Genomic DNA, 56661 nt, shown 5'->3' on the forward strand with positions numbered 1-56661 from the left:
ACGCAGCCTATTTTCAGAGTATATAAGAATATGGAAGAACTGTGGGATGCGGTCTATGAGAGAGCAACGGCGTATTTTCTGGATTATTACAGCCTGTATCCCCGCACCGGGAAGACACCTTTTGCCAACTTAGGAATGGCATACATAGCTTTTGCACGGGAAGAAAGACACTTGTTTGAACTTCTGTTTGTATCCGGTGACCAGGGCAGCAAACATAAGACGAAAAGCATGTATGAGATTTTGAACGGCGATGCCGGAAATGTAGTCTATGAGATCAATCTGGCGAGAGTGGCAGGATGCCCGGATCCCGGAGATCTGTTTATGAAAATGTGGATTTTTATCCATGGAGCCGCCTGCATGTCTCTGACCGGAGATTATGATCTGACAGATCAGCAGACGATGCAGCTTTTGGAACATTCCTACTATGCTTTTTACAATGAGACAATGCGAGGTTAAGAACAGTGGCAGAATATGATGTTTTTACCCGGATAAATGAACACTATGCGAAGATGAGCAAGGGGCATAAAGCCATTGCGGACTATATATCGGAACATTTTGACCAGGCGGTATTCATGACGGCAGCTAAATTAGGAGAAACACTGGGAATCAGTGAATCTACCGTGGTTCGTTTTGCCGCAGGGATCGGTTATGATGGGTACCCGAAATTTCAGAAGGCATTGGAAAGCTGTGTACAGGGTAAACTAAATGGTATCCAGAAAATGGATGCAAAATATGGAAGAAGTTCCCAGTCGGAGATCCTGACCTCTGTTCTCACGGCAGATATCGAGAAGATTCAGGATACTATAGATAATCTGGATCCGGCGGCGTTTGAATCGGCAGTAGCTACGATCTTAGAAGCGGAGACCATCTATATCATGGGACTCCGCAGCAATGAGCCATTGGCGGCGTTTTTGCATTTTTACCTGAACATGATCCGCGGAAAGGTATTTTTGCTGAACACTACCAGTGTCAGCGAGACCTTTGAACAGATGATCCATATAGGACCGAAGGATTGCTTTATCGGCATCAGTTTTCCGAGATATTCTATGCGGACGTTAAAGGCAATGGAGTTCGCCAATGACCGGAATGCCAAAGTGATCGCCATTACCGACAGTATCCATTCCCCCATGAATCTGTATTCTTCCTGCAATCTGCTGGCGAGAAGTGACATGGTGTCGGTTGTGGATTCTCTGGTGGCACCTCTTAGTGTGATCAATGCCCTGGTGGTAGCACTTTGCCTGAAATGTCCGGAGCAGGTGCGTAAGAATCTGGAGACACTGGAAGAGACATGGAACAATTATCAGGTGTATCTGAATGACGAGATTGATTTTATAGATGATGAACCGATGTTGGATTATTCTCTGCGACGCAAGGAGCAGTGACGTCGATATGTCGGCAGAAAAGGATGAGAATGAGCAATGTGATAGTGGTCGGCGGCGGAGCTGCCGGCATGATGGCTGCCATAGCGGCAGCAAAATGCGGACATAACGTAACCCTTTTGGAAAAAAATGAAAAGCTTGGGAAAAAGCTGTTTATTACGGGAAAAGGCCGTTGTAATGTGACTAATGGAGCGGATATGGATGTGCTGTTCCAAAATGTCTGCACCAATGAAAAATTCCTGTACAGTGCTTTTTACAGCTTTGACAATACGCAGGTGTGTGATCTGATCGAACAGGCGGGATGTCCCCTGAAAACAGAGCGGGGCGACAGGGTATTTCCGGTATCCGATCATTCTTCGGATGTGATCGCCGCCCTGCAGAGAGAATTGCATAAATATCATGTGGATATTCATCTGCACACAGAAGTGAAAAAGATCCTGACGAAGGAAAGTGACGACAATATTTGCTTTTACGGAGTGGAATGTACGGATCATAAGAAGTTGACCGCCGATGCCTGCATTATCTGTACAGGTGGCTGCTCCTATGCCGCTACCGGATCCACCGGAGACGGTTACCGGTTCGCAGAAGAGACGGGTCATAAAGTAACGGAGCGAAGGCCCGCATTGGTACCGTTAGAGATCCGCGAGAGCTGGTGCAAAGCGCTGATGGGATTATCTCTTAAAAATGTGGAGATCCGGATGCAATGTGGGAAGAAGACCTGGTACGAAGGCTTCGGAGAGATGCTGTTTACCCATTTTGGCGTCAGCGGGCCGTTGATCTTGTCCGCCAGCAGCTTTTATTCCAAAAATATTTCCAGACAAAAAGGTGACGATGAAGTAAAGCTTTTCCTGGATCTGAAACCCGCACTGACACCGGAACAGTTGGATAAACGGCTGCTTCGGGATTTTGAGGAAGCGAAGAATAAACAGTTTAAAAATGCACTGGATCATCTGTTCCCTGCGAAGCTGATCCCTGTTATGATAGAGCTGTCAGGAATCTCTCCGGAGAAGAAGGTCAACGAGATCAGCAGAGAAGAGAGAAAAGCTTTCGGCATGCTGATCAAGGCACTGCCTATGACGGTAACGGGGACGAGATCTTTTGCGGAAGCAATCATTACCCAGGGCGGAATCTCTGTAAAAGACATCAATCCTTCCACCATGGAATCCAGGCTGGTAAAGCATCTGTATTTTGCGGGGGAAGTACTGGATCTGGATGCCATGACCGGTGGCTTTAACTTACAGATTGCCTGGTCTACGGGACATTTGGCGGGAGAAAGCATACAATAAATTTTTTGAAAAATAGAATCATAAAGAAAATACGAAGAAAAGAGGATATGAATATGAGCTTTAATGTAGCTATTGACGGACCGGCAGGTGCCGGTAAAAGCACGATTGCCAGAGCAGTGGCAAAAAAGAAGGGCTTTATCTATGTGGATACCGGAGCAATGTACCGCGCCATGGCACTGTTCATGTTAAGAGAGGGTGTGGATCCTGCGGATGCGGCAGCGATCGCCGATAAATGTAAGGAGGCAGATATCACCATTCAATATGTGGACGGAGAACAGGTCGTATTATTAAACGGTGAAAACGTCAATGCTTATCTGCGTACCGAGGAGGTTGGCAACATGGCTTCCACCACCAGTGCACAGCCGGCGGTACGTACCAAACTGGTAGAACTTCAGCAGGCACTGGCAGCGAAAAGCAATGTGATCATGGACGGCCGTGATATCGGTACCGTAGTATTACCACATGCACAGGTCAAAATCTATCTGACCGCCAGCAGTATGGTGAGAGCAAAAAGAAGATATGATGAGCTGACTGCCAAGGGTGAGTCCTGCAACTTAGAAAAGATCCGTCAGGATATCGAGGACAGAGATTACAGAGATATGCACAGAGAGACTTCTCCGTTAAAGCAGGCGGAGGATGCGGTACTTGTGGATACCTCCGATATGACCATTGAACAGGTCATTGACCGGATCGTGGCACTGATTGGCTAAATGGGAGACGATATATGGAAGTAAGACTGGCAGACTGTGCAGGCTTTTGCTTTGGTGTAAAGCGCGCCGTGGATACCGTGTATGAACAATTAAAAAACGGGAAGACTATATATACCTATGGTCCCATTGTACACAACGAGGAAGTGGTCAAAGAACTGTCGGAAAAGGGTGTACGGGTTCTGGAGAACAAAGAGGATCTGAAACAGCTGAAAGCCGGGGAGAACATTCCCACAGTGATCATCCGTGCTCACGGTGTGGCAAAAGAAATCTATGACATCATGGAGGCAAACGGTCTGGAATGCATTGATGCCACCTGTCCTTTTGTGAAAAAGATCCATCGTATTGTGGAACTAAAAAGTAACGAGGGGTATCATGTGATCGTTGTGGGAGATCCGAAGCACCCGGAAGTAGAGGGGATCGTCGGCTGGTGTCCGGGACCCGTTACTGTTCTGGAGACTCCGGAGCAGGCAGAAAATTTTGTAAAAACAGAAGGCGAAAAACTCTGCATTGTGTCTCAGACGACATATAACTACAATAAATTTCAATATATAGTTGAAATTTTTGAAAAAAAAGGTTACAATGATAGTGTTGTGAACACTATCTGTAATGCTACAGAAGAGCGACAGCGATCGGCAAAGACCATTGCAGCGGATGCTGACGTTATGATTGTAATAGGAGGGAAGCACAGTTCCAACAGCAGAAAGCTTTACGAAATCTGCCAAAGGGAATGTGAGCACACCTATTTTATACAGACACTGGATGACTTGCATTTAGATCTACCTAAAGCTGTTCGACTAGTGGGTATTACCGCGGGGGCTTCCACCCCAAATAAATTAATTGAGGAGGTTCAAAATTATGTCAGAATTAACTTTTGAACAAATGCTGGAAGAATCATTAAAGACAATACATGCAGGAGAGGTAGTCGAAGGTACAGTCATCGATGTGAAACCGGAAGAGATCATTCTGAACATCGGATATAAATCTGACGGTATTCTTACCAAGAACGAATATACCAACGACTCCAGCGTGGATCTTACCACAGTTGCCAAGGTTGGTGACACCATGGAAGTCAAGGTCCTGAAAGTAAATGACGGTGAGGGTCAGGTTCTCCTTACCTACAAGCGTCTTGCTGCAGACAGAGGCAACAAGAGAATCGAAGAAGCATTTAACAATCACGAAGTACTTAAGGCAACCGTATCTCAGGTACTGGACGGTGGTTTAAGTGTAATTGTGGACGAAGTAAGAATCTTCATCCCCGCAAGCCTGGTATCCGATACTTATGAGAAGGATCTGACCAAGTATGCAGGACAGGAGATTGAATTCGTGATCAGCGAGTACAATCCCAAGAGAAGAAGATATATCGGCGACCGTAAACAGCTGATCGTAGCCAAGAAGGCTGAGCTGCAGAAGGAACTCTTTGAGAAGATCAAAGAAGGCGATATCGTAGAAGGTGTTGTTAAGAACGTAACTGATTTCGGCGCATTTATTGATCTTGGCGGCGCAGACGGACTGCTTCACATCTCCGAGATGTCCTGGGGCAGAGTTGAACATCCCAAGAAGGTATTCAAGGTTGGCGATAAGCTGAAAGTCCTGATCAAAGAGATCAACGGCAATAAGATTGCACTGTCTCTGAAATTCGATGATGCTAACCCCTGGAAGGATGCTGCACAGAAGTATGCAGTCGGCAATGTAGTAACCGGTAAGGTTGCAAGAATGACCGACTTTGGTGCTTTCGTAGAATTAGAGCCCGGTGTAGATGCTCTGCTTCATGTATCCCAGATCGCAAAGGAGCACATTGAGAAACCTTCCGATGTACTGAGCGTTGGCGATGAAGTTACAGCTAAGGTTGTAGATTTCAATGAGGCTGATCACAAGATCTCCCTGAGCGTAAAGGCTCTGACAGCTCCCGAACCTGCAGAGGCAGAGGAAGAGTCTGATGCAGATGTTGTATCTGTAGATATCGATGCTGTGATCGCTGCAGAGGCTGAGAATACTGAGGAATAATTAACAGCTGGGTGGTTGATATTCATGATATATGATTATGAGTATTTTAAAAAGGAGATATATTCTCTGACTACGATCGATCTGAATGCTTATAAAGAGAAGCAGATGAAGCGGCGTATTGATACTCTGATCGCAAAACACAAGATTGTAGGATATGATAAGTATGTACAGGCACTGAAGACGGATAGAGAACTTTTCGAGGAGTTTGTAGGGTATATTACCATCAATGTATCGGAGTTCTATCGTAATCCCGAACAGTGGAAATATCTGGATGAGACAGTTATCCCAGAACTGATTCAGCGCTTTGGTAAGAATTTAAAAATCTGGAGCGCTGCCTGTTCTACGGGAGATGAGCCGTACTCACTGGTTATGGCTTTGTCACGGCATGTTCCGTTACAACAGATCCATATCTATGCTACTGATCTGGACAAGCAGGTGATTGCAAAGGCAAAGACCGGATTGTACAATGAGAAGAGCATAGAAGGTGTACCAGAAGATCTAAAGAAGAAATATTTCACGAAGATCGGTTCCTCTTATAAGATTGCGGATGAGATTAAGGCAAGAGTTGATTTTCATCAGCATAATCTGTTGAAGGATGCTTATCCGACAGAATATCATCTGATCGTGTGCAGAAATGTTCTGATCTATTTTACAGAGGAAGCAAAGGATGAAGTATTTCGAAAGTATTATCATTCCCTGGCAAAGGGTGGAATGCTTTTTATCGGAAGTACGGAACAGATCATGAATTATCGTGACATAGGATTTGAGAGAAAAAGTTCTTTTTATTATGTCAAACCCTTATAGGTTTATAGGAAGAAAAAAGGAAAGCGATCAGCTTTCCTTTTTTTAATATGTGGCGGCAATCATGGACAGGACGTGATTGGCGTAACGGGAAAAACCTTCACGGTTCTTCTTCATTTCATCTGTAAGTTCAAAAAATAATTCCTTGCTCTTATAATCTCTCTTGAAGAAAGGTGTAAATAAAATATCCCACTGGGGAAGATAACAGGAAAACTTCCTGGTATAGCAATTCGCTGCGGAAGCCTGGAGTCTGTGTTCCTTATCGACAAAACCAGCTACGGATTTATGAAGCGCCACATCTTCGGTAGGAAGATAATAATAATCCTTGTAGTTCGAATAGAAATATTTTAATTCTTCTTCATAGATCGGAACCTTAAGAGTAGCAGATTCTCCCTCGCCGCGGAAGTAACAATTACCGGCAGAGGCAGTAATAGGTTTGGGCAGCGGTGTAGGAATCTGCAGTGTGATCAGCAGCTCTTTTCGCTGTGCCCCATGCATATCTTTGTAATAGTTGGCCTGTACCTTTTTGGCTTTGACACAGTTCTCGTTAAATAGATCATAGTATGCGAGAATCGGAAGAACTTCCAACATCCCTTTTAAATCGTCCGCATTGTGAAGGAATAAAGCCTTTTCGGTGAATTCGGAAGGATTCTTGACATAGTCGTGATATAATCCAATCAATTCACCACCGGAAAAGACATCCGTACGGGCGATTCCAAGGTATTGCTCCAGAGTTTTCTGTTTGCAGTTGGGCAACTTTAAGAAAAACTTATAAGGAGAAATCCGACGATAAATATCGATTCCCTGAAAACCTTCGAAAGAAAATGGAAGCATTAACTGGGCACATTTCTGGCTGATAAAGGGAAGGTCGAAGTTATTGCCGTTGAAATGAACCAGATATTTATAGGATCTCGCAAAGTCAAAGAAGGCAGTGAGAATCGCTCCCTCCTGTGCGTAATCCTCTGCCATCCATTGTATGGTATGCCATTTACCGGCCCGGTTGTAAGCGCAGCCTATCATATATAAATAAGAAGTACGGGAAGTAAATCCCGTGGTCTCAATATCGAGAAACAGTACCTGTTCCAGAGGTGCCAGCTTATCCAAGGGATAGGAGATCGCAAAATCCTCCAGAGTCTCTTCTGATTTTTTCATGTATGACCTCTTTCTGCCGTGGGGCATGTTTGCTTATCTAATTTATTCTACCATAATTTTATAAAATGCAGTAGCATTTTGTTGATAAAAGTTGATAAAAATTGATAAAAATAGTACAATTATCGTAATGTGATCTGAAATACAAGAATGATTCAGAAAGGACGATAGAAAATGGCGAAGTTGACATTTGTAGGTGGAATCCATCCCTATGATGGCAAAGATCTGTCGAAAGACAAGCCGATCCAGGATGTTCTGCCTAAGGGAGAAATGGTCTATCCCATGTCTCAGCATATCGGAGCCCCGGCTAAGCCAATCGTGGCAAAAGGAGATCGTGTACTTGCAGGACAGAAGATAGCGGAGAGTGGTGGATTTGTGTCGGCGCCGATTTATGCATCCGTGTCCGGTACTGTAAAGTCTATCGAGACAAGGCGTGTAGTGACGGGAGATCTGATACAGAGCATTGTAATAGACAATGACGGTTTGTATGAAAGTATGGAATTTCATCCCTATGCACCGGTGGATAAATTACAAAAAGATGAGATCATCGATATTGTAAAAGAAGCCGGAGTTGTAGGTATGGGAGGAGCCGGCTTTCCTACCCATGTAAAATTATCTCCGAAGGATCCTGATAAAATTGACTATGTAATTGCAAACTGTGCGGAATGTGAGCCTTATCTGACTTCTGATTACCGCAGGATGATGGAGGAGCCGGACAAGTTGATCGGCGGTCTGAAGATCATATTGAAGCTGTTCGATAATGCTCATGGAATTCTGGCAGTGGAAGATAATAAACCGGATTGCATCTCTCTGTTAAAACAGATGACCAAAAATGATCCGCAGATCACGGTCAAGGCATTGAAGACCAAGTACCCGCAGGGTGCGGAACGTCAGCTGATCTATGCCACAACGGGTCGTAAGATCAATTCTTCCATGCTGCCCGCGGATGTGGGATGCATTGTAGACAATGTAGATACCATGGTTGCTATTTACAGAGCGGTTACAGAAGGACGCCCTCTGATGGAGCGCATTGTCACGGTAACCGGTGATGCTGTGGCGAATCCACGGAACTTCCGGGTACCCATCGGTATGAGTTATCAGGAACTGTTGGATGTGGCGGGAGGATTTAAACAGGATCCGGAGAAGATTATCTGCGGTGGTCCGATGATGGGATTCGGTATGTTTGATCTCAATGTTCCGACGACCAAGACTTCTACTGCTTTGCTGGCATTGACACAGGATGATGTCTCTGCGATGGAACCCAGCCCCTGTATTAACTGTGGACGATGTGTGGAAGCATGCCCGGGACGGATCGTTCCCAGTCTGCTGGCAACTTATGCGGAGCATTTTGACGAAGAGTCATTCGTAGAACATAACGGAATGGAATGCTGTGAGTGTGGCTGCTGCAGCTTTGTATGTCCTGCCAAGAGACCTCTGACACAGGAGATCAAGTCCATGCGTAAAATTCAACTGGCCAAAAAGAAAAAGAGGTAGGAGGGAAGAACAGTGAGTGAACTTTTAAAAGTATCTTCAAATCCTCATATAAGGTCGAAAGTAACGACCAGTAGTATTATGACAGCTGTGGTGATCGCACTGCTGCCTGCTGCCGGTTTCGGAATCTACAATTTCGGTCCCAGAGCACTGGCAGTGATGGCTGTTACCATTGCAAGCACAGTCCTGACAGAATTGTTATTCGGCTGGCTGTGGAAGAAGAAAATAACCATAACAGACATGTCGGCGGTGGTCACCGGACTGCTGCTGGCACTGAATCTGCCGGTAGGTATTCCTCTGTGGATAGCTGCCCTGGGCGGTGTGTTTGCAATTCTTGTAGTAAAAATGTTGTTTGGAGGCCTGGGACAAAATTTTATGAACCCGGCACTGGCAGCAAGATGTTTCTTATTGATCTCTTTCCCTTCGCAGATGACGAACTTCGTCTGTGATGCTTATACCGGAGCCACTCCGCTGGCGGCACTGAAGGCAGGAGAGAGTGTCAATGTCATGAATATGATCGTGGGTAAGACAGCCGGTACCATCGGCGAGACTTCCGTTATTGCGTTACTGATCGGGGCATGTTTTCTGATCCTGATCGGAGTGATCGATCTGCGCATTCCGGGAACCTATATTGTGACAGTGATCCTGTTTGCCGGATTTTTCGGCGGACATGGTTTTGATCCCGCATATCTGTCGGCACAGTTGGCCGGTGGCGGTCTGATCCTGGGTGCCTTTTTCATGGCTACGGATTATGTTACCCGCCCGATCACCATCAAAGGACAGTATGTATATGGTGTTGTACTGGGACTTCTTACCGGAATCTTCCGTATCTTCGGACCGGGAGCGGAAGGAGTATCTTATGCTATCATTTTAGGAAACCTTTTGGTACCTCTGATTGAAAAATTCACCATGCCGGTTGCTTTCGGAAGAAAGGCAGGTGCGAAACATGAAAAATAAAAATGATGTGCAGGCAATGTTAAAAGAAGCAGGCATTTTATTTGCCATCACCCTGATCGCCGGCCTGTTACTTGGATTTGTCTATGAACTTACCAAGGAACCCATCCGTCTGCAGGAAGAAAAAGCAGTGCAGGAAGCCTGCCAGGCAGTATTTGCGGATGCCGGACATTTTGAAGAATTGGATCCGTATATCCCTTCCGATGATACGGCGCAGAAGCTTTCCGATACCGGAATTACCATCGGTACGGTATATGAAGCTCAGGATGCCTCCGGAGAGAAACTGGGATATGTGATCCAGACCACATCCTCTGAGGGATACGGCGGAAATATCGTTTTGTATGTGGGAATCCGTCTGGACGGTACCGTAAATGATATTTCTATTTTGAGTATCTCCGAGACACCGGGACTGGGAATGAAAGCAGGCGATGTATTGGTACCGCAGTTCCATCAGAAAAATGTGAAGAGCTTTACGTATACCAAGACCGGTTCCACTTCTGACAGTGAGATTGATGCCATCAGCGGTGCAACGATCACCACCAAGGCCGTGACCAATGCCGTGAACGGAAGCCTTCTGGCATTTCATGATTATGTACAGGGAGGTGCAGGCAATGAATAAAGCAGGTGAAAGACTTTACAACGGCATTATCAAGGAGAATCCTACCTTTGTGCTGATGCTGGGAATGTGTCCTACACTGGCCGTAACCACTTCCGCAATGAACGGTCTGGGAATGGGACTGACGACAGCGGTGGTACTTACGATGAGCAATCTGATCATTTCCCTGTTGCGGAAAGTGATTCCCAACCGTGTGAGAATCCCCGCATTTATCGTAATTATAGCTTCATTTGTAACGGCGGTGCAGTTACTTTTACAGGCATATCTGCCGTCTCTGAATGATGCATTGGGTGTATACATTCCTTTGATCGTTGTGAACTGTATTATTTTGGGAAGAGCGGAGAGCTATGCATACTCCAATCCGCCGATTCCTTCTTTGTTTGACGGACTTGGCATGGGACTTGGTTTCTCCCTGGCATTGACCTGTATCGGTGCCGTGAGAGAGATTCTGGCGGCAGGATCTGTCTTCGGATTCCGGATCATGCCGGATTCCTATGTAACGATCAACATCTTCGGACTGGCTCCCGGTGCGTTCTTTGTGCTGGCTGCATTGACTGCTCTGCAGAATTATGTGAAGAACAAGAGAAAACTGGCAGGCAAGGATTATGAGAAAATCCAGTCCGGCTGCGGACATGATTGTCTGCACTGTGGCGAAAGCGGCTGCTCAGAGAGATTTTACGACAATACCGATACTTCGGAGGATGCCGTGATGGACGCGGCCAGAGCGGCAGCAAAGCCTAAGGCTGCAACGGATGACCTTGAGACAATAGACTTGGATAAGGAGGACAAATAAATGGATAGTGTGAAAGATATGCTTCTGTTACTGATCAGTTCCTCCATTGTCAGCAATATCGTCTTAAGCCAGTTCATGGGACTCTGCCCGTTTTTGGGAGTATCCCGTAAGATCAAGACTGCAGGCGGTATGGGAACCGCGGTTATTTTCGTCATAACGCTGGCAAGTGCGGTGGCGGGCGTGATTTATAAATTTATCTTACAGCCGCTGCACATTGAGTATCTGGAGACCATTGTATTTATCCTTGTGATCGCGGCGCTGGTACAGTTTGTGGAGATGTTCCTGAAAAAGGCTATGCCTTCTCTGTATCAGGCACTGGGTGTATATCTGCCCCTGATCACCACCAACTGTGCGGTTTTAGGTGTAGCAATTACCAATGTACAGAAGGAATACGGTATTCTGACCGGTATTGTAAACGGATTTGCCACAGCCCTTGGTTTTACCATTGCCATCGTGATCCTGGCTGGATTGCGTGAAAAAATGGAATACAATGAGGTGCCGGAATCTTTCAAGGGAATGCCCATGGTGCTGCTGACAGCGGGACTGATGGCAATTGCTTTCTGCGGATTCTCCGGTCTGATCTAGGAAGGAGTAACATAGATGAGTATAACAGGAATTCTGATTGCTGCGGCTTGTGTCGGAATCGTCGGCATCTTTGTGGGACTGTTTCTTGGCGTGGCCGGTATAAAATTCAAAGTAGAAGTAGATGAGAAGGAAGAAGCGGTACTTGCCGCCCTTCCCGGTAATAACTGCGGCGGCTGTGGGTTCGCCGGATGTTCCGGACTTGCCGCTGCGATTGCAAAAGGAGAGGCTGCCGTTAATACCTGTCCGGTAGGCGGAGAGGAAGTCGGCAAAAAAATCGCTGCGATCATGGGAGTAGAGGCAGAGGCTTCCGAGAGAAAAGTAGCGTATGTTCACTGCCAGGGTGACTGCGACCGGACGAAGACAGACTATGATTATTACGGAATCAAGGATTGCCGTATGATGAGCTTTGTCCCCGGAGGCGGACCGAAATCCTGTAACAGCGGCTGTCTTGGATATGGAACCTGCACACAGGTATGTCCTTTCGATGCCATTCACGTCAAAAACGGTGTAGCCGTAGTAGACAAAGAAAAGTGTAAGGCCTGCGGAAAATGTGTAGAGGTATGTCCGAAACACCTGATCAGTCTGATCCCATATTCCAATACGGTGCAGGTAGCCTGCAGTTCTACCGACAAGGGACCGGTCACTATGAAAGCCTGTACCACAGGATGCGTTGGCTGCGGAATTTGTGTGAAAAATTGTCAGCATGATGCTGTGAAAGTAGAGAATTTTCATGCGGTCATTGATCCCGAAAAGTGTGTCGGCTGTGGAGCCTGCATGGAAAAATGCCCTAAAAAGTGTATTGTAAAAGCATAAAAGAGGAGAAATAGTATGCGTCTTCCGGACGATTATGAAGATCATGGAAGCGGGTTGACTCCTACCGTGGTCAGTGCGATCGTTGCTGTCACTATTTTTGTGGTGGTGATACTTATGGTTGTGCTGATCATTAACAGGAAACCGGCGTCTCATCAACAGAATAATACAGCTGCACAGACGGAGAATGTACAACAGGCAGGAAATCAGCAGACAGCAAAGTATCCGGATACGCAGGATCTGATCACCGGAAGCACATTGACTCCTTCGGATCTGGATTTTTGGGATATGTATCCGGAGACAACGGCTACACCGATGCCTTCAGAGAATCCTTCCGGACAGGATGGGAAAAAAGATACGACGGATACAGATCCATCCACCGATGGAAAGCATACCCTGGTGACTGATCGGGATGGGAAAGAAGAATGGGTATTGATCAGCCCTTATCTGCCGAAACACGAATACGATTTTACAAAACTGGTGTGTCAGTCGGATTTTATGAAATATTATCAGGATGGAAAGCTTACTTCTTATGTTGGGGTGGATATCTCCAAATATCAGGATTATGTGGACTTCCTGAAATTAAAAAAAGCAGGTATTGATTTCGTGATGCTTCGGGTGGGAGCCAGAGGTTACGGCAGCGGTCAGATTGTTCTGGATGAGTATTTCGCAGATAATCTAAAGAGAGCGACAGATGCCGGACTGCAGATCGGAGTGTATTTTACTTCACAGGCGATCACCGAAGCAGAAGCGGTGGAAGAAGCGAACGTCGTACTGAACAATATTAAAGATTATAAGATTACTTATCCGGTGGCTTTTGATATGGGATTCGTGGATAACGATACGGCCCGCATAGAAGGGGTCAGCAGAGCGGATAAGACGAAGATCACGAAGGCTTTTCTGGATACGATAGCGGCGGCCGGATATAAAACATTATTATACGGCAACAAGGAATGGCTGATCAAGGAGGTGGATCTGTCAAAACTGTCTGCGTATGATGTATGGTTATCCCAGGTGGGGGATGTTCCGGATTATCCGTATCGTTTTACCATGTGGCAATACGCGGACGATATCTCGGTGGACGGGATTGCCGGTTATGCCAACATGAATATCAGCTTCATTGATTATTCGGAGAAATAGCCGGATAATTCAGAATGCCGGGGGCAATGGGCAGAGAAGAATAGATCTCTGCATAGCGGCTGGGAGCAATGCCTTCCACGTAGTTGGATAAAAAGTTATTGGTCACTCCTTTGTTTCGGAGAATGTCGATGGCTTTGTTGTAGGCAATGGCGGCTTCCACATCGGTAGCATAACGGCCCACCAGATAATTGCCATGAATATGAATGCGGACAGTATAGAGATGCTGTCCGTTTTTTGTTACTGTTTTGCGGACACCGTGATAAATGTTGTGAATCTGCAGATTTTCTCTGCGGAAATCCGTGGGATCACCATTGCGGAAACAATAGTCTCTACCGGGTACGGCATAGCTTTTGATGCCATAGCGGGATGTAAGAGTCAGCTGCATTCCATAATCGGACACAAAATAATGATTACCGCGCCGCATGATTTTGTGTGAAGAATAATAGAACAGATCTTCCAGATCAAATTTCAGTACATGGTGTGGCGTGAGATAATAGTAAAAAAGCTGCTGGCCCATATAGATGGGGCTCCCAAGGTAGATTCCGTTATCCCGGAAGTTGAGCAGACAGACCCACTTCTCAAAGGAAAGGGAAGAGGTCTCTCGGTAGGATTTCAGGGAGAGAGAGGAATCATTTAACAGACGAATCCCTTCTTCATAGGCCGAGTGTGCCTGTCCGGCATCCCGGTAGCTACCCAGACTGATGTGCTTCCCACGGTAGGTCAGAGAGGCACGGTAATACACGGTTCCATCTTTTTTTACGGCACGAAATATCCCTTTATCCAGTTTGCTTTTTCCTGTTTTCTGCTCATTCATAATTTCATAGTATCATTTTTTCCCGGAAAACAACAGATATATTTTTCGGACGAGCTGCATAGAATGAAGTTGGAGTCAAAATCATTTGTAGGTATGTGAGGATCGAAAATGTATAAACGGGCATTGACTGTTCTGTTAACAGCGCATTTGTTATTTCTGGCAGGATTTTTGTGTCTGGGACAAATGGAAGAAATACAGCGGAATCTGCAGATAAAAGTCCCGGTAGCGGCAGACAGTGAGAGCAGAATGATCGGAATTGCTTCCCGGACATCCTCGGGACAGCGGGTAGTCGACTGCAATGAATTGCAGAGGAACAGCAGGTATCATTTGGACATGGTGGAGCTGGAGGTTCTGTTGAAAATTGTGGAAGCGGAAGCAGGATGTGAGGATGAGGAGGGGAAACTTTTGGTGGCAAATGTCATATTGAACCGTCTGAATTCCGATAAATTTCCGGACAGTGTGTCGGAGATCGTGTTCCAGCAGGAGAATGGGATCACGCAGTTTTCCCCGGTGTCCGATGGGAGCTATGACAGAGTACAGATCAGTGAGGAGACCGTAAGGGCAGTGGGACGAGCACTGGATGGAGAGGATATCTCCGAAGGAGCACTTTATTTTGCCGCCAGAGATTATGCGGACAGTAAACGAATGCGTTGGTTTGATGAAAAGCTTACACTGTTATTCCGGCACGGCGGACATGAGTTTTTTAAGGAATAACAAGAATAAGAATGTAGCGTGGACTTTATCAATTCACCTTGCAACAGTGCTTAAAGTATGCTATACTTTTACGAAATTGAAGATGGATACAATAGATCCATACATATTGATACGGAGGAGAGGAAATGGAAGTAATATATCGTAGCACACGCAGCAACGGCGCACCGGTAACCGCATCACAGGCGATTCTGAAGGGATTATCCGATGACGGAGGATTGTTTGTACCGGATCATATTCCCACACTGGACAAGAGTCTTAAGGAGCTTGCGGGAATGACTTATCAGCAGGTTGCATATGAAGTCATGAAATTATTTCTGACGGATTTTACGGAAGAAGAACTGAAGAATTGTATTAACAGTGCTTACGATTCCAAGTTTGATACAGAAAAAATTGCTCCGCTTGTGAAGGCAGACAATGCGTATTATCTGGAATTGTTCCATGGATCCACCATTGCTTTTAAGGATATGGCACTTTCCATTTTACCTCATCTGATGATCACTTCTGCCCGCAAGAACAATATTAAGAACGAGATCGTGATCCTGACCGCTACCTCCGGCGATACCGGTAAGGCAGCCCTGGCAGGTTTTGCAGATGTAAAAGGTACTCGTATCATTGTATTTTACCCGAAGAACGGTGTCAGCCCGATCCAGGAGAAGCAGATGGTGACCCAGAAGGGTGCCAATACCTTCGTAGTAGGCATTCACGGCAACTTTGACGATGCCCAGACCGGCGTGAAGAAGATTTTCTCCGATAAGGAACTGGCAAAAGAGATGGACGATAAGGGCTTCCAGTTCTCCTCAGCAAACTCTATCAACATCGGACGTCTGGTACCGCAGATCTGCTACTATGTGTATGCTTATGCACAGTTATGTAAAGACGGTAAGATCGCAGAGGGTGAGAAGATCAATGTCGTAGTTCCCACCGGTAACTTCGGTAACATTCTGGCAGCATTTTATGCGAAGAATATGGGGCTTCCCATTGATAAGCTGATCTGTGCTTCCAATGACAATAAGGTACTGTATGATTTCTTCCGTACCGGAACCTATGACCGCAACAGAGAGTTCGTACTGACGACATCTCCTTCCATGGATATTCTGATCTCCAGCAACTTAGAGCGTCTGATCTACCGTATCGCAGGCAATGATGCAGATAAAAACCGTGAGCTGATGAGTGCGCTGACCGGCAATGGCAAATACGAGATCACCGAAGAAATGAAGGCGCAGCTGGCTGACTTCTATGGTAACTTTGCAAGTGAGGCAGAGACGGCAGCAGAAATTCGCCGTCTGTATGAGAAGTGCGGCTATGTGATCGATACCCATACCGCAGTAGCTTCTGCAGTATACGGAAAATATGTGGCAGAGACCGGGGATCATAAGACCACCGTCATTGCTTCTACCGCAAGCCCCTTCAAATTCACCAGAAGCGTAATGGATGCGATTGACACTAAATATGATGTGATGGGCGATTTTGAACTGGTGGATGAATTATCCAAAATTGCTAAGGTGAAGGTGCCCGGAGCGATCGAAGAGATCCGTACCGCACCCATACTTCATGATACGCAGTGTGATGTGGATAAAATGAAGGATACCGTAAAAAGTTTTCTTGGTATTTAATCTGGAATAAGATCATGATCAGAGAATCCCTCTTTGTGTGAGGGATTCTCTTTTTGTGGAAGGGTTAATTGTCACAGGATTCACAGTGGTCAAAACCAGGGTTAAAGGCATAGAAGTTCTTTGAATTCAGGTGGTCCTGGGTGATGCGGAGGGCTTCCCCGAAGCGCTGGTAATGGACGACTTCGCGGGCACGCAGGAATTTGATGGGTTCGCAGATATCCGGATCCTTGATCAGACGTAAGATGTTGTCATAGGTGGAGCGGGCTTTCTGTTCCGCAGCCATATCCTCGTGCAGATCGGTGATGATATCTCCCTTTACCTGGAACTCACAGGCATTAAAGGGAACACCGCCTGCTGCCTGGGGCCAGACACCGATGGTATGATCCACGTAATAGTTGGCGAATCCGCTTTTCTCAATCTCTTCCATGGAGAGGTTACGGGTCAGCTGATGGACGATGGTGGCTACCATTTCCAAATGCCCCAGTTCATCAGTCCCGTGATGCTGTATATGGAGTTAAACGTTGAATTCTATTGTAATCTGTGGATCAGCGCAGGTCCATCCTCCATGCACACCTTTAAGGTTTTTGCCTTTATTACGTACCGGTCGGGGACGGGAGTAGGTGATTTTCTTAATTGCAGCTTTCAGGAGCCGGTTCTTTTCTTCCGGTGATAGCGTATCATCATAGATGCAGGTAGCCGCCTGTTTGAAGGAAAATATAGTGGCATCTAAATTGACACGGATTGTATCGGTTCTGTAAGCCTCATCCAGCGCCTTTTTCGATTCAGCTATGTCTTTCTCACATTTATCCTTTAAAGTCTCAAATACGTCACGTGGCATGCTTTCATCGGTGTACTTATCCCATAAGGAGATTCTTTTCTTTTCAAGTGCTTCTAATTGCTTTGCCAGCAGTGAGATGGTATTTTCTTTTGATGACTCTTTTTGCGTCGTATTCTCATTTGCTTTGATTTCGTAGCGGTTCAATTCTTCACAGATAGCAGTATATATGATTCGCAGCAGATCATCAGCAAGGACGGATCCGTTATTGCAATATGCCTGATCCGGACACTGGAACCTTGCAGATGAATACTTGGAACCATCTGGTTGTAAAAAATTACGCATATTCATAGACCGCCCACATTCACAGTATAGGATACCGGATAGTATATTACGTAATCCTTTGTTGTGATTTTCTCTTGTAGCGTGTGCATTTAAGATTTCCTGAGCTTCTTGAAATACATCGTCCGGGATCAACTTAGGCTGTTTCCCATCGTAGCATAAGTAGTCATTGTTCCGGGGGCGTGATACATGGACTTCCATATCTTCCACGGTTTTAATAGTTTTTTTGCGATACCAGACAACTTTACCGTTATAGTGAGGATTCCGCAGGATGTCACGGACAGTCTGATGCGTCCAGTGAGATCCCCTTGGTGCTTTGATTCCCATCATATCAAGCCGGTGAGCAATATTGACAGGTCCTGTTTTTTTCTTGGTTAACAGATCGAAGATCATCACAACTACTTTTGAGTCATCGTTAAGGGTAAGAGTAGGGCACTTACGCTTGCCATCCATGACAAATGTCTTGTCAAAACCGTAGGGCGGTATGCTGCCGATGTAATTACCGGCGGCCACGGACTGAAGCCTGCCGCGGTTTTGGATCTTTTTAAAATATTCCAGGTATTCGTTGCCGCGTTTCAGCTCACGTTCAAAGGCGTCACGGTCGTATTCGTCCTCGATGTCATAGATTTTCTGCGGAGTGATCACCTTCGTATTGGTATACCGCAGGAGCTTGATCAGACGTCCACAGTCTTCCAGATCACCACGGGAGAGACGCTGAACCTCTACCACAAGGATAGCCTTGATGCGGGGATCCTCCACACGCTTAAGTAACTTAAGTACCTCCGGACGGCCATCCAGAGTTTCCCCGGATACAATCTCCCGGTAGATATTCTCGTCCGGAATAGAACCGTCTACATTTTGCGCGAGCCAGTCACTTAAGATGCTCCAGTGCTTGGCCAGTACATCCTCGACAGACATGGTGGGATCATCAGATCTGGACTTACGCATATATACAAGTATTTCTTCCGGCCGGAATTTTTCGTAGTAGTTGTACATATAGAACCCTCCATGATTAAACAAAATTGAAACTTAAAAGCCAAACCCAAAAACAAACTGAAATTGTCAATGTTAACCAAAAAAAATATTTTTTGCACTTCCAACGATAAGACGCAAAATATGCAATTACATTTGCAAAAAAAGTCATTAAAAAGAGCCATGCGGTAGGTGAAATTTTTTTAAGATAATCGTAAGTCCACATAATAATATTCTGAACAAATTCTGCATGTAAAATGATACTTACTATTGCAATAACACCCAATAATGGACACACCAAAAATATTACATCAAAACCTAAAGTGTAAATTTTCATGGCTATTTTTTTAAATGGTGGTATCAGTGCTATAAATGGCAAAAAAATGAAAATCATACCCAAAATTCCAAGAATACAGATAAACATTTTTCCCATGTAATTCCCCTCCATATATTACCAACACAATCATAAGTTTCTGTCTGCTAAAATAATACCGCACCCTCCCCCGGCAGGGAGCAGAGGGGGCGTCTATATGACAAAGATCTACATATCTATACCGGATTCGAATGTCTATGCCATATGCGATAAAGTAAGTTACACATTGTTCGTTATATATGCACATATAACAAATATAGCAATAGACGTCCAAAACTAAAATTTTGCTCGTAATTCTACAACTTTTCCTATAATACGTACCGGCTTATCCACGATTTCCTGATCAGTGAACATCATAGGATCATAATTAGGATTCAGTGAAATTAGTCCGATACCGCCAGCGTATTTTGTAAGGCGTTTGCATGTTGCATCACTTCCATTTACCATAGCAATAACGATATCACCGTTCTCGGCATCATCCTGCTGCCTGACTATAACTACGTCGCCCTCACGCATTCTGGGTTCCATACTATCACCATGAATCTGAAGCCCAAAGTAATCACCTGATTGTGCCATTTTAGCTGGAATTTCTTCTGTGTCTATGTATTCTGTGACTGCTTCAATAGGAATCCCGGCAGCAACACGACCAAGCACTTTGATCTGTACGGCACCATCACTGACAACCGGCTGTTCAGGAATCATATTTTTTTGTATACCCATAAGCCAAAGAGGGCTAACTTTTAATACTGCAGCCATTTTTTCAGCATTTTCCTGTGATGGAACGAGATCACCCTTTAAATAATGATTTAATGCAGATTTACTAACACCGGAATCTTTGGACAATTCCACCGGAGACATTCCGATAGCATTAAGTATTTTGTTAAGGTTTTTTGATGCACGCTTTTTTGTCTTTGGAGATTCCATAGAATCTTCTGGAGAAAGAGATGAATCTAGTGCAACATTACCATCTAACATATTAAAAAGTTCATTAAAATCTAAGTTCATACCCTGAGCAGCTTGTTTTATACATTGAATAGATGGTGTAATTTCTTTTCCTGTTTTAGGGTGTTTATTTTTTTCGAGTAATGATATGTAAGCTTTGCTGATGCCACTTCTATCAGAAAATAAATCCATACTCATTTCATGGGTTGTTCTATATTCTTTTATAATTTCACCGAGAGTCATATCTATTCCTCCTTTATCTTTGTTTACTATATTGTACAATTTATAACATTCAATGTCAAATATTTTGAACAAAATACTTGACATATAATGTTCACTATGTTAAACTGCAAAGTGTCTAATATGTTAGACAGAAAGGAGAGAAAGAAAATTTGCAATACAGAGTTAAAGAAATTAGAGAAGCAAAAGGATTGTCACAAGAAGAATTAGCAAAAAAATCCGGAGTTTGTCGAACTACAATATCTGGACTAGAATCAGGGTCTGTAAAGGTAACCTCTACAAAGACACTATCTAAGATTGCAGAAGCGTTAAACAAAAAAGTGAGCGATCTTTTTTTATGAGAACAGTGTCTAACATGTTAAACGAAATGCACTAGGTACATAGACAAACCAATACTTCATAGGATTAAACAAAACAGAAAGGAGAGATAAGTATGCCGGTAACCATCATCAGACCGAAACCGGAAGAACTGGATCCTGTAAAAGTAAGGATACTTGGTCAGGCAATTATTGATACCTGCATAGCTGCAGGAGTGAAGCCGGAGAGAGTGGTCCGTCCGGGGCACCCGGAAGATGAACCGAAGGATTTCTTCCAGCAGGTCTACGAGGACAATGTAGCCTGGCATGAGCGCCAGAAGAACAAGAGCAAAGATCCGGATAAGGACAAAAAGTAACTGAAGATATCCGTGCCCTGTACGTGGTGTTTCTGACAGCACCACCTACCTTCTTATTAGCCTTTTTAGTGTGGTGTCCAGTGTGGTAACTGGGCATCACGTAGAGGGTGCGGACAAGCATTTACTTCAGAAGGGGGTGAGAACTTGAAAAAGGTATTTAATCTGTCAAATCTGTACGGAGTCGCAGCATTATTATTGCTGTTTATCCTTCCGGCAGGATTTACAGAGGCAGGAATGTACATATCCGCCATTGTATGTGCGGTAATTGGCTTTATATGTGCACGTCAGTCCATGAAAGAAGATGGGCAAATAAAATAGGATCCCGCACCGACCAAAGCAAGGGATCCTACTAAACAACACGCAAATGCTATTTATGTGCCTATTATATGGCATGGAAAGGAAAATGTCAAATGAGCAATGATAAGGACCGGTTGGAAGAACTGGATAAGTTGGAATGCTGTGTGGCAAATGTAATACACCACATTATTCTCGGTGATTTTACCGAAGATGATATTTTGTCGGAACTGAGTACCAAGGAAACACTGCGGAGAGCCTATTGCTTGCTGCAGAATGACGATAAGGCGCGGAAGTTAAAGTATCAGGAGGCAGAAAATGTACCGGTATAGGTGTTATGCCTGTGGTGGCATGTGCGATGCCGGAGAACTCGAAAACGGTGTCTGTTATGACTGCCGCCAGGAGGATATCCGGAGGATGGAAGCACGGAGCTTGCAGAAGAGGAAGGAACTCAATCAGCTGCTCAAAGCAAAGTATGCGGAGCAGGCTGACGGGCAGATGGTGATGGTACATGGGTGATGTGATGGAACAGGAACTGGTGGAGCTTGGTCTCCACCGTGAGAACCTTTATAAGAGACAGCACGATGCGTATGAACAGGAGGAAAGAAATAATGGAGAATTACGAAGTACAGGTACAGCAGCAGACAGGAAAGATCACCTGTGATTTTGAGGGCGCCAAGGCTTACCTGAGTGCAAGACTGGATGAGTACCGTAATGTGGTATTTACCGAAGACAGCAAAAAGGATGCGAAAGCTACAGTGGCATCTCTCCGTAAGGAGAAGAAGGCGTTTGCGGATAAGGTAAAGGAAGTCCGTGACGAATATATGAAGCCTTTACAGGAGTTCGCAGATAAGGCAAAAGAGCTGGTGGATATGTATGATCAGCCTATCAATTTCATCAATGAGCAGGTCTCTGCTTTTGAGCAGCGCCGAATTGAGGAAAAGCGGTTGCAGATCAATGAACTGTATCAGGATTGTCTTGGAGATATGCAGAAAGAACTACCTTTGCAGAAAATCTATAACAGCAAGTGGGAGAATTCAACCGTGAATCCCACACAGATCCGCAGAGAAATGATGGAGCGCAAAGAAACTGTGAAGCAGGGCATGGAAGCTATTCGTCAGATGCATTCTGATGTCGAGGACAGGGCTATATCCATGTTTTTGGAATCTTATGATCTGACAAAGACGATTCTTTATATTAACCAGTATCAGCAGCAACAGAATGAAATCCGTGCAAGGGAGCAGGAGAGAATCCGCCGTGAAGAGGAAGAACGTATCCGCCGCGAGGAACGGATGAAGCTGGAAGCAGAGCAGAGAGAACGCGAAGCACTGGAAAAAGCAGAGAGAGAGAAACAGGAAGCCATTGCTGCTGCGGAAGCAGAAAAACAGGCAGCCGTCCAGCAGGCAATCGAAGAAACTGCACAGGAAGTCATTGACAGCATGATCCCGGCTGATTTGGAGGGAGAAAGTAATCTGTACGAGTACCGTCTGGCACTTACAGCAGACGCCAAGGAAAAACTGGAAACCTATTTAACCAGCGTCGGAATTGATTGGGAGTTGATCTGATGGATGAAAATTTGAAAATATACAATGAAGTGAGGACTGTTCCGACCGAAGCCAAGCGGTCAATCACTGGCGGCAGGCTGAAGGGTAAGACGGAAATCAATCCGATGTGGAGAATCAAGACTCTTACGGATCAGTTTGGTCCTTGCGGAATCGGATGGTACTACGAAGTTACAAAGCAGTGGTTAGAGCCTTCCGGGAATGAGGTCGCAGCCTTTGTAAATATCAACCTGTACATAAAAGTTGCTGGGGAGTGGTCAAAGCCTATTTCTGGGGTTGGTGGAGCCATGTTTGTCGAGAATCAGAAATCCGGTGCATATGTGTCGGATGAGTGTTACAAGATGGCTACCACGGATGCTATTTCAGTGGCTTGCAAGCAACTTGGTATCGGAGCGGATGTGTACTGGGATGCAGATAAGACCAAGTACACGGATCCTGCACAGCCTACTGAGAATGACAGAAAAAGACTGGAGCCGGTATTTTCAGAGTTGAAAAGGATAGGCTACAGTGCTAATTCGGTATGCAAGACTTATAAGATTGCCAGTGTGTATGACTTGTCAGATCTGCAGATCAAAGATTTCTTGCAAAAGACCAAGAATATGCCGGATAAGGAGGCAGGCTGATGGAATTTACCGGAAAAGTGTCCGGGATCACTATGGATTACGCAACAGGAAAATATAATATATCCTTCCAGGCGGAATCCGCGGATGCTGTGACCAGCCAGTATGACAGTATCAAAGATATTGACAGACTGGTGATCACAGCAAAAAAGTACCGTAAGAAGAGATCGCTGGATGCCAATGCATATGCATGGGTGCTGATGACCAAGATCGCAGATGCACAGGAATATCCCACCACGAAAGAAGAGATCTACGAGAAGATGCTGAAGGACTACGGTGTGTTGGAAGAAGTTGACGGCGCACCTATTACGGTAACGGTCAAGGCCTGCGTGGACATGAGCAGGATAAGCGGACACTGGTTGCTGATAAAGAACAACGGAACCTTTAAGGCATATGCGATGATCAAAGGATCCAGCGAGTATGACACGAAAGAGATGAGCCATTTTATTGATGGACTTGTCCGGGAGGCAAAAGATCTCGGAATCGAGACACTTCCGCCGGCAGAGCTAGAGCAGATGCTGAAAGTGTGGAAGCCATGAAACGATGTTGGAGTGTACTCACCAATGATATGCATTCCTGCTATATCACGCACCTGAATGTAGTCCATGTCCATCATGTGTTTAACGGCAGTCGAAAAGCTGCCAGTGAAGCCAGAGGCTTTCTGGTGCCGCTACATCCTACCTTACATACCAACGGTCCGGATAGTGTCCACCGAAAGCCGAATCAGGGACTTGACCTGATGCTGAAACAGAAATGCCAGCGGTATTATGAGGAGCATTACGGCACCCGTGATGAGTTTATAAAAGAATTTGGAAGATCTTACCTATAAGGTTGCAACACCTGCCCTGCGGGGCGAAAGAAACCGTTTGTGTTAGTAATGGTGTCTCACAAACAAGCCATTATGTTAGAGTCAGGGCGGACGGTGATCCGCCCGGGAGGTGGTCTATATACTGATTGAGAATTACATACCTTTTGGTTATGCCAACAGAATATCAAGACAAAAACTTGTATCAGATACAAACATGAGTGATCGGAAAATCCGTCAGGAATTGGAAGATGCACTACTGCTCAGAGGTACATTGGTTATCAATATTGACAATGGATATTTCCAACCTGATGGAAGTCTGGAAGACCGGCAGAGGGTAAAGGAATATCTATTCCGGGAGCAGGCAAGGACGAGCAGTTGCAATAAGCGTTGTAAGGCTATACGGAAGTGCCTGACACCAAAGGCAGAGGATACAGGGCAGATGTCGTTGAAAGATTTCGGAATAGGGTAGGTGGGATACGTGGAGTATATAAAACTAAACCGGAAAATCATGGAATGGGAATGGTACGGGAATATAAATACCTGCCGGTTATTTATCCATATGCTTCTCAGGGCAAACTGGAAAGACGGAAGATTTGAAGGCAAGGTGATTCCCCGTGGATCCTTCGTGTCATCACTTCCCAAGCTGGCGGAGGAGACAGCCCTGACAATCCGGGAGGTAAGGACCGCAATTTCGCATCTAAAATTGACAGGCGAAGTGACATGCAAAACATATCCCAAATATACCGTATTTACAGTAAAAAACTACTGTGAGTATCAGCAGAGTGACATGCAAAATGACAGTCAAACGACAGACAAGCGACATTCTAATGACATTCTAACGACAACAATAGAAGAAAAAAAAGAAGGAAAGAATAATAAAAAAGAAGATACTAACGTATCTAAGAAAAAATTTGTTCCACCCACTGTCGAAGAGGTGAGAGCTTACTGCCAGGAACGCGGGAACAGGGTGGATCCGCAAGCTTTTGTTGATTATTACACATCCAACGGATGGATGGTTGGGAAAAACCATATGAAGGACTGGAAAGCGGCAGTTCGTGGTACCTGGGAGAAAATCAGTAAGCGGGAAAAGGAATCTGAGCGAAAAAAGTTTGATGCTAACAAAGGGATAATGCAAAGAGATTACGATATGGCTGAGTATGAAAAATCCATACTGGCAAACTGAGAGGAGGCTGAGGATGTCAACATACGATGATGTGAATGCAATATGCCCTTTCTTCCTCTCAGGTGATAAGCAGAGGATCACCTGCGAAGGACTGATTGACAAAACCAAGTGCATCAACCGTTTTGATTTTGGCAAAGACCGGGAGCAGTACCGGAGCAGGTACTGTGACAGTAATTATGAGCAGTGCCGGATATACCGGATGCTGATGGACAAATACAGGGAGCAGGAATGAATCAGAACTTTAGGAGAGCAAAGGCAATCGAAGCCAAGAATAAAAAGAGGATCCTAGAAGTCAATCCACATGTGGATGAGGGCAGCGGAATCTATTTTTTAACCCGGACAGAGGACGGAATCCGGTATGCATACATCGGACAGGCAAAGCAACTGCTGACAAGACTAGCACAGCACTTATCCGGATACCAGCACATAGATCTGTCAATCAAAAATCATGGACTGTATGCCGCGGATAATATCACAGGCTGGAAAATCGGCTTTCTTCACTACCCGGAGGACAAGCTGGATGAGATGGAGCAGAAATACATCCGGCAATATGCCCAGTCCGGCTACCAACTCAGAAACAAAACAGCCGGCGGTCAGGGCGATGGCAAGAAGCAGATTGACGAATACCGGCCGGTGAAAGGATACCATGACGGATTAAAGCAGGGTTACATCAACGCCAGCCGGGAGATAGCACATCTCTTTGATCTGCATCTTACGGTGATCACCAAGAAGGATCCACCGACGACGCACCAGAAGAACGCCCTTGAAAAGTTTAAAGCATTTTTGCAGGCATACAAGCAACAGGAGGATGAGGATGACTAGAGATACTTATAAAGCACTCATGGTGGCAGTAACGATGTGCGAGATACCAATCGGAACCAAGGTGCGGCTGAAGGATGATTACCCTGGCATCACACACATAATCGACGGATACCAATTGACTGCGCAGGGATCATACATGGAGTTTCGGGATGGATCCAGTCTTAACATCGAAAATTTGGAACAGATAGAGAAGGTGATCTGATGGAAATGTCAAATGAAGAAATCATACGGAGATATAAGCAGGCAAAGCATAAGCCTTCGCAGATCCAAATCCTTGCAGATCTCAATGCCTGCCCTAAATCCAAGATTTTGGAGATAATCAGCGGAGAGATATTTGATAATCATGCCGCTGCACGCACCACAGTGCCGCAGGAACCGCATAAAAAGGTTGAGGTGGTAAATTCTCCCTACGGAGAAATAGACGCCCTGGAATCGTTTGTTACGGACCGCATGGATGAACTGGAAAATCAGATCAAGGCAATGGAGAACGAGTATAAAAATCTCTCTGCAGCGCTACTGGTAATCGGACAGTATAAGGAGATGGCGACATGAGCAGAGGATTTCACAGCGAGGATGAATTGCGGGAGATGGAAGAACATCCAGGAGAGATGTCAATGCATATCGGGCGGGCAAAACCGTATGACTGCAGTTATCCGGCAATGGCGGAGAGACCAAAGATACATGCAGAAAGAAGTGAGAACCATGAAGATATATGCCGTGAAGAATGACAAGGACAGCTACCCAAATATAGGGAATGGGCTGTTGGAAGTCTCAGAAAGCCGACCGACATTCTTCCGGCTGACGGGGAGCAACCGGCATTACCCATACAGAGATTTTACTTTTTATGACCGTAACGGAGTGCCGATACCAAAGCAATTTTTAAGAGTGTGAGAAAGGAGCAAGAATGGAGAGATTAACAGAAAGAATTTATGATGTTCCAGATGGAGAATCTGGTGTATGGGTAAAGCAACATGACTATATATCAGCCGCAGAAAAATTAGCTGATTATGAGGATGCCGAGGAACAGGGACAATATGGCAAGTGGATTCCAGTAAGTGAGAGACTGCCGGAAGAATCTCTTAATAGCGTAATTGGATGGGATACATATCGAAACCGCTGTTGCTTTGTACAATATTTGGGAGGACGGTTTGTTCTCGGTGATGATATTTATAGTGTAAATGTCACAGCCTGGATGCCACTGCCGGAACCATACCGGGAAAGTGAGGTAGAAGATGGCGAAGTGTAAGAATTGTAAACATCTGTGTACCATGCAGAATTACAAAAAAGAATATTATAAGTGGTGCTCATTGATAGATGACTGTCCGCAGGAAGATATAGAAAGATGCTGTGAGAATTACGCACCCATGACCAATGCAGACCGGATCAGAAATATGAATGACGAGGAACTGGCAATGGCTATTATGTGTCCTGCGGAATTTACTGGAAGTGACAAGGTATGCGATTTTAGCCATGATTGTAAAGATTGTACGCTGGCATGGTTACAGAAAGAAAGAGAGGGATGAGGATGCAGAATAGATATTTATTCAAGGCAAAACGCAAAGATGATGGCGAATGGGTATTTGGTGGATTGTCTTACTGTGAAAAAACTAATGCTTATTTTATTACAAACATGGGGAAAGACCATATATCATATATCTGTTTTCACAAAGAAGTAGATTCTAATACCATCTGCCAGTGTACCGGATTGAAAGACAAGAACGGAAAGTTGATTTGGGAGAATGATATTGTAAAAGGTAAATACTATGATAATGGTAAATCACATAGGCATATAGGTCAAGTTAAATATATATATGAAGCATATAAAGTTGTTGGCGTAAAACAATATACAGGTTATCATGCTCACTTAGATGGTTCTTATGAAGTTATCGGAAACATATTTGACAATCCGGAACTGTTGGAGGAGTAGCCATGACGGAGAATGAAGCGATAGCAAGAATCATAGACCATTTCGATGTACACCACCATGACAATCGACCACATCCACTATTGGATGAAGCGGTGGGAATGGCAATCAAAGCACTGGAAGAGGTGCAACAGTACCGCCAGATAGGTACGGTAGAGGAATGCCGTGAAGCTGTGGATAAGCAGACAGCGATTTCAATAGAACTCATTGAAGGAAAATACTTCTGCCCAAAGTGTCATAACCTAATGCCTTATCCGGGATATTGTGGGTGCTGGCAGAAAGTGTATTGAGAGGAGGGCGAACGATGGGAAGACTGATTGATGCGGATGAATTTATGAAAACTGTATTGCGGATGAAAAGGTTAAATGAAGTATGTCCGTTGTCGGATATTTATCTTGAGAATGAAAAAATTAATAATTACGAAACTGGACAGCGAGAAACTTTTGATTTAATAACTGAACATTTAGATGCACAGCCGACTGCATACGACCCAGACAAGGTTTTAGAGCAGCTATGGGATGCATCTTTTGAGAGATTCGGATGTGACACCGGAATGGGCGGTGAGCTGGTAGTCAATATGGACGATGTAATAGAGATCGTAAAGGCAGGCGGCAATGCGGATTTTATTATTGACAGGGCAAAATCCAAAAGTGGAGAACGCATACCGTATGACGGGAAATGGAAATAAAGTAAGGTGGAGCAGATGCAGAACATTAATTACACTTCCCTATATGCCGATAATGCGGACTTTAAACGGTATGTTGACCGATACTGCGTAAAGCACCGTATCAGCGTTTCAGAAGCCTTACAGCATTATCTGGTGCAGATGGCGGGCAGGATGTACAAGGAGCAGGCAGATGGCAGAAAAGGTTAAATGGCTTGATAAGTATTGCAATGTCTGCGGAGAACAGCTGAATAGCTGGGATGCCAGGTTATCCAAAACACTGGCATATAAGATTCCGGTTTGCGAGAAATGTATCGCAAAGGAATATGACATGGACGTAAATGCCTTACGCGACAGGATGGAGGATTTCTTTGGGATGAGACCTTGCCAGGGGATATGAGGTGATCGTTTGAGTAAATATAACTTACTGACGCAAAGGCTGCTGGCAGAGGGATATACCGCGGATAATTATCCAAAGGACAAGGTGCATATAGCAGGCGGATACCATACGGCAAGCACCGGTCCTCTGGACAATGTATATGGTGGCTTTGAGTATAATCGGGTCTATAGTGACAATTTCCTGTACAAAACAGGTTGCGGGATGTATGTAAAAGGCTCCAATGTATTGACTCATATGGGTTATATGGGAGAGGAGTGGTGTCACGAAAACGATAATCCGGTTGTCAGATGCCCTTACGATAAGGCAGAGTGTCCACTTAATGACAATAGACTGCACGGGATTTTTGGCGGTGGAAATTGTATCCAATGCTGGTGTGCCTGCCATAAAACGGATGAACCATACGATTATGATCACAGCTTTGAAAAGGCAGAAAAAGACAGACAAGACGAAAAGAGAAGAAAATATCAGGAGTATGCAGATGCTCATAACGGCAGGATATGTCAGAATCATATGTACTACAATGAGAGTACGCGAGAATGGAATATGTATTATGAGCCGGCTATATGTGCAAGAATGTGTTCTGCACAGAACGGTTACTGCCCTGTCTTAGGTCGGGAACTGAATGAGAAGCGTGGAAATGTATATTATGATCTGAAGACCAGCGGAATAAAAAAACATACAGAAGCGCAATACTCATTGTTTGACGGTGAAAGATGGACACATATTGAAAAAGGAATGAGAGTTTTTAAAAATCCGTGCAGTATGGATATCTGCAAAGCATTTATAAAAGTACAGAGTGATAAGATACTCAGCGATTATAAAATGAATCATTCAACGGAATACCTGTTTGACAAGAGTTTCAAGGCAGAGATTTTGAACATACGGGCAGAATCCAAGCCGAGTCGTGATCTGATGCAGGATTTGCAGGACATAAGAGATGGGATAGAGATATCACATGCTTCCGACAATGAGAAGCAGAAGAAAGAAGCAAAAAAGGAGAAAAGAAATCTTGCAAAGCAGAAGAATATCGAACGACTGGAGAAGAAAATCATTGAAGTAGGATACGAGAACCTTGTGGAATATAGTGTGGATCGTGTCCATGCAGATAAGTGGCTGACACAGGAGCGCTTGGAAGAACTAGAGCAGATCCGGCAGCAGAAAATAAAAGAAGAACAGGAGAAGCCTGTACAACTTAGCCTGTTTGATATGTAGAAAGGAGACGAACCAGCGCGCATAAAGGGTACCCGGTTCCTGAGAAAAATGACAAACAAAGAATTAAAAGAATATCTGAATACATTCCCGGATGATGCACCGGTAAGTTTTATTCTTGCAAATCCGAGAAAAAGAAAATTATATGAGAATACCAACACATTCGGAATAACAGATCAGGGACAACCAGTGTTCTGCATTGAAGTCGGGGAAGAAAAAGACATGGATGCAGAAATGGTGGCAGCCTGCGAAGCGGATGAAAAAGCTGCGGATGATCTGGAAGGGCAGATGGACATATCAGACTTCCCGGAGGTGATGCCATGAAAAATAACATTATCATTGACTGTTTTGCCGGTGGCGGCGGAGCAAGCGTAGGAATAGAAATGGCACTTGGAAGATCTGTTGACATTGCCGTAAACCATGATCCGCAGGCTATACGGATGCACATGGTAAACCACCCTGACACATTGCACCTGACAGAGGATATTTTTAAGGTAGATCTGCAAAAGTATGTTGGAGATCGCCATGTGGCTCTCATGTGGGCATCGCCTGACTGCACAAGTCATAGCAAAGCAAAGGGCGGGCAACCACGCAAAAAAGGATTGCGGATACTTCCCTGGGCGGTGTACAAGCACGCAAAAGTGCTACTGCCAGATGTAATCATCATGGAGAATGTTGAAGAGATACAACAGTGGGGTCCGCTGGATGCAGACGGTCACCCGATACCGGAACGCAGGGGAGAGGACTACCGTAAGTTTATTACAGCAATGACATCTCTTGGATATGATTTCGATAGTCGGGAACTTATAGCTGCGGATTATGGGGCACCTACGACACGGAAAAGATGGTATGCAATCTTCCGGCGGGATGGAAAGAAAATAGTCTGGCCAGTACCTACCCACATCAAGGATGGGATACTACTACCGAAATGGAAAGAATGCGGTGACTATATTGACTGGTCTGATCTTGGAACATCCATATTTGAGCGTAAGAAGCCACTGGCGGCGGCTACAATGGACAGAATCGGTAATGGTGTGAGGAAGTATATTATTGATAATCCACATCCGTATATCGTCAAAAGTAAGGATGCACTGGCATTTATCATCCAGTATCACGGTGAAACCAGGCAGGGGGATTCCCGGGGAAAATTCCTTACGGATCCTATCAAGACTATTGATACCAGCAACCGGTACGGATTGGTAACCGCATTTGTCACAAAGTTTTATAAGACCGGGATCGGGCAGGGGTGTGACGAGCCACTGCATACGATCACCACTTCCCCTGGACATTTCGGACTTGTATCTGCGTTTATGGTCAAATATTACGGAACCGGTTGTGGTCAGACATTGGACAAGCCGCTGGGGACCATTACCACAAAGGATCGGTTCGGACTGGTGAATGTTCTGATTGAGATCGACGGAGAGCAATATGTTATAAAAGACATTTTTCTGCGGATGCTGAAGCCGGAAGAATTGAAGCTGATGCAGGGATTTCCCGAGGATTATATCATTGACAGAGATATTGTAGGAAAAACATATCCTATTGTGGAGCGAGTGGCAAGGATAGGTAACAGCGTAGTGCCGGTTATGGCAGAAGCACTGGTATGTGCAAACTGCAGTGATCTCCGAATAGGAGAGCGTACACCGAACATGAGAATAGAAGCAGAGCAGACAGGGCAACTTCGGTTTGCGTAGGAGGATATATGGGAAAGAGACATTTAACACCGGCAGAGATTAAGGAGCAGTGCAAGCGGATCGCCCGGGAAAGCCGTATGGCTGACCGGACACCCTGGACAGCAATGGGAATCATCTGCAGCTATGTGATTATGCGCCGGGAGGGATTCAAGGGGCAGCGGATTTCCCGACTGGCGAATAAAGTAAATGAGATGGAAGCTGACTGGTCCGCGGGCAAGATTGATATGAAAGAGATTAGCAAGCGGCTGATGGATAAGGCTGGATGGTCCATTGAGTATAAAGCCTATACCGAGGATGACATCACCGCCCGCAAGGGATCCTATCAGTACTGGCTGGATAGGCAACAGATCGGACCACAGAACATCATCAATGAGCAGGCTACAAGGTATATGCTGTTTTTCTTTACCTCTTTGATGGACGAGTATGGATTCGGCAAAGACCGGCTGACCAGGGTCGAAGAATACATGAATGAGCTGTTGCTGTCATACCAGCAGGACAAAACTACCGTCCGGGAATGGTACCATGCGTTGCTCACAGAAGCAGGAGTAGTTATGGAGCCTCCGGTGGATCCGCTGACGCAGACCGCAGGCAGCATAATGACTGGCTGATTTGAAATCCTTGGAAGAAAGTAAAATCAGGAATTAAAAAGTGAAATTGATATTTGAGTTGTTGCTTGGGAACTCAAAAGCAAGTTACCAGTTTGGAAAATTGAACTACCGAATTTTCCCCGGTAGTTCGGATTAAAGAAAGTGAGGATATTATCTATGATTAAACAGGAAATCAGTGAGATTAAGAAATTATTTACAGAAAGGAATTGTTCTATCACCCGGATCTGCGGATGTTACGTGGATGGGGAGAAGAATAAGAAAACCGAATTGAAGCAGGCATTTCTGGCACTGCCGGAGGAAGAGATGTTTAAGTACTTCGAGATCCTGCGCAAGAGTCTGTCCGGTACCATCGGCAAGAATCTTCTGAATTTGGAATTTCCGCTGGAGAGTGAGAGCGAGGGCGGAACACAGGAGTTCCTGCTGCGCCTGAGGGACAGCAAATTAAGAGACGATGCACTTCTGGAGCAGTTCTACGACCGCATCATTGAATCTTATGAATATGTGGGCAATTATCTGATCCTACTGATCCACGATGCCTACGATGTGCCTGGACGCACTAAGGATGGTGCAGAGATGGAGGATGCTTCCGATGAGGTGTACGAGTACATACTGGCATGCATCTGCCCGGTAGATCTGTCCAAGACCGGTCTGAGTTATAACGCAGAAGAGAATACCTTTCAGAACCGTCTCCGTGACTGGGTGGTAGGGATGCCGGATACTGCTTTTCTGTTCCCCGCGTTTAATGACCGCAGCGCAGATATTCACAGCACACTGTATTACTCCAAGAATGCTGCTGATCTGAAAGATGATTTTATTGATAAGGTGTTGGGATGTTCGATACCACTGCCTGCGGACTGCCAGAAAGAAGCATTCCAGGAGTTGGTAGAAGAGGTACTGTGTGATAACTGCTCCGTGGAAGCGATTAAGAACATCCACGAAGAACTGACTGAGATTGTGCAGGAGCATAAGGAGGATCCTGATCCTGTGGTATTAGATAAAAACAAAGTTGAGACCATCTTTGCCAAAAGCGGTTTGGACGATGACAGCATGAAGGCGTTTGACCAGTGTTACGACGATACCGTAGGACGGAACACGGAGTTGATGCTGGACAATATTTACAGCAGCCGTAGTTTTGAGGTAAAGACGCCGGATGTGACGGTAAAGGTAAATCCCAATCGTACAGATCTTGTAGAAACGAAGCTGATTGACGGAAGGCGGTGTTTGGTCATTGATCTGCAGGGATCCGCAGAGGTGAACGGTGTAACTGTGAAACCTATGTAACTTAGAATTTAGTGGAGGTAGGAAATGTTAAAACCAAATTGTGAAGCAAAAGAATTTGAAAAGTACGGATTTAAGCGTTGTAAAGGTACAGCAAAAGAAAGCGAATGTTATTATTTGTGCGTTGCCAGAGGGTGCAAAATGCTTTTCGTAAGTAATTGTTGTTTTTGTGTTAATGATTGGAAAGACGATGATCCACGAATACATAAAAATCCAAATTGCAAATACAGAGATCATAGAGATTCACTAGATATTATATATGATTTGATTAAGGCTGATATGCTTGTTAAGGTAAACTGAAATTTAACATAAAAAATATATATGTAAGAAAAATACGAAAAAGTTCAAAAAATAAAAATATTTTTCAAAAAAATGCTTTTCTTTACGGTTTTTTTTGACATATCCATATGTAAGACAAATCTGCTTACAAAAAAATATGCAAAGGAGAGCAAAATTATGAAAGAGTGGAGTGTAGTATTATTTGGACATGAGTATTTAATGGCAGCAAGATCTTACGCGGAAGCTGTGAGACAGGTGTGGGAGCTTTTTGACGAGTGTGGAATTGATCCGGAGAAAGATTGCCTGGCAGGAGCAGATGCTGGACCGATTTACGACGCACCTGATCCGGACGATGATGATTGCTTGCCGCCATTCGATACCAGTAATCCGGATTTCCACTGGTTTTAGTAGTACTCTATATACTACGGTATTTCTGGGAGTGTCGTACATATCTGTGCGGTATTCCCGGAATCCATCAGGATAACGAAAGGAGTGATAGAAAAAGGAAAAATGTTAAAAGTGTAATAAGTATCATAATACACAATTTGAAATTCCAGCTGCAGAGGGGCCTGCAATCGATGCCAATAAAACAGCGGTAGATCCATCCGACCAAAGATATCATCTACCGCTCAACTGCTTACCAGTATCATACCACATGATTTCTCGGTAGGCAATGAGAAAATGAGGTACATCCTATGACAAAGACAGACCTGATTAATGACATTGCATTTGAGATGAGTAACATTCTGACACCGGAACAGATTGACAAGGTAAAGATAGTGTTTTTGGTAAAGATGCAGGACTACGAGATCTCGGAAATTAAACAATTACCGATGGTAGAGGAGCACGATAACGAATGGTTGATGCAGAGATATTGTGTTGACGGTGTGGCAGCTGGAAGACATAAGAGCACACTTCGAAGCTACATAGGGATCATCCGTAAGTTTTTTGATCATGTCGGAAAAAATTATAAATATGTGACAGCACAGGATATTACAGATTACCTTGCTATAAGGTCCTATCGTGATCACATCAGCCACAATTATAAATCCACAATATACAGGTACTTATGCACATTCTTTTCCTGGGCATTCCGCAAACAGCACATTGCCAACAATATCATTGACGGCGTGGATCGAGTGAAGCAGGTCAAAAAGAAGAAAGTGCGCCTGACGGATGAAGAGGTTGAAACTATCCGTTATGCATTACAGACACCCAAGGAAAAAGCACTTTTTGAGCTGATGATCTGTACTGGTATGCGTGTGGGTGAGATCTCTTACCTCAACGTGTCAGATATTGATCTGACAAATAAGCAGGTATCAATTTACGCGGAAAAAACAGATACTTACCGCACCGGAATGCTTACGCCGGTAGCGGTCATGGCACTACGAAATTACATCGGGGACAGACCTGGAACAGATCCGCTGTTTTTGGCAGATAGAGCCCCTCACAACCGAATGCGTGAATATGGCATCGAAAAGCTGGCTAAGGAGATGGCTGTCCGTGGCGGAGTATCCAGGATAACAGCAACCGTGCATGTGTACCGCAAGACATTTGCATCCGTCCTTTATCGTAAGACAGGGGATGTATTGCTGGTAAGTAAATTACTGGGACATGCAAAGCCGGATATGACAGTGCAGTATTATCTGATTGACGACATCGAAGAGATGCAGCACAAATACAATAGAGTAGCATAAGCACACTATATAATATAGATGACCAGTATGGGAGAAATTCTCATACTGGTTATTTTTTGCATTCGTAGGTTAGAAATGCAACGTTGCATTTTGCTACGATAGATGTGCAGAAAGGATGGTGAAGGCCTTGGCAAAGCAGAATGAAGAACTAATCAGACAGGCATATACGCTGTATAAGCAAGGCCTGATGCTTAAGGATATTGCTGCAAAGCTGAAAGTAAAGGAAAGCACTGTAAGGAGTTGGAAGAGAAGATATAACTGGGATGATGACGATGCAATGTTGCAGCGCAACGCAACGAAAAAAACAGTTCCTGTTGCAACGGTAGTGAAAGAGACATCAGCAAATACAGAGCTTACAGAGAAGGAAAAATTGTTCTGTCTGTATTTCGTTAAATGCTTCAATGCATCAAAGGCATATTACAAAGCATATGAGGGATGTGAGTATTCATCTGCTCAGGTGGGCGGATGCAGATTGCTAAAGAAGGATAAAATCAAGGCAGAAATCGACAGACTGAAGCAGGACAAGCTAAATAGAGCATTCTTGTCACAGGATGATATCTTTCAGAAGTATATAGACATCGCCTTCGCAGACATCACGGATTACGTGTCATTTGGTCGTGAGACTGTTCCTGTTATGGGACCGTTCGGTCCTGTGACAGTGAAAGGTGATGATGGTAACAAGGTGCAACTAGAAAAGGAAATAAACTCCGTGAAGTTCAAGGATAGTGCCAAAGTAGATGGGACATTGATAACAGAGGTGAAGCAGGGGAGAGATGGAGTCAGCATCAAACTTGCAGATAAGATGAAAGCCCTAGAATGGTTGGCAGAACACTCTGGACTCCTCACAGAGGAACAGCGAGCAAAAATCGATAAGCTCCGAAAAGATGCGCAGGATGATAACCGAGATAGAAATGTCACTATCAGATTTGCAGACGATGATTTGTCTGATTATGCGGATTAAGGGGTGATCTAATGGAAATAGTACTTGATCGCCCAAACAAAAAGCAGGAGATGTTCCTGAAAGATAGACATAAGCATGTTGCTTTTGGTGGTGCCAGGGGTGGCGGAAAGAGTTGGGGCATAAGAACAAAGGCAATTCTACTGTGTGAGAAACATGCAGGTATTACAGCGATGATAGTACGAAAGACATATCCCGAACTGATTGCAAACCATGTAAAACCACTTAAAGGTATTCTGATGGTTGGTACACCGAAAGCAGCTGCATATTATAACGAGTCGCAGAAAGAAATGCGTTTTCCAAACGGAAGCCAGATATTATTTCGGTATTGTGATACGGATAAAGATTTGGATAGGTACCAAGGAACAGAGGTAGATGTATTGTTCATAGATGAAGCAACACAATTCTCCGAATATCAGCTCAAGGTGTTGGTTGCGTGTGTGCGTGGTGTAAACAGTTTTCCGAAGAGGATATATTACACCTGCAACCCTTCTGGGCAAGGAATGGGATACATAAAACGTTTGTTTATTGACAGAAAGTTTAAGGCAGGAGAGGATCCGGAAGATTACTCCTTTATACAATCACTTGTGACAGATAATAAAGCACTGCTTAAGGCACAGCCGGATTATTTGAAACAGCTGGAAGCATTACCACCAAAGTTGAAAGAAGCATGGCTTAACGGCAGATGGGATGTATTTGAGGGAATGTATTTTGAGGAATTCCGTGATACTCCTGATCCGCAGGCCTGCTACGATGCAGGTATAAGCATTGAAGATGCGCAGTTGGAGCACCGCTGGACCCACGTAATAGAGCCGTTTGAGATTCCGGCCGGTTGGAAAATCTACAGGAGTTATGACTGGGGATATGGAAAACCGTTTTCTGTTGGATGGTGGGCGGTAGATTACGACGGATGCGCATATAGAATATTGGAATTATACGGATGCACTCAGACACCGAATGAAGGTGTCCACTGGTCGAATAAGCAGCAGATGGACAAGATACAGGAGATAGAGAGGGAGCATAGATGGTTAAAAGGCAAGACTATACAGGGGGTGGCTGATCCGTCTATATGGGATGGATCACACGGAATCAGCTGCGCAGAAGAAGCAGACAAGCATGGGATATGGTTTGAAAAAGGAATTAATGACAGAATAGCTGGTTGGATGCAGGTACATGAGAGACTTAAGTTTGACGAAGACGGAAAGGCAATGATGTATTTTTTTTCAAACTGTAAGGCTATTATCCGCTGCATGCCACTTATGATGTATGACAAATATAAGGTAGAAGATCTGGATACAACCTTGGAAGACCATTGCCTTGACGAATGCAGATACTTCTGCATGATGCGTCCAATCGCACCTCGGATGATAAAAGAAAACACAATTCCGGAATATGATCCGCTTAACCAGTACAAAAAGAATGAGAGATATGACAGGGCAATTTATAGGAGGACATAATGGCAAGAAAACGTAGAGATAATAGGCAGTTATTTATACCGAATCAGCCGGTAGAAACTCAGCAGGTACCGGAGACTGGGAAAATTGGTGCACAACAGGTAATTGGAGCAACGGAGATCCTTCGTAAGTACAAAAGTGGGAAAGACAATTTGGAAAAGAAGATTATTGCCAATGAGCAGTTCTGGAAACTTCGGCAGTGGAATTATATGAATGATGGCAAAGAAAAGGACTTTCACCCTGCTACGGCGTGGCTATGGTCATGCATTCAGGCAAGGTATTCCGATGCTATGGATTCTTATCCCACCTGTAACTTTCAGCCAAGGCAGAAGGATGATGTTGCAGAAGCAAAGCGTTTATCCAGTATTGTGCCAATCATCATGGAACAGAATCGCTATGAAGAGGTGTATTCAGACGTAGTATGGTACACGCTAAAAAATGGAGGAAGCGTACAAGGTGTGTTCTGGGATGGTACAAAACACAACGGCCTTGGAGATATCAGTATTAAAAAAATTGATTTTATCAATCTATTCTGGGAGCCTGGTATCACAAATATTCAGGAATCCCAAAATCTGTTTAATACAGAATTGGTAGACAACCGCATATTGGAGCAGAGATATCCTCAGTGCCGTGGTAAACTCGGTGGCCAGGGCATCACAATTGCAAAATATATCTACGATGACAACGTGAGCACGGAAAATAAATCAGTTGTTGTTGACTGGTATTACCATACTGAGGTCAATGGAAAAAAGGTATTGCAGTACTGCAAATATGTGAATGACATTGTCCTGTATGCTACAGAGAATGAAACGGAAGTACCGACTACTGTTGATCCGCTTACTGGGGAAGTGGTTCCCACTGGTAAATCAATGGCAGAGACAGGACTGTACAATCATGGTCTTTATCCGTTTGTACCGATGGCTTTATATCCTGTTGAGGGCAGCATTTGTGGATATGGACTTACAGATATCGGTAGAGACACACAGCTGCAGATTGATAAGTTGAATAAGGCAATTCTTGATAATGCTATTGCAGGCAGCACACCGCGTTATTTTATCAAAAATAATGGCGCTGTTAATGAGCAGGAATTCAGTGATCAGAGTAAAGACTTCATACATGTGGAGGGATCACTGGATGATGACAACATAAAGCCTGTTCAGTATGTAGCGTTGGATGACCTGTATGTTACATATCTGAATAACAAGATTGAAGAACTGAAATATGTGACATCGAATCAGGATAGCAATAATGGCGTAGCACCATCTGGTGTAACTGCCGCGTCAGCGATTGCGGCGTTGCAGGAAACAGCAGGTAAGAATGCCAGAAGTGCAAATAAGACATTTCACAGGGCATATCGTGAGGTATGTTACCAGGTAGTGGAACTCATAAGGCAGTTTTACAACGTACCTAGAACATTCCGCATCGCACCGGATGTTATGTCCGGAGAACAGTTTGTAGAATATTCTAATGCCGGACTGGTTGCACAGAAACAGCAGACTATGGGATATGACACTGGTTTGCGTTTACCGGAATTTGATATTTATGTCACCAGTGAAAAAGCAAATCCGTATAAGAAGATGGAAATGAATGAACTGGCACTGTCATTATATAATAGGGGATTTTTCAATCCGCAGATGACAGATCAGGCTATCAGCTGTCTCAATATGATGGATTTTACCAAGAAAGAAGCTGTTATTGAAACCATTAAGCAGAATGGCACAATGTATGAATTATTGTTGAGATTCCAACAGATTGCGCTTACTCTGGCACAGAAATATGATCCGGCGATTGCAGAACAAATAGGTGCACTGATATTGCAGCATGGTGGACAGCCTGTTCCTGCGCAGGAAGGTGAATTAAATGCAAATGTAGTAACTGGAAATGAAGAACATCCATACGTTGAGAACGCCAGAGAAAATGCAAGATCATCCACGCAGGCGGATTAAGGAGATATTATGATTAAGATTAAATTTGATCCTGAAAAAATGGAATTACAGATTGAGGGACACGCAAATGCAAACAGGAAGGGAAAGGATATCGTCTGTGCAGCGGTGTCCTGCCTGTTCTATACCTTAGGGGAATCGTTGTTCCAGTCGGAAAAAATGTTAAAGGAACCTCCAGTGTTTCGTGATGACGAGGATGAAGAGGTAAAAATATGTTCCTGCATTCCTAAAGAGGAATATGCCGGTAATATACAGATGATCTTCTGGACGATACTCATCGGACTGGAAGGTGTCGCAAAATCTTATCCAAAATTTATTGTAATGAAAGGTTAGAAATCATAATAGTGACCTTGATATTATGAGATTATAAAGGCTCGCATCCTACTGCAGAAAGAAAAAAGGAGCATGAGATATGCTTAGAAAATTATTATTCAACCTTCAACTATTCGCTGAAGGCGGAGATGGTGGGGACGGCGGTTCCTCAGCACCTGCTGGAGATGGTCAGACGGTTGAAGCAACAGGAGAAGAAGTACCTGCCTTTATCCCTGAAAAGGCAAAAAACGTGTACAAGAAGGCTCTTGCGAAGAGCAAGAAGTCAGAAAGTAGCGTTGTACCGGTTCAACAGCCCGCAGTTGAATCAAAAGCAGAAGATAGTAAGCAGGAGCATATTCCGTATTCCGACCTGATCAAATCGGATGAGTACAAGGAAGAACATAAGGCTTACATGGACAAGACAATTTCCGACCGCTTGAAAAAGTACAAGGGTATGGAAGAATCCTATGGAAAACTTCAGGACACCCTTGGAATCATGGCGAGCAAGTATGGACTGGATCCGGAAGCAGACAATTTCATTGATGCGTTGCGTGGAAAGATAGAAGAGGATGATTCTTTCTATGAAAAGTACGCAATGGACAATGATATGTCTGTAGAGGAAGCAAAGCACATTACAAAGATGGAGCGTAAGGTCCATCAGATGGAACAGCGTGAGCAGGAATTACAGAGGCAGGAAGCACAGAGAGCACAGATCCAGCTACTTGTAACGAATGCTGAAAAGACAAAGGCTCGTTTTCCGGAGTTTGATCTGGAAACGGAAATGCAGGATGAAAGATTCCGCAACCTTTGTGCTGTAAACCACGGCGATACCACGGCGGCCTATATGGCGTGCCATTGGGAGCAGGTGATGAATGCACAAATCAATGCACAGGTGCAGAAAGCATCACATCAGATCCAGCAGCAGACTGCGAATGCGGTAGCTGCAAACATGGCTAGGCCGGTTGAAAACGGAATGTCTTCCAATACTCCTTCTGTGACAAATGTTGACTTTAAAAATATGTCTCTGCAGCAAATCAGACAGTATGCTGCGGAACAACGCAGATTGCAAAATGGGAGATAAAAGTTCTCCCATTTAGGGAGGAAGAAAATGAAAGCAAACGAATTAAGATTAAAATTCATGCTGCAGCTGTTTGCACAGCCCCAGCCTATTGATACTCTGAATAAGACCACAAATGTGTCTAGCGGCGCAGATATGTCTCCTACCATGAAAACCTTCTATGACACTTCTCTTTTGGAGAATGCCAGAGAGAACATGGTGTACGACCAGTTCGCAGATAAGCAGCACATGAAGGGGAATAAGGTTGAATGGAGAAAGTTCAATACCTTTGAGAAGGCACTTACTCCTTTGCAGGAAGGTGTTATTCCCTCTGGTAAGACTTTCGGTATGACCAAGATCGAAGCAAGCACCACTCAGCATGGTGACTATGTTGCTGTTACTGATCGTTTGGAGCTGGAATCCTATGATGATGTGATCTATGGAGCATCTGAGGAAATGGGTGCAGCAGAGGGTGAGACTTATGATACCCTTACCCGTAACGTAATTATCGCAGGAAACTCTGTGGCATATGCAGGCGGTAAGACTTCAAGAAGCACTCTTACCAATACGGATGTGCTCACTCCGAAGCTTGTTAACCAGGCGGCTACCTGGCTGAAGAAGAACAAAGCTCCGAAGTTCGAAGGCAACAGCTATGTTGCGCTGATTCATCCTTCCGTATCTTACGATCTTCGGGAAACAGATGAATGGAAAGATTTCCATAAGAACAATGATTCTTATGAAGCTATTTTCAAGGGTGAAATCGGTATGCTGCATGGTGTCCGTTTTGTAGAGACGAATACTGCGAAGATCTGGGCAAAGGCAGGTGCTAAGGCTACTGCAAGTGAAGGCAGCGAGGTGGCTGTATATGCAACCTTGTTCCTGGGCAAGAAAGCATACGGAATTCTGGATCCTGAAGGTGAAGGCATGGAAATGATTATCAAGACAAAAGATCAGATCGGTGGTCCCTTAAATCAGTTCAGCACCATTGGCTATAAGTTCTGCCACGGTGCAAAGATTCTGTACCAGGAGAGAATTCTCCGTGTGGAAAGCGGTTCCAGCTTTGGTTCCATTGATGAAGAGAATTAGAAACAATGATGAGCCGGGAGAGTCGCCTTCTCCCGGCTGAAAGAGAGGTAAATATGGCAGATACAACTAAAGACTTGCAGGAAGAAAACCTGCAGATCCCTATCGATGCTGAAAATGAAGATGGCAAGAAAGAAGGTCCTAAGAAAACTGCTAAGTGTAAAAAGGATGAACAGAAGACGGTTCGTGTTACACTTCCCAGAATTGAAGGGCAGAAGAATCAGGACGAATTCTTTTCTGTAAACTTCAAGAATTACATCATCCAGCGTGGCAAGCCTGTGGATATCCCTATTGAATTGGCAGAGGTGATCAGAAACGGAGATAAGGCAAAGGATGCTGCATATGAATATGCTGAGGAACACGGATTGAACGAGCCGCCTACAAGCGGTGTGTAAACGGTGATAGGGGAGCTTAAGCTTCCCTATTTTCTTTTAAGGAGGTTGATTATGAATATAAAAGAGTGCATTGACAGAGTAGATTCTGTAAAACCCAATTCTTATTCAGAGGAAGATAAGGTAAGATGGCTGTCCTATCTGGATGCAACTATATTTAATGACATTGTTAAAACACATGAACCTGAGTGTAAAGATACACCGACAGAGTTTACCGGATATGATGCAGATCATATGAATGTCAAACTCCTTGCAGCACCACCGTATGACGAACTGTATGTGGCGTATCTGAAGATGCGCATTGATGAGGAGAATGGGGAAACTGCTAGATATAACAATTCTGCAATGGCATATAACGCTTATTATGCAGATTTTGCAAAGTGGTACAATCGCACACATATGCCTTTGGGCGTTAGGTATGTGGATTACTTCGGAGGAGGGAACGACTATGCAATATCCGTACTTAAATGACATCGAACGGTATCGTGAAATGACAACAGCATTTAATGGGTATTGTCATAAGCTTACCTGTGAGGACGGCCAGTTCTATGATCAGAAGAACATGACAAGCGTATATTATCCAGTACTGTCTCCCAGGGACCGTCGGGGGATTGTACGCAAAATGATTGCTCCGGCCGGAATACTGGATAAGGAATCTCTTGTATGGATAGATGATGGCATATTGTATCTGGACGGAGAAGAGTGCGTTCTTGCAGATGGAATTACCATATCCAAAGATGCTGATAAGTGTCCCAAACAGATGGAGAAGATGGGGGCGTTTATCATTATCATGCCGGATAAAATATGGTACAACGCTGAGACAAAAGAGAGTGGTTACATGGAAGCAACGTTTGATGTTACGGATAAAGTTACCGTAACATTGGCGGATGGAAAAGGAAATGCCATTACATGGCATGATACAGCGTACTATGACAGTAATGAGCCGGCGGACGGTGACTATATGATGTCCACGCAGAATGGTAGCACGACATTGAAGCAGTATTCAAAATCTACTGCAATATGGGCAATCGTTTCAACCACTTATATACAGATTGGAGCCACCGGAATCGGTAAGAATTTTGCCAAGGATGATGGCGTGAAGATTTCTGTAGACACAACCGGAATTACATGGGATGACATTGAAAATATATTTGTAAATGATGATGGGGATAACATCCGTTCTAACAACATGATTATTTATGACATTAAGGATGACTGCATTACAGTTCCGGCTATTCTGAAAGAGAATAAGACATTTGATAGTTTGCATATCAAAGTGGAACGTAAGACACCTGATATGTCTTTCATCACTGAGTGTAATAATCGAATCTGGGGATGTTCCAAGGATGGACATGAAATCTATTGCTGCAAGCTGGGGGATGTGAAGAACTGGAACTGTTTCCAGGGAATATCTACGGATTCATATGCGGCAACTGTCGGATCTGACGGTAAGTTCACCGGAGCAGTTACATATCAGACTTATCCTATTTTCTTCAAAGAGGATTCCCTGATTAAGGTATATGTGTCTGCTTCAGGGGCACATCAGATTAAAGAAACGAAGTGCCGCGGTGTTCAGAGAGGATCTGAGAGATCACTTTGTATCATGAATGAGGTTCTATATTATAAGTCCACTACAGATGTGTGCAGTTATGCCGGGAGTATTCCGGTAAGTATATCAGAATCTTTGGGGCAGGTTAGATATCATGATGCTGTTGGCGGTACAATTAACAGTAGATACTTCCTATCCATGAAAGATAAGGATAATATGAGTCATCTATTTGTGTTCGATGCAAAGCGGAATCTGTGGTCGAAAGAAGATAATACGACTGTTCTATATTTTTGTGCGCACGATGATGATCTGTATTTTGTTGATGCTTCTGACAGCATAATGAAATCTGTCTATGGAACATTGCCGTATGATGTACCGGAGAAGGATATTGAAAAACGTTTTAAGTGGATGGCTGAGAGTGGTAATATAGGCTACTCAATGCCGGACAATAAGTATATTTCCAGAGTTAACGTAAGGATCGGAATGGAAGTAGGAACGAATGTAGATTTCTACATTCAGTATGATTCATCGGATGTATGGGAGCACAAATTCAACATGAGTGGTAAGGGGACAAGGACATATACGGTGCCTGTGATTCCAAGAAGATGCGATCATTTCAAGTACAAAATAGTCGGTGAAGGCACGGCAAAAATATATTCTGTGACCAAGACCATTGAACAAGGGAGTGATATCTGATGTTTGACATTCTACCATATCCGCAGATAACAGGAGAGACGCCGGAAGAACAGGTAAAGGAACTGTATGACTATCTGCTCAGATTGAAGGAAGAGCTGGAATTTATCCTGCAGAATATCGGATCTGATAATCTGTCGGAAGAGTTTCAGAAGAAATTGTCTGTTATGGGGATAGAAGTACGGACAGCATCTTTAGATGCGCAGGATGCGCAGACCATTGCAAAAAAGAGCGGAATCACTGTTGATGATGTGATTGGTTCTGAAAAATTCAAAGCGAGTGTAAAGGCAACGGCAGATGAGTCTGCGAAACTAGTAGCAGATACTATTCCGAATGTTGCAGATGACCAAATAGGTCAATGGGAAAAGGAGAATAAGGGCATCGCCGGTGGTGTGGCTAGTCTCGGAGAAGATGGAAAAGTACCGAGTGATCAATTACCAGAGCAGGAAGAAATGACTATAAAAGTCAATTACGACAATGGGCGGTTGGAATATGGAAAAGGAGGAACAAACTAATGGCAGAAGTGATGCATGGTGGAGGTGGAAGACGAAGGACAACCTCTGTACCGTATAAAGGACCTACAAATATTCCTTCGAATTCATCAAAGAAAACGGAATCAGTACCATATAAGGGACCTACAAATATTCCACCTAATGGTGGCGGGACATCCACAAAAACGGCTTCATCATCTGGTACCGGAAGTAAATTATCAAATGTCCCTCAGAAAACTGGTGCTTCTAGTCCTCAGAGTGCGGGAACATCCAGTGGGCTCATTTCAAATGATTTATGGGATAAAATCAATACACCATTTACAATATCTGCTACTACATCTGCTGCGCAGAATGTCCTAAACGAGCAACTGCAGAAAGTCCTTTCAGGGAAGACCAGTTATTCTGACAAGGTAGCTGCCATGATGGATCAGATAGCAAACCGCGAGAAATTCAGTTATGATCCGAACTCTGATACTCTGTTTCAGAATGCTCTTGCATCTGCGATGGCAAGCGGAAGAACTGCCATGCAGGATACAATTGGTCAGGCGTCTGCTTTAACCGGAGGATACGGAAGCTCTTATGCCACTTCTGCCGGTAATCAGGCATACAACGATTACATTGAGGGCGCTTATGATAATCTTCCGGCTTATTATCAGATGGCACTGGATGCATATCAGATGGAAGGCAATGATCTGTACAATAAGCTGGGGATGTATACAGATGCTGATAATACGGAATATAGTCGGAACCTTGATGCTTATGGAGCTGCCGCACAGGATTACAGTATGAAGTATGGACAGGACTTTGATCTGTGGAATGCAAATGTAGGAAATGCAATGTCTGCGGCTAACCTACAGATGAGCGAGAAGAACAGCCTGTTCGACCAGGCAGCACAGTTAAGGCAGGAAGCAAGTGATAATTACTGGAAGATGATGAATTACAATCTGAGTGCTGCTAAGTCTGCGGCAAGCGGATCTACGAAATCTTCCAAAACGTCTGATACGGATGAGGATGGATACGACAAGCTTACGAATTCAGAAATAGCTGCTGCGCTTAATGTCTATTCAAGTGGCGGTGATGTGGATGCTTATATTTCCAATCTTGGAAAGAATGTGAACATGGACAGTCTTGCGGCCTATATAGACAGTATGGGAGCTGCGCCGACCACGTCTGTTGCAAAGAAGAATTGGAAAAAGAAAAAATCAGGTTTGTTCGGTACTTCATACGTAGATGAATATGGTAATTCCTTGTCACTGAAAGATCTTAAAGATACATATAAGCAGGAACTGACAATAAGCGGTAAATATACAACTGCCCAGATCGAAGCAATGGTATCTCAGTTTGAATCTCAGCTTAAGAACCAGTAGGAGGATATATGAGTAGAACATTTGCAGAAGCAATGGAGAATAGAAGAAAACAGAGAGGAGAAGTATCGGATACATCTTCTGCTCAGGGAACAGGAAGCAGTGTGACGGCAGTAAGCCGTCCTGCTTCCACCAGTTTTGCACAGGCTATGGCTCGTAGACAGCTTAATCTTGATACATTCAGTTCGGACTATGAATCTACGTCCAATATGTTGAATAATACTTTGAGTAACTGGCAGGATGCTTCCACTCTGTCACAGAACCGTGTACAGGTGGAGAACATGGCAAGTCGACTGAAACAGTACCGGGATTATGTGAAAGCATATGAGGATCCTTCTGAACTTTCTTCCATCGATTCCAGTATCTCATCTTATGATAAGGCACTGGCTGGATGGGATGATATGGCGCAGATCTATGGCCATTATCAGAACGCTGATGCTTACAGCGCCGCCAGAAAGAAGAGTGAGCTTTCCCAACGTTACGGAGATATGACCTACGAGGAAGTGAAAAAGGAACTGTCATCAACAAAATTCGGCAGTGATGAAAATAATTATCTCAGTGAATATGGCGTAAATCATGGTTTTTCCAGTCTTGCCGATTATGATGCGGCGCTGGCGGATGCGCGAAGTGGGAAGTATAAGGATGATCTGCAGGCAGCAAGGAATCAGTATGCACTGGATCATGCATCTGAGAAGTATGCCGGTTTAAAGGAAAACGCGGATTATAAGGAACTGTCAGCATATTCTCCTAATGTGAATGCAAATAAAAAATATACGGTAAATGATCCTACGTATGAAGCGGTGAACGCGAGACAATATGGGCATGTTGCTGCCAGTCTGTTGTCTGAAAGCAGGGGAACCGGTATATTCGGCAATGGTGCACACGAAAACCTTGACCGCATGACAGATGATGAAGTAGGCTATTACAATTACATCTATGCAACACAGGGCAAAAAGGCGGCGGAAGATTATCTGGATGACATTCAGGTAATGTTGGATAAGAGAAATTATGATGAGGACTCTGCCATGTTGGAAGATACTATTGACAATAGTGTTTTGGCTTCTGCCGGTTTCTCTGCCCTCAGCGTGCCTGCCAATATTGTCGGTGCCGTGGCAAGTGCCAACCGTAGTATTTCCGATGCTATCACTGGGAAGGAATATAATCCCTATTCCAAGGATCAGATGCTCAGCAACTTTGCATCAGATACCAGGCAGGATGTGAGTGATAATATTGCCGAAGCAACGCCAAATATGAATTTATTGGGAACCAATGTACCGGCGTACCTCTATCAGATAGGACTGGATATGGCAGATTCTGCTGTCGGTGCGGCTACTATGGGATCAAATTATTCTATAGTTGCTGGTTTGAGCGCATTCCAGCAGGAGGCAAAAGACCTGAAAGAAGCAGGAGCTACTGAACAACAAATATGGATGGGAGCCGGTCTTGCCGGTATCTTTGAAAAGATTTTTGAAGATATATCATTAGATAAACTGATTCATATTGATAATGTAGCCGATGCTCCGAAGCTAATTAAGGCTGCTCTGAAGCAGGCAGGCATCGAAGGGTCCGAAGAAATATCTACTGAAATTGCAAATATTATTTCTAATGATTTGGTCATGGGAAACCGGTCCGATATTATGCAGAAATATTATGCTTATCGTGAACAGGGATACTCTGAAGATGAAATTCATAAACTTATAGGCCGTGATCTGTCCTTACAGATTGCACAGGCCGGCATTGGCGGAGCGTTATCCGGTGGTTTGATGGGCGGCGGGAAGGCCGCAATGGATTTACATACCAATAACAGCCTGGGCAATACGATTCGGCAGAATGAGACAGTAGGAGATCTTACCGGGCTTGCAGAATCTATGGGAGTAGATACTGATGCATACAGTGAGACTCTGGATGCTTACAACAGATACTTCGCAGGGAAAGATACTTCAAAGGTTAAGCCGGGGGAACTGGGGGATCTCTATCGGACAGCAGAAATGGAATCATACAATGATTATGTGGCAGGAGAACAGTCTGGGGACACAGACCGGATAGAACGTGCATCAAGAAATCTAAATACCCTAGCAACAGTAAGGCAGGGACTGGGTGCAGAAGAGAAGGCTGCCCGGGCACGTGCCAAAGCCATGACACAGGAAGGCATGGAGAATGTGCAGATAGATTCCGTGACTACGGATGATACCGGTAAGAGAATCCTGCATACAGATCAGGGAGATGTGGTTCTGAACAAGGCATCGCTGAATGAAAATCAGGCTTATGTTGTATCACAGGCAGAGGATATGGACGATGCGAAAGCCAGCGTTATGATCCGGACGTATGATGGCAACAGTAATCCGCAGAGCTATGTAGAATCTTTCAAATTGGCTTATGCATACGGAGAAAGCGGATATGGGGCAGACTATGCCCTGAGCCATAAAGGTACGCTTACCGCGGCACAGGCGCGTGATGCTTATGTTGCAGGAGTAAAGAATCGAGCAACGGATCCTCAACGTCGAATTTCAGAAATTGTTTCCCAGTACCAGGGGGAGAACGGCACCGGAATGGCAGACTATTCCGAAGTAGAGCTAAAGAAGCTTACCATGTCACAGAAAGATGATGTGGCGGCCATTTCTGCATTTGCTGTAAAAGAAGGCATCAATGTAAAGTTCTATGCAGATGCGTCTGCGTCTGCGGCCAATGGTCATTATGATGCGAACGAGAATATGATCTATATCAATGTTCATGCCGGAACTGTCAGCAACGGACAGGTAGATCAGTTCAATGGTGCAATCAACACGACCTTCTCACACGAGCTGACACACTGGATGAAGGACAAGTCCCCGGCACTGTATGATCAGATGCGTGAAATCGTTATGAACAGTCTGGAGAGCAGCGGTGATTATCTGGGAGAGAAGGGCGTACGCAATGTCAGAGAAGCGGTAGCAGTGGAAGAAAACCGCATGGAGAATGCACATAAGGATGCTGCGGTTACAGAAGAAAGTGCCATTGATGAGATGGTAGCGCGTGCCTGCGAGGATATGTTCAGCAATTCGGAATATGCAGAGAAGGTTCTGCGGTCACTGGATGCACCAAGTCAGAAGACACTTGTGGGTAAAATCAAGGAGATGATTGACAGCTTCCGCGAAGTGGTTAAGCGTATCATGGGAAAATTTAGTGCAAAATCTGCCGAAGCTAAAGCTCTCCGGGAGATGGACGGCAGACTTACTGAGCTGCGTAAGGCGTGGGATGCGGCGCTGGCGGATGCGGTGAAGGCAAATGCCGCCGTACGTAACCATTCTGAAACAAAGCAAGAACAATTTTCTGATAGGGATAATGAAGGAAATTCGTTATCAGAGGATCAGAAGTCATTTTTCCGAGAGTCCAAAATCAGGGATGAAAATGGTAATTTAAAAGTGATGTATCATGGTACTGCAAGGATGGATAGGGTAGGTACAATATTTCGGCCTGATAGAGCAACGTCTGGACCAATGGCATATTTTACGGATAATAATGAGATTGCAAATAGTTATGCAAATAATAAGAAAGATACAAGCATGTCTTATGACGATATGTATGATTCTTATTATACGCAATTTAGAGTTGAAAGAAATGGAGAAAGTATAGCTATTGGAGATTATTGGGGAAAATTATCTGTATCTCAACGTAACGAAATAGCAAAAAAAGCTCCACATATTACGATGGATGATGACTATGAAAATATTATCTATGATCCTAATGCTAAAAATGGATTGGGTGGATATGATTCGTATTTGTTGAGAGAACATAAGGGCAATGTGTTGGAAGCACTCGTAGATGCATGGCTTGAGAGTGGTGATATATATGGTGATGAAGAGAAATTTATAGATGTACTTAAGCTTGTCGGAATTAACAACGCTGTATATATGAATCCGGATTATACGGATCGAGGTGTATATAGTGTTTACCTTAATGTAACATCACCGTTTGATACATCTAATATATCTGATGGTATGTTAGATAAACTTAAGAATGCAGCGGAAATTGCGGAGAAATCTTTTCAAACTACGGACACAAAAAATGCAGATATGTGGGACAAAAATAATATAAATCCTATGAAGTGGGTAGAACGCTTGCAAACGGATATAAAAGATGGCACTACCTATGTATGGACAAGTATTCCTGATTTTGTTACCGATGTGCTTAAAGCAAACGGTTATGATGGAATTGTTGATTCTGGTGGAAAATATAGTGATGATATTCATACTGTAGTTATCCCGTTCTATTCAAACCAAATTAAGAATATTGACAATGTGCATCCTACTGATAATGCTGATATTCGTTATTCCATGCGAATTAATGAAGATGGAATGGAAGAATACACCACGGATGATCCGGAAATCCTTTCCATGAGCTATGCTGAAAGAAGAAAGCATGCGTGGAATTTGATTATAAAGGAAAATCGTGGAAGGGTAGCAAAATTTAATAGAGATGGTGAGATTTGTTATGCCTTACCCACTAATGACGGTGTTAAAAAATATTTACAGGCGGATAAAAAATCATCATCCAAAGCTATACAGGCCAAGGCAAATATCGCTGCAAGCGGTAATTATATTGATTTGATGGAAAATGCTCATTATATCGGGACTGCTACTGAAAAAGGTGAGAATAAGAACCGGTTCCATAATGATGCGAAATACTGGGACTATTATTGGAAAACAGTAAAAGTAGATGGAATAATGTATGACGTTCTTATTGATATAAAAGATACGGGTGAAAATGTATATCTGTATGATGTTACATTAAAAGAAGCAGGCTCTCTGCCAAGCACACCCGAAGGCTACAATAAAACGGCAGCACCTGCTTCTCTTGTAGATATTGTATCACCAAACATGGGAAATCTCAACCTTTTTTCTGATCGCCAGGAAGTCTATCAGTATGTGGATCAGACAGAACGTCTCCAAAAGGAGAATAAGCAGCTGCGCGATGATATCGATCGCCTGCGTGAGCGTCTGAAACTGGAACGGAAGGTAACCGGTGGCCGTGTCCTGAATGATTATAAGCTGGAACTGATTGCAAAACATCTGAAAAATCAGTTCAACAGTAACTATGATACTGACAGCTTCAAGGCCGGACTGAAAGATCTATACAACTATATTCTCAACGAGGACGAAATAGATGGTCAGGTAGTACTGGATAAGTCCGTGGATCTTGCCAGAAGCGTATTAAGCCAGGCAAAGCCGCAAAAAGTCGCTAACGATTACTTTAAGATGATAGCAAGGGATATTCGAGGAACAAAGATTTCTCTCAGTGAATCGCAGAAGGCGGAAGCAGAAAATGCATTCGGTAAGGATTGGAGAAAATATCTGTTTGGCAGAATTACCGTTACGAATGACGGCACCAGTCTGGATACCATGTGGCAGGAATGGTCCTCGCGATTTCCGGGGCTCTTCGATTCTTCTGTCAATGAAGCGGAGCAGATCACGGCACTGAATGAAATCTACAATACTGCGAGAGAGTCATCGGAGGTGATTACCAGCTACAATGAGACTGAAACTATCCGGGCGCTGGCTACAGAGATTTATCATCAGTACTGGAATGCAGACAGTGTGAAAACGGTGGCTGATAAATACTCTAAGCAAATTACTCAGCTGAATGCAAAACATAATCAGGCCATGAGAGAGTTACGTCAGTCTTATAAGAACCGTCTGGAACAGCGTACAAATACTACGAGGGAATATTATCAGTCGTTGCTGAAATCTGTCCGGGAGCAGCGAGATTACAGAATCAAGGAAGCAAAGGTTGCAGCAGACTGGAGACAGGCAGAATATAAAGATCGTATTGCAAAGAAGGATATTATTTCAAAGATTACTAAGAATGCGCTTGCACTTAATAAATGGCTGGTTCAGAATTCTGCGAAGGAACATGTTCCTGATGTCCTGAAGGCTCCGGTAGTACAATTGCTGAATGCGATTGATTTTTCATCAAAGCAGTATTTATCCGAAGGGGAAAAGTCCGGCGTCATGACACAGAAGGATGTGAAGTTGTTTGATGCTTTGGAGAAAGTACGTGACATGGCATTGAAGATTCAAAAGGATCCGATGGCTTTAGAAAATGAGATGGGTGGATATTATGTAGATCTGCCAGTTGATTTTTATGATACGGTAGCTGAACTCACAGAGCAGGCAAAAGCTATCGGGGAAAGTGCGGCATCTGAGATCTATGTACTGAATAACATGACAGCCGAACAGCTGAAAACTCTGAATAAGGTGGTTAAGACGCTGAAGACTACTGTGTCAAAAATGAATAAGACATTAGCCGGTCGGCAGACAGAGTATATCGGAAAGTTGGGTGCAGAAACAATAGCTGAGATGAATAAGTTCAAACAGCATCAGACAGTTCGTGGTATTGAAAAAGTACATAATTTCCTGTCATTTGACAATACCCTGCCATACTACTATTTCAAGCGTTTGGGACCATCCGGAAAAACAATCTTCACGGAACTGAGTGACGGATTCGGAAGACTGGCGTTCCGACTGAAGAGTATTGAGGAGTTCACAAAAACCATATATGAGCCGTCTGATGTGAAGCGCGCAAAGGAAACAGTCAAGTCTTTCACTGCGGCAAACGGAAAAGAAGTACGTATGACGGTAGCGCAGATGATGAGCTTGCATTGCCTTGCCAAACGTCAGCAGGCGGTAGGACATCTGTTTGAGGGCGGTGCCCGGGTTGAGGATTTCAGCGATCCAAAGAGCGTAGGAAAGCTGAAAACAATCAGTATGAGAGGTGGTTTTAACCTTGATCAGGAATTTATTGATAAGGTGAATGCCGCCCTGTCGCCCAAGGAGATTGAGATTGCTGATAAGCTACAAGAATACATGAGTACCACGCTATCGGGATGGGGAAATGAAGTCACCCAGGCAAGATGGGGAATCAATGGCTTTGAAGAGAAATCATATTTTCCTATAGAATCTGATGCCGAAGGTCGTGGATCCAATCAGGAGAAAATGAACGAAGCATCTATGTACAGACTGCTCAATCAGGGATTTACCAAGGGACTTACTCCTGGGGCAAATAACCGCATTATGATCCGCGATATTTTCGATGTGTTCTCAACACACTCAGCTGAAATGGCAAAATACAGTACGGTTGCGCTTCCGGTACTGGATACTATCCGGTGGTTCAATTATGTGGAGAAAGGAGAAAAAACAGATGTCGGCTTTGAAACATCATCTGTCAAAGGTGCCATTAAAGACGTATTCGGAGAGGGCGGCAGCAAATATGTGAATCAGCTGATTGAAGACATTAACGGTACGAAGCATAATGACAGGTCGGCACCTATTATGAAGAAGCTGATTAAAAATGCAAAAGTGGCTGCCGTGGCCGGGAACCTTAGAGTAGCTTTGTTACAGCCAACAGCTTATTATCGTGCGATGGGAGTTATGAATCCGACTTATCTTATGAGAGCGCGTTTTACGAATCCTTTCAAAGGAATAAATGAAGCAGAAGATAATTGCGGTATTGCACAGTGGAAAGCAAGAGGACTGTTTGACACTAATGTTTCTAGAAGCGTAGAAGAATCTATTACAAATAATCTTTCTCTGATTGATAAATTTGTCGATTTGTCTATGACCGGTGCTGAATGGGGAGACAAAATTACATGGGGATATTTATGGAATGCCTGTAAATTGGAAGTGGCGGAGACAACTCCACGCAATAGTTCTGATTATTTACAGAAGGTATCTGACAGGTTCAGTGAAGTAATATATTCGACGCAGGTTGTTGACTCCACACTAACCAGATCACAGATGATGAGATCTTCTTCAACGTATGATCAGATGCTGACAAGCTTTATGTCAGAGCCTACATTATCCTATAATATGCTTCTGGATTGCTATTATGACTGGAAACTGGAAGGAAGGAGAAACGGAACGGCAGGACCGGAACTGATGCGCAGAACGATTCGTACATTTGCTACATATACCGCAACAGCAACAGCGTCTGCAATATGTGAAGCTGCTATGGATGCTTTAAGAGACTGGGATGAAGATGAAGAGTTTACAAGTAAAATGTGGGAAGAATTTGTATCCAATTTTATTTCAGACCTTAATCCATTAAACAAGCTTCCGGTGTTAAAGGATATTGTAGGAGTGCTTGAAGGATATGATCCGTCCAGAATGGATGAGCAGGCATTGACCAACCTTGTTGAAAACGGAAAGCAATGGGTGAAGATTGCACAGGGTGATGGAAACTTGTATAGAACAACATATAAAACTATACAGGGGTTATCACAATTGACAGGTATCCCAATATCTAACTATATGAGAGATATTGTTGCAATATGGAATGACACTATAGCAAGAGCGTATCCGTCAATTAGAATTGAATAAATATATCGTGAGGGGTTAGAAATATAACCCCTCATTGTATTATGCTAAAACAGGAGGTAGATATTATGCAGGCCATCAAATACAGAATCACGCTTGATACACAAAAATCCGGTACGCAGAAAATACTGCAGGGATTTTCAACAGGTGAAGCACTTGCGAGAGAAATCATCATCAGTTTGACAGAAAATGGAGACCCGGTAGAACTGGATGAGGAGCACGATCAGGCAATTGCCTATGTGACTCCGGAAGGTGCGGCATCTCCTAGCATCAATGAATGTACTATTGAAGACAATACAGTAATCTATAATGTATTACAGTCTGATATTGCTGTGGAAGGAATCACAAAGATTCAGATCAAGGTGCATCATGTGAATGCGGATAATGACATTACATGTTCCTACTTATCTCCGCGCTTTGCACTGGAAGTCTTAGAAAGTGATGCACAGGACAGTACCGCGGAAACAAGTCCTACGTATACGGCACTGGAAAAGGCACTGACCCAGGCAAAAGCAGTTTATGAAGCACGAATCCTCAGCGTAGAGTTCGATGAGAATTATGTATTTCATGTGAAGTATGCTGATGGAACAGAGTATGTGAACGACGATTTTGCAGATGCATACGCGAGGTGCATATCATCTGCGTATGCTGCTAAAAGCAGTGAGAATGCAGCGGCATTATATAGAGATATTGCGGTAAATGCATCCAATGTGGCAATATCTGCGAGAAACGTAAGTGAATCATGCGCAACGCAGACAGAGAAAAATCTGAATGCTGTGCAGGAAATATATAATGA

The 56661-nt window shown here is 44.1% G+C and carries 67 protein-coding genes and 1 pseudogene (2 of these 68 only partly in view); 62 read left to right on the forward strand and 6 right to left on the reverse strand.

The genetic code is table 11. The annotated features are described in order from the left end of the window. The 7 genes in view from FYJ59_RS03035 to FYJ59_RS03065 are tightly spaced (at most 53 nt apart) and all read left to right on the forward strand, a layout consistent with a single transcriptional unit that may run on beyond the window. On the forward strand, window positions 1-456 hold the 3' portion of the coding sequence (locus FYJ59_RS03035) for a TetR/AcrR family transcriptional regulator (RefSeq protein WP_118691953.1). 120 nt of this gene lie to the left of the window's left edge; the window shows 456 of its 576 coding nt (coding positions 121-576); its start codon lies off the left edge, out of view; the stop codon is at window positions 454-456. 5 nt (window positions 457-461) lie between these two features. Then, window positions 462-1382, forward strand: coding sequence for a MurR/RpiR family transcriptional regulator (locus FYJ59_RS03040; protein WP_022153254.1), 921 nt, complete (start codon window positions 462-464; stop codon window positions 1380-1382). Between the two features lie 29 nt (window positions 1383-1411). Further along, entirely contained in the window at window positions 1412-2665 is a 1254-nt protein-coding gene (locus FYJ59_RS03045) for a BaiN/RdsA family NAD(P)/FAD-dependent oxidoreductase (RefSeq protein ID WP_022153253.1), read from the forward strand. A gap of 53 nt (window positions 2666-2718) precedes the next feature. Next, complete coding sequence (gene cmk / locus FYJ59_RS03050) at window positions 2719-3375, forward strand: (d)CMP kinase (protein ID WP_154495205.1); 657 nt, start codon at window positions 2719-2721, stop codon at window positions 3373-3375. A gap of 14 nt (window positions 3376-3389) precedes the next feature. Further along, entirely contained in the window at window positions 3390-4250 is an 861-nt protein-coding gene (gene ispH / locus FYJ59_RS03055; protein ID WP_154495206.1) for a 4-hydroxy-3-methylbut-2-enyl diphosphate reductase, read from the forward strand. Further along, entirely contained in the window at window positions 4231-5379 is a 1149-nt protein-coding gene (gene rpsA, locus FYJ59_RS03060; protein WP_022153250.1) for a 30S ribosomal protein S1, read from the forward strand. Before ispH ends, rpsA begins: the two co-directional genes overlap by 20 nt. Window positions 5380-5403: 24 nt before the next feature. Beyond that, window positions 5404-6183 carry a CheR family methyltransferase gene (locus FYJ59_RS03065; protein WP_154495207.1) on the forward strand — a complete coding sequence of 260 codons (780 nt, stop codon included), beginning with the start codon at window positions 5404-5406 and terminating at the stop codon, window positions 6181-6183. A gap of 42 nt (window positions 6184-6225) precedes the next feature. Here FYJ59_RS03065 and FYJ59_RS03070 read toward each other — a convergent pair whose 3' ends face one another. Further along, window positions 6226-7332, reverse strand: a complete 1107-nt coding sequence (locus FYJ59_RS03070) for a ribonuclease H-like domain-containing protein (protein WP_022153248.1) — start codon at window positions 7330-7332, stop codon at window positions 6226-6228. A gap of 171 nt (window positions 7333-7503) precedes the next feature. Between FYJ59_RS03070 and rsxC the strand changes: the two genes are divergently transcribed. The 7 genes from rsxC to FYJ59_RS03105 are packed head-to-tail and all read left to right on the forward strand — an operon-like array spanning window position 7504 to window position 13718. Next, on the forward strand, window positions 7504-8823 hold the full coding sequence (gene rsxC, locus FYJ59_RS03075; RefSeq protein WP_154495208.1) for an electron transport complex subunit RsxC: 1320 nt from the start codon (window positions 7504-7506) through the stop codon (window positions 8821-8823). Window positions 8824-8835: 12 nt separating this feature from the next. Then, on the forward strand, window positions 8836-9777 hold the full coding sequence (locus tag FYJ59_RS03080; protein ID WP_328597195.1) for an RnfABCDGE type electron transport complex subunit D: 942 nt from the start codon (window positions 8836-8838) through the stop codon (window positions 9775-9777). Continuing rightward, on the forward strand, window positions 9767-10393 hold the full coding sequence (locus tag FYJ59_RS03085) for an RnfABCDGE type electron transport complex subunit G (protein WP_205839434.1): 627 nt from the start codon (window positions 9767-9769) through the stop codon (window positions 10391-10393). Before FYJ59_RS03080 ends, FYJ59_RS03085 begins: the two co-directional genes overlap by 11 nt. Further along, window positions 10386-11183 (forward strand): electron transport complex subunit RsxE, encoded by a 798-nt coding sequence (gene rsxE / locus FYJ59_RS03090; protein WP_154495209.1) that lies wholly within the window; start codon window positions 10386-10388, stop codon window positions 11181-11183. Before FYJ59_RS03085 ends, rsxE begins: the two co-directional genes overlap by 8 nt. Next, on the forward strand, window positions 11184-11768 hold the full coding sequence (locus FYJ59_RS03095) for an electron transport complex protein RnfA (protein ID WP_022153243.1): 585 nt from the start codon (window positions 11184-11186) through the stop codon (window positions 11766-11768). It abuts the gene before it with no gap. Window positions 11769-11783: 15 nt separating this feature from the next. After that, entirely contained in the window at window positions 11784-12581 is a 798-nt protein-coding gene (locus tag FYJ59_RS03100) for an RnfABCDGE type electron transport complex subunit B (RefSeq protein ID WP_022153242.1), read from the forward strand. A gap of 15 nt (window positions 12582-12596) precedes the next feature. Beyond that, the gene (locus FYJ59_RS03105) at window positions 12597-13718 is read left to right on the forward strand and encodes a glycoside hydrolase family 25 protein (protein WP_154495210.1); all 1122 of its coding nucleotides are present in this window, start codon (window positions 12597-12599) and stop codon (window positions 13716-13718) included. Here FYJ59_RS03105 and FYJ59_RS03110 read toward each other — a convergent pair. Beyond that, window positions 13696-14532 carry a hypothetical protein gene (locus FYJ59_RS03110; protein WP_205839435.1) on the reverse strand — a complete coding sequence of 279 codons (837 nt, stop codon included), beginning with the start codon at window positions 14530-14532 and terminating at the stop codon, window positions 13696-13698. The two genes, FYJ59_RS03105 and FYJ59_RS03110, sit on opposite strands and share 23 nt — an antisense overlap. 108 nt (window positions 14533-14640) lie before the next feature. Between FYJ59_RS03110 and FYJ59_RS03115 the strand changes: the two genes are divergently transcribed. Both FYJ59_RS03115 and thrC read left to right on the forward strand, forming a co-directional pair. Continuing rightward, the gene (locus FYJ59_RS03115) at window positions 14641-15246 is read left to right on the forward strand and encodes a cell wall hydrolase (protein WP_118550313.1); all 606 of its coding nucleotides are present in this window, start codon (window positions 14641-14643) and stop codon (window positions 15244-15246) included. Window positions 15247-15371: 125 nt separating this feature from the next. Continuing rightward, complete coding sequence (thrC, locus tag FYJ59_RS03120; RefSeq protein ID WP_154495211.1) at window positions 15372-16859, forward strand: threonine synthase; 1488 nt, start codon at window positions 15372-15374, stop codon at window positions 16857-16859. A 64-nt stretch (window positions 16860-16923) separates the two neighbouring features. On the opposite strand, the pseudogene FYJ59_RS03125 reads toward thrC, so the two are convergent. The 4 genes and pseudogenes from FYJ59_RS03125 to FYJ59_RS03140 form a co-directional block, all read right to left on the reverse strand. Then, window positions 16924-17355 (reverse strand): annotated as a pseudogene (locus FYJ59_RS03125) (manganese catalase family protein); the annotation flags it as partial. An 18-nt stretch (window positions 17356-17373) separates the two neighbouring features. Beyond that, entirely contained in the window at window positions 17374-18972 is a 1599-nt protein-coding gene (locus FYJ59_RS03130; protein WP_154495213.1) for a recombinase family protein, read from the reverse strand. A gap of 16 nt (window positions 18973-18988) precedes the next feature. Continuing rightward, on the reverse strand, window positions 18989-19381 hold the full coding sequence (locus FYJ59_RS03135) for a hypothetical protein (RefSeq protein ID WP_154495214.1): 393 nt from the start codon (window positions 19379-19381) through the stop codon (window positions 18989-18991). A 216-nt stretch (window positions 19382-19597) separates the two neighbouring features. Continuing rightward, complete coding sequence (locus FYJ59_RS03140; protein WP_235897894.1) at window positions 19598-20506, reverse strand: helix-turn-helix domain-containing protein; 909 nt, start codon at window positions 20504-20506, stop codon at window positions 19598-19600. A gap of 149 nt (window positions 20507-20655) precedes the next feature. Here FYJ59_RS03140 and FYJ59_RS03145 point away from each other — a divergent pair, with 149 nt between their 5' ends. From FYJ59_RS03145 to FYJ59_RS03365, 46 genes are all read left to right on the forward strand, one after another. Continuing rightward, a complete protein-coding gene (locus FYJ59_RS03145) occupies window positions 20656-20844 on the forward strand; it encodes a helix-turn-helix transcriptional regulator (RefSeq protein WP_154495215.1) in 189 nt (62 codons plus the stop codon). Window positions 20845-20936: 92 nt separating this feature from the next. Beyond that, complete coding sequence (locus FYJ59_RS03150; RefSeq protein ID WP_154495216.1) at window positions 20937-21176, forward strand: hypothetical protein; 240 nt, start codon at window positions 20937-20939, stop codon at window positions 21174-21176. Between the two features lie 144 nt (window positions 21177-21320). Next, window positions 21321-21494 carry a hypothetical protein gene (locus FYJ59_RS03155; protein ID WP_154495217.1) on the forward strand — a complete coding sequence of 58 codons (174 nt, stop codon included), beginning with the start codon at window positions 21321-21323 and terminating at the stop codon, window positions 21492-21494. Window positions 21495-21586: 92 nt separating this feature from the next. Continuing rightward, entirely contained in the window at window positions 21587-21802 is a 216-nt protein-coding gene (locus FYJ59_RS03160; RefSeq protein WP_154495218.1) for a hypothetical protein, read from the forward strand. Further along, complete coding sequence (locus FYJ59_RS03165) at window positions 21789-21989, forward strand: hypothetical protein (protein ID WP_154495219.1); 201 nt, start codon at window positions 21789-21791, stop codon at window positions 21987-21989. The genes FYJ59_RS03160 and FYJ59_RS03165 overlap by 14 nt, the downstream gene beginning before the upstream one ends. Continuing rightward, complete coding sequence (locus FYJ59_RS13875) at window positions 21982-22134, forward strand: hypothetical protein (protein WP_205839436.1); 153 nt, start codon at window positions 21982-21984, stop codon at window positions 22132-22134. The genes FYJ59_RS03165 and FYJ59_RS13875 overlap by 8 nt, the downstream gene beginning before the upstream one ends. Next, on the forward strand, window positions 22082-23035 hold the full coding sequence (locus tag FYJ59_RS03170; RefSeq protein WP_205839437.1) for a DUF1351 domain-containing protein: 954 nt from the start codon (window positions 22082-22084) through the stop codon (window positions 23033-23035). The genes FYJ59_RS13875 and FYJ59_RS03170 overlap by 53 nt, the downstream gene beginning before the upstream one ends. After that, window positions 23035-23655 (forward strand): hypothetical protein, encoded by a 621-nt coding sequence (locus tag FYJ59_RS03175; protein WP_154495221.1) that lies wholly within the window; start codon window positions 23035-23037, stop codon window positions 23653-23655. Before FYJ59_RS03170 ends, FYJ59_RS03175 begins: the two co-directional genes overlap by 1 nt. Continuing rightward, window positions 23655-24191, forward strand: coding sequence for a hypothetical protein (locus tag FYJ59_RS03180; RefSeq protein ID WP_154495222.1), 537 nt, complete (start codon window positions 23655-23657; stop codon window positions 24189-24191). Before FYJ59_RS03175 ends, FYJ59_RS03180 begins: the two co-directional genes overlap by 1 nt. Further along, complete coding sequence (locus tag FYJ59_RS03185) at window positions 24188-24481, forward strand: phosphoenolpyruvate carboxykinase (RefSeq protein WP_154495223.1); 294 nt, start codon at window positions 24188-24190, stop codon at window positions 24479-24481. Before FYJ59_RS03180 ends, FYJ59_RS03185 begins: the two co-directional genes overlap by 4 nt. Before the next feature lie 193 nt (window positions 24482-24674). After that, window positions 24675-24929 carry a hypothetical protein gene (locus FYJ59_RS03190; RefSeq protein ID WP_154495224.1) on the forward strand — a complete coding sequence of 85 codons (255 nt, stop codon included), beginning with the start codon at window positions 24675-24677 and terminating at the stop codon, window positions 24927-24929. Between the two features lie 9 nt (window positions 24930-24938). Further along, window positions 24939-25643 (forward strand): hypothetical protein, encoded by a 705-nt coding sequence (locus tag FYJ59_RS03195; RefSeq protein ID WP_154495225.1) that lies wholly within the window; start codon window positions 24939-24941, stop codon window positions 25641-25643. A 13-nt stretch (window positions 25644-25656) separates the two neighbouring features. After that, window positions 25657-25875, forward strand: coding sequence for a hypothetical protein (locus FYJ59_RS03200; protein WP_154495226.1), 219 nt, complete (start codon window positions 25657-25659; stop codon window positions 25873-25875). Then, complete coding sequence (locus tag FYJ59_RS03205; protein WP_154495227.1) at window positions 25872-26465, forward strand: GIY-YIG nuclease family protein; 594 nt, start codon at window positions 25872-25874, stop codon at window positions 26463-26465. Before FYJ59_RS03200 ends, FYJ59_RS03205 begins: the two co-directional genes overlap by 4 nt. Then, window positions 26458-26667, forward strand: coding sequence for a hypothetical protein (locus FYJ59_RS03210; protein ID WP_154495228.1), 210 nt, complete (start codon window positions 26458-26460; stop codon window positions 26665-26667). The genes FYJ59_RS03205 and FYJ59_RS03210 overlap by 8 nt, the downstream gene beginning before the upstream one ends. Beyond that, complete coding sequence (locus FYJ59_RS03215; protein WP_154495229.1) at window positions 26667-27017, forward strand: hypothetical protein; 351 nt, start codon at window positions 26667-26669, stop codon at window positions 27015-27017. Before FYJ59_RS03210 ends, FYJ59_RS03215 begins: the two co-directional genes overlap by 1 nt. Beyond that, the gene (locus FYJ59_RS03220) at window positions 27014-27193 is read left to right on the forward strand and encodes a hypothetical protein (protein WP_154495230.1); all 180 of its coding nucleotides are present in this window, start codon (window positions 27014-27016) and stop codon (window positions 27191-27193) included. The genes FYJ59_RS03215 and FYJ59_RS03220 overlap by 4 nt, the downstream gene beginning before the upstream one ends. Beyond that, a complete protein-coding gene (locus FYJ59_RS03225; RefSeq protein ID WP_154495231.1) occupies window positions 27147-27356 on the forward strand; it encodes a hypothetical protein in 210 nt (69 codons plus the stop codon). Before FYJ59_RS03220 ends, FYJ59_RS03225 begins: the two co-directional genes overlap by 47 nt. A 13-nt stretch (window positions 27357-27369) precedes the next feature. Then, window positions 27370-27711: a DUF551 domain-containing protein gene (locus FYJ59_RS03230; protein ID WP_154495232.1), complete on the forward strand. Its 342-nt coding sequence runs from the start codon at window positions 27370-27372 to the stop codon at window positions 27709-27711. Then, entirely contained in the window at window positions 27698-27988 is a 291-nt protein-coding gene (locus FYJ59_RS03235; protein ID WP_154495233.1) for a hypothetical protein, read from the forward strand. Before FYJ59_RS03230 ends, FYJ59_RS03235 begins: the two co-directional genes overlap by 14 nt. 2 nt (window positions 27989-27990) lie before the next feature. After that, window positions 27991-28392: a YopX family protein gene (locus FYJ59_RS03240; RefSeq protein WP_205839438.1), complete on the forward strand. Its 402-nt coding sequence runs from the start codon at window positions 27991-27993 to the stop codon at window positions 28390-28392. Between the two features lie 2 nt (window positions 28393-28394). Further along, complete coding sequence (locus FYJ59_RS03245) at window positions 28395-28679, forward strand: hypothetical protein (protein ID WP_154495235.1); 285 nt, start codon at window positions 28395-28397, stop codon at window positions 28677-28679. A gap of 14 nt (window positions 28680-28693) precedes the next feature. Next, window positions 28694-29077, forward strand: coding sequence for a hypothetical protein (locus FYJ59_RS03250; protein ID WP_154495236.1), 384 nt, complete (start codon window positions 28694-28696; stop codon window positions 29075-29077). Between the two features lie 15 nt (window positions 29078-29092). Then, window positions 29093-29263, forward strand: a complete 171-nt coding sequence (locus tag FYJ59_RS03255; protein ID WP_154495237.1) for a hypothetical protein — start codon at window positions 29093-29095, stop codon at window positions 29261-29263. Then, on the forward strand, window positions 29247-29453 hold the full coding sequence (locus tag FYJ59_RS03260; RefSeq protein WP_154495238.1) for a hypothetical protein: 207 nt from the start codon (window positions 29247-29249) through the stop codon (window positions 29451-29453). The genes FYJ59_RS03255 and FYJ59_RS03260 overlap by 17 nt, the downstream gene beginning before the upstream one ends. 9 nt (window positions 29454-29462) lie before the next feature. Next, complete coding sequence (locus FYJ59_RS03265) at window positions 29463-30665, forward strand: sarcolemmal membrane-associated protein (RefSeq protein WP_154495239.1); 1203 nt, start codon at window positions 29463-29465, stop codon at window positions 30663-30665. Window positions 30666-30713: 48 nt separating this feature from the next. Further along, window positions 30714-30986, forward strand: coding sequence for a hypothetical protein (locus FYJ59_RS03270; protein ID WP_154495240.1), 273 nt, complete (start codon window positions 30714-30716; stop codon window positions 30984-30986). Continuing rightward, on the forward strand, window positions 30983-32356 hold the full coding sequence (locus FYJ59_RS03275) for a DNA cytosine methyltransferase (protein WP_154495241.1): 1374 nt from the start codon (window positions 30983-30985) through the stop codon (window positions 32354-32356). Before FYJ59_RS03270 ends, FYJ59_RS03275 begins: the two co-directional genes overlap by 4 nt. 8 nt (window positions 32357-32364) lie before the next feature. Continuing rightward, window positions 32365-32964 (forward strand): hypothetical protein, encoded by a 600-nt coding sequence (locus FYJ59_RS03280; protein WP_154495242.1) that lies wholly within the window; start codon window positions 32365-32367, stop codon window positions 32962-32964. 156 nt (window positions 32965-33120) lie between these two features. Further along, window positions 33121-34245, forward strand: coding sequence for a DUF4317 domain-containing protein (locus tag FYJ59_RS03285; protein ID WP_154495243.1), 1125 nt, complete (start codon window positions 33121-33123; stop codon window positions 34243-34245). A gap of 24 nt (window positions 34246-34269) precedes the next feature. Next, a complete protein-coding gene (locus FYJ59_RS03290) occupies window positions 34270-34542 on the forward strand; it encodes a hypothetical protein (RefSeq protein WP_154495244.1) in 273 nt (90 codons plus the stop codon). A gap of 156 nt (window positions 34543-34698) precedes the next feature. After that, on the forward strand, window positions 34699-34929 hold the full coding sequence (locus FYJ59_RS03295; protein ID WP_154495245.1) for a hypothetical protein: 231 nt from the start codon (window positions 34699-34701) through the stop codon (window positions 34927-34929). 287 nt (window positions 34930-35216) lie between these two features. After that, window positions 35217-36218 carry a tyrosine-type recombinase/integrase gene (locus FYJ59_RS03300; RefSeq protein WP_154495246.1) on the forward strand — a complete coding sequence of 334 codons (1002 nt, stop codon included), beginning with the start codon at window positions 35217-35219 and terminating at the stop codon, window positions 36216-36218. Window positions 36219-36333: 115 nt separating this feature from the next. After that, on the forward strand, window positions 36334-37179 hold the full coding sequence (locus FYJ59_RS03305; protein ID WP_154495247.1) for a terminase small subunit: 846 nt from the start codon (window positions 36334-36336) through the stop codon (window positions 37177-37179). A gap of 11 nt (window positions 37180-37190) precedes the next feature. Continuing rightward, the gene (locus FYJ59_RS03310; RefSeq protein WP_154495248.1) at window positions 37191-38633 is read left to right on the forward strand and encodes a phage terminase large subunit; all 1443 of its coding nucleotides are present in this window, start codon (window positions 37191-37193) and stop codon (window positions 38631-38633) included. After that, window positions 38633-40576 (forward strand): portal protein, encoded by a 1944-nt coding sequence (locus FYJ59_RS03315; protein WP_154495249.1) that lies wholly within the window; start codon window positions 38633-38635, stop codon window positions 40574-40576. Before FYJ59_RS03310 ends, FYJ59_RS03315 begins: the two co-directional genes overlap by 1 nt. 9 nt (window positions 40577-40585) lie before the next feature. Continuing rightward, window positions 40586-40906: a ribosomal-processing cysteine protease Prp gene (locus FYJ59_RS03320; RefSeq protein WP_154495250.1), complete on the forward strand. Its 321-nt coding sequence runs from the start codon at window positions 40586-40588 to the stop codon at window positions 40904-40906. A gap of 79 nt (window positions 40907-40985) precedes the next feature. Continuing rightward, the gene (locus FYJ59_RS03325) at window positions 40986-41966 is read left to right on the forward strand and encodes a hypothetical protein (protein ID WP_154495251.1); all 981 of its coding nucleotides are present in this window, start codon (window positions 40986-40988) and stop codon (window positions 41964-41966) included. Window positions 41967-41993: 27 nt separating this feature from the next. Beyond that, a complete protein-coding gene (locus FYJ59_RS03330; RefSeq protein WP_154495252.1) occupies window positions 41994-43028 on the forward strand; it encodes a N4-gp56 family major capsid protein in 1035 nt (344 codons plus the stop codon). A gap of 53 nt (window positions 43029-43081) precedes the next feature. Next, window positions 43082-43420 carry a hypothetical protein gene (locus FYJ59_RS03335; RefSeq protein WP_154495253.1) on the forward strand — a complete coding sequence of 113 codons (339 nt, stop codon included), beginning with the start codon at window positions 43082-43084 and terminating at the stop codon, window positions 43418-43420. A gap of 51 nt (window positions 43421-43471) precedes the next feature. Beyond that, the gene (locus FYJ59_RS03340) at window positions 43472-43888 is read left to right on the forward strand and encodes a hypothetical protein (protein WP_154495254.1); all 417 of its coding nucleotides are present in this window, start codon (window positions 43472-43474) and stop codon (window positions 43886-43888) included. Continuing rightward, on the forward strand, window positions 43866-45662 hold the full coding sequence (locus FYJ59_RS03345) for a hypothetical protein (RefSeq protein ID WP_154495255.1): 1797 nt from the start codon (window positions 43866-43868) through the stop codon (window positions 45660-45662). Before FYJ59_RS03340 ends, FYJ59_RS03345 begins: the two co-directional genes overlap by 23 nt. Next, entirely contained in the window at window positions 45662-46174 is a 513-nt protein-coding gene (locus tag FYJ59_RS03350; protein WP_154495256.1) for a hypothetical protein, read from the forward strand. Before FYJ59_RS03345 ends, FYJ59_RS03350 begins: the two co-directional genes overlap by 1 nt. Window positions 46175-46569: 395 nt before the next feature. Further along, window positions 46570-47517 (forward strand): hypothetical protein, encoded by a 948-nt coding sequence (locus tag FYJ59_RS03355; protein ID WP_154495257.1) that lies wholly within the window; start codon window positions 46570-46572, stop codon window positions 47515-47517. An 8-nt stretch (window positions 47518-47525) separates the two neighbouring features. After that, complete coding sequence (locus FYJ59_RS03360) at window positions 47526-55868, forward strand: ADP-ribosyltransferase-containing protein (protein WP_154495258.1); 8343 nt, start codon at window positions 47526-47528, stop codon at window positions 55866-55868. Window positions 55869-55933: 65 nt separating this feature from the next. After that, on the forward strand, window positions 55934-56661 hold the 5' portion of the coding sequence (locus tag FYJ59_RS03365) for a BppU family phage baseplate upper protein (protein WP_154495259.1). It continues 130 nt past the right edge of the window; the window shows 728 of its 858 coding nt (coding positions 1-728); the start codon lies at window positions 55934-55936; the stop codon falls past the right edge of the window.

It is taken from the genome of Waltera intestinalis, assembly GCF_009695995.1.
Lineage (GTDB): Bacteria > Bacillota > Clostridia > Lachnospirales > Lachnospiraceae > Acetatifactor > Acetatifactor intestinalis.

Bases quoted from the DNA above. Each gene is read 5' to 3' on its own strand.
- ispH (WP_154495206.1), top strand. From the start codon at position 3,390: ATGGAAGTAAGACTGGCAGACTGTGCAGGCTTTTGCTTTGGTGTAAAG.
- rpsA (WP_022153250.1), top strand. From the start codon at position 4,231: ATGTCAGAATTAACTTTTGAACAAATGCTGGAAGAATCATTAAAGACA.
- FYJ59_RS03185 (WP_154495223.1), top strand. From the start codon at position 24,188: ATGAAACGATGTTGGAGTGTACTCACCAATGATATGCATTCCTGCTAT.
- FYJ59_RS03140 (WP_235897894.1), bottom strand. From the start codon at position 20,506: ATGACTCTCGGTGAAATTATAAAAGAATATAGAACAACCCATGAAATG.
- FYJ59_RS03320 (WP_154495250.1), top strand. From the start codon at position 40,586: ATGATTAAGATTAAATTTGATCCTGAAAAAATGGAATTACAGATTGAG.
- FYJ59_RS03275 (WP_154495241.1), top strand. From the start codon at position 30,983: ATGAAAAATAACATTATCATTGACTGTTTTGCCGGTGGCGGCGGAGCA.
- FYJ59_RS13875 (WP_205839436.1), top strand. From the start codon at position 21,982: ATGGGTGATGTGATGGAACAGGAACTGGTGGAGCTTGGTCTCCACCGT.
- FYJ59_RS03240 (WP_205839438.1), top strand. From the start codon at position 27,991: ATGCAGAATAGATATTTATTCAAGGCAAAACGCAAAGATGATGGCGAA.
- FYJ59_RS03285 (WP_154495243.1), top strand. From the start codon at position 33,121: ATGATTAAACAGGAAATCAGTGAGATTAAGAAATTATTTACAGAAAGG.
- FYJ59_RS03165 (WP_154495219.1), top strand. From the start codon at position 21,789: ATGTACCGGTATAGGTGTTATGCCTGTGGTGGCATGTGCGATGCCGGA.
- FYJ59_RS03360 (WP_154495258.1), top strand. From the start codon at position 47,526: ATGAGTAGAACATTTGCAGAAGCAATGGAGAATAGAAGAAAACAGAGA.
- FYJ59_RS03310 (WP_154495248.1), top strand. From the start codon at position 37,191: ATGGAAATAGTACTTGATCGCCCAAACAAAAAGCAGGAGATGTTCCTG.
- FYJ59_RS03335 (WP_154495253.1), top strand. From the start codon at position 43,082: ATGGCAGATACAACTAAAGACTTGCAGGAAGAAAACCTGCAGATCCCT.
- FYJ59_RS03315 (WP_154495249.1), top strand. From the start codon at position 38,633: ATGGCAAGAAAACGTAGAGATAATAGGCAGTTATTTATACCGAATCAG.
- FYJ59_RS03300 (WP_154495246.1), top strand. From the start codon at position 35,217: ATGACAAAGACAGACCTGATTAATGACATTGCATTTGAGATGAGTAAC.
- FYJ59_RS03190 (WP_154495224.1), top strand. From the start codon at position 24,675: ATGAGTGATCGGAAAATCCGTCAGGAATTGGAAGATGCACTACTGCTC.
- FYJ59_RS03230 (WP_154495232.1), top strand. From the start codon at position 27,370: ATGGAGAGATTAACAGAAAGAATTTATGATGTTCCAGATGGAGAATCT.
- thrC (WP_154495211.1), top strand. From the start codon at position 15,372: ATGGAAGTAATATATCGTAGCACACGCAGCAACGGCGCACCGGTAACC.
- FYJ59_RS03345 (WP_154495255.1), top strand. From the start codon at position 43,866: ATGCAATATCCGTACTTAAATGACATCGAACGGTATCGTGAAATGACA.
- FYJ59_RS03100 (WP_022153242.1), top strand. From the start codon at position 11,784: ATGAGTATAACAGGAATTCTGATTGCTGCGGCTTGTGTCGGAATCGTC.
- FYJ59_RS03255 (WP_154495237.1), top strand. From the start codon at position 29,093: ATGCAGAACATTAATTACACTTCCCTATATGCCGATAATGCGGACTTT.
- FYJ59_RS03095 (WP_022153243.1), top strand. From the start codon at position 11,184: ATGGATAGTGTGAAAGATATGCTTCTGTTACTGATCAGTTCCTCCATT.
- FYJ59_RS03340 (WP_154495254.1), top strand. From the start codon at position 43,472: ATGAATATAAAAGAGTGCATTGACAGAGTAGATTCTGTAAAACCCAAT.
- cmk (WP_154495205.1), top strand. From the start codon at position 2,719: ATGAGCTTTAATGTAGCTATTGACGGACCGGCAGGTGCCGGTAAAAGC.
- FYJ59_RS03180 (WP_154495222.1), top strand. From the start codon at position 23,655: ATGGAATTTACCGGAAAAGTGTCCGGGATCACTATGGATTACGCAACA.
- FYJ59_RS03250 (WP_154495236.1), top strand. From the start codon at position 28,694: ATGGGAAGACTGATTGATGCGGATGAATTTATGAAAACTGTATTGCGG.
- FYJ59_RS03260 (WP_154495238.1), top strand. From the start codon at position 29,247: ATGGCAGAAAAGGTTAAATGGCTTGATAAGTATTGCAATGTCTGCGGA.
- FYJ59_RS03065 (WP_154495207.1), top strand. From the start codon at position 5,404: ATGATATATGATTATGAGTATTTTAAAAAGGAGATATATTCTCTGACT.
- FYJ59_RS03305 (WP_154495247.1), top strand. From the start codon at position 36,334: ATGGTGAAGGCCTTGGCAAAGCAGAATGAAGAACTAATCAGACAGGCA.
- FYJ59_RS03110 (WP_205839435.1), bottom strand. From the start codon at position 14,532: ATGAATGAGCAGAAAACAGGAAAAAGCAAACTGGATAAAGGGATATTT.
- rsxE (WP_154495209.1), top strand. From the start codon at position 10,386: ATGAATAAAGCAGGTGAAAGACTTTACAACGGCATTATCAAGGAGAAT.
- FYJ59_RS03150 (WP_154495216.1), top strand. From the start codon at position 20,937: ATGCCGGTAACCATCATCAGACCGAAACCGGAAGAACTGGATCCTGTA.
- FYJ59_RS03130 (WP_154495213.1), bottom strand. From the start codon at position 18,972: ATGTACAACTACTACGAAAAATTCCGGCCGGAAGAAATACTTGTATAT.
- FYJ59_RS03330 (WP_154495252.1), top strand. From the start codon at position 41,994: ATGAAAGCAAACGAATTAAGATTAAAATTCATGCTGCAGCTGTTTGCA.
- FYJ59_RS03290 (WP_154495244.1), top strand. From the start codon at position 34,270: ATGTTAAAACCAAATTGTGAAGCAAAAGAATTTGAAAAGTACGGATTT.
- FYJ59_RS03270 (WP_154495240.1), top strand. From the start codon at position 30,714: ATGACAAACAAAGAATTAAAAGAATATCTGAATACATTCCCGGATGAT.
- FYJ59_RS03070 (WP_022153248.1), bottom strand. From the start codon at position 7,332: ATGAAAAAATCAGAAGAGACTCTGGAGGATTTTGCGATCTCCTATCCC.
- rsxC (WP_154495208.1), top strand. From the start codon at position 7,504: ATGGCGAAGTTGACATTTGTAGGTGGAATCCATCCCTATGATGGCAAA.
- FYJ59_RS03175 (WP_154495221.1), top strand. From the start codon at position 23,035: ATGGATGAAAATTTGAAAATATACAATGAAGTGAGGACTGTTCCGACC.
- FYJ59_RS03220 (WP_154495230.1), top strand. From the start codon at position 27,014: ATGAGCAGAGGATTTCACAGCGAGGATGAATTGCGGGAGATGGAAGAA.
- FYJ59_RS03085 (WP_205839434.1), top strand. From the start codon at position 9,767: ATGAAAAATAAAAATGATGTGCAGGCAATGTTAAAAGAAGCAGGCATT.
- FYJ59_RS03200 (WP_154495226.1), top strand. From the start codon at position 25,657: ATGTCAACATACGATGATGTGAATGCAATATGCCCTTTCTTCCTCTCA.
- FYJ59_RS03235 (WP_154495233.1), top strand. From the start codon at position 27,698: ATGGCGAAGTGTAAGAATTGTAAACATCTGTGTACCATGCAGAATTAC.
- FYJ59_RS03350 (WP_154495256.1), top strand. From the start codon at position 45,662: ATGTTTGACATTCTACCATATCCGCAGATAACAGGAGAGACGCCGGAA.
- FYJ59_RS03245 (WP_154495235.1), top strand. From the start codon at position 28,395: ATGACGGAGAATGAAGCGATAGCAAGAATCATAGACCATTTCGATGTA.
- FYJ59_RS03210 (WP_154495228.1), top strand. From the start codon at position 26,458: ATGACTAGAGATACTTATAAAGCACTCATGGTGGCAGTAACGATGTGC.
- FYJ59_RS03355 (WP_154495257.1), top strand. From the start codon at position 46,570: ATGATGGATCAGATAGCAAACCGCGAGAAATTCAGTTATGATCCGAAC.
- FYJ59_RS03215 (WP_154495229.1), top strand. From the start codon at position 26,667: ATGGAAATGTCAAATGAAGAAATCATACGGAGATATAAGCAGGCAAAG.
- FYJ59_RS03280 (WP_154495242.1), top strand. From the start codon at position 32,365: ATGGGAAAGAGACATTTAACACCGGCAGAGATTAAGGAGCAGTGCAAG.
- FYJ59_RS03205 (WP_154495227.1), top strand. From the start codon at position 25,872: ATGAATCAGAACTTTAGGAGAGCAAAGGCAATCGAAGCCAAGAATAAA.
- FYJ59_RS03115 (WP_118550313.1), top strand. From the start codon at position 14,641: ATGTATAAACGGGCATTGACTGTTCTGTTAACAGCGCATTTGTTATTT.
- FYJ59_RS03045 (WP_022153253.1), top strand. From the start codon at position 1,412: ATGAGCAATGTGATAGTGGTCGGCGGCGGAGCTGCCGGCATGATGGCT.
- FYJ59_RS03105 (WP_154495210.1), top strand. From the start codon at position 12,597: ATGCGTCTTCCGGACGATTATGAAGATCATGGAAGCGGGTTGACTCCT.
- FYJ59_RS03135 (WP_154495214.1), bottom strand. From the start codon at position 19,381: ATGGGAAAAATGTTTATCTGTATTCTTGGAATTTTGGGTATGATTTTC.
- FYJ59_RS03295 (WP_154495245.1), top strand. From the start codon at position 34,699: ATGAAAGAGTGGAGTGTAGTATTATTTGGACATGAGTATTTAATGGCA.
- FYJ59_RS03170 (WP_205839437.1), top strand. From the start codon at position 22,082: ATGGAGAATTACGAAGTACAGGTACAGCAGCAGACAGGAAAGATCACC.
- FYJ59_RS03160 (WP_154495218.1), top strand. From the start codon at position 21,587: ATGAGCAATGATAAGGACCGGTTGGAAGAACTGGATAAGTTGGAATGC.
- FYJ59_RS03225 (WP_154495231.1), top strand. From the start codon at position 27,147: ATGCAGAAAGAAGTGAGAACCATGAAGATATATGCCGTGAAGAATGAC.
- FYJ59_RS03325 (WP_154495251.1), top strand. From the start codon at position 40,986: ATGCTTAGAAAATTATTATTCAACCTTCAACTATTCGCTGAAGGCGGA.